Source organism: Bacillus cereus group sp. BceL062 (assembly GCF_051780025.1).
In the GTDB taxonomy this organism is placed as follows: Bacteria; Bacillota; Bacilli; order Bacillales; family Bacillaceae_G; genus Bacillus_A; species Bacillus_A toyonensis.
In genome coordinates this window covers 1-57,671 of record NZ_JBPWGY010000007.1, presented here as the reverse complement: position 1 = coordinate 57,671, position 57,671 = coordinate 1, and the positions used below count along the sequence as shown (strand labels likewise).

Genomic DNA, 57,671 nt, shown 5'->3' with positions numbered 1-57,671 from the left:
ATGAGCTTGACGGAATGGCAGTCCTTTACTTGCTAAGTAGTCCGCAATTTCTGTTGCGTTAGAGAAATCTTGGGTCACAGCTTGCCCCATTTTTTCTTTGTTTACAATCATCGTTTCCAGCATGCCTGCCATAATATGAAGGCATCCTTCTACTGTTTTTACTGTATCAAACATTCCTTCTTTATCTTCTTGTAAGTCTTTATTGTACGCGAGCGGTAATCCTTTCATTACTGTAAGTAAACTGAATAAATTACCGTATACTCTGCCTGTTTTACCGCGGATTAGTTCCGCCATATCCGGATTTTTCTTTTGCGGCATAATACTGCTTCCCGTTGCGTATTGATCGCTCATTTCAATAAATTGAAACTCTTGGCTACTCCATAAAATAAGTTCTTCGCAAAAGCGTGATAAGTGCATCATGAGCATAGATGAGTTACTTAAAAACTCCAGTATGAAATCACGATCGCTTACCGCATCTAAACTATTTTCATAGATGCCATTAAATCCGAGAAGCTCCGCACTATATTCTCGGTCAATCGGGAATGTCGTCCCAGCTAACGCTCCTGCTCCGAGTGGTGAAATGTTAATGCGTTTTAACGAATCTTCATAACGATTCACATCGCGCTCTAACATCCAAAAGTAAGCAAGAATATGATGTGCAAATGATATAGGCTGCGCACGTTGCAAGTGCGTATAGCCAGGCATAATTGTTTCAATATTATTTTCTGCTTGATGAACAAGAACAGTTTGCAATTGTTTTGTAGCTTTTATAATATCTTCTACCTTTTCTTTTATATACAAATGCATATCTGTTGCCACTTGGTCGTTACGGCTTCGGCCTGTATGAAGTTTCCCTCCCACTTCACCGATTTTTTCAATTAACATCTTTTCAATGTTTAAATGAATGTCCTCAGCTTCAACTGAGAAATGTAGCTTATTTTGTTTCGCTTCTTCTAATAAATATTGAAGACCTAGCTTTATTTTCTCGGCTTCTTCTTTCGTAACGATCCCTTGCTTTGCTAGCATCGTTACGTGTGCAATACTCCCATTTATATCTTGATTGACTAATTGTTGATCGAAGGAGATGGACGCTCCAAACTCTTCAACCCACGCTTCCGCTTCTTCTGTAAAACGTCCGCCCCAAAGTTTGCTCACGCTTCCACCTTCTTTTGATTCACTTGACTGTATACTTTCGTCGGTAAACCGAATAATGAAATGAATCCAACTGCTGCATCATGATTAAATTCATCCTGGGCAGTATACGTAGCTAATTTCTCATCATATAACGAGTATTCAGATTTACGCCCTTCTACAATCGCATGACCTTTAAATAATTTCACACGCACTGTACCTGTTACATGCTTTTGCGTTTCTTGTAAAAATGCATGAAGCGCTTGTTTTAAAGGAGAGAACCACAAGCCGTTATAAATAAGTTCCGTTATTTTCTGTTCAATCACCGGTTTAAAATGTGCTACCTCTTTCACATGTGTTAAATCTTCTAACTCTTTATGCGCAGTAATTAACGTCATTGCTGCTGGGCATTCATATACTTCACGAGATTTAATACCGACAAGACGATTTTCTACGTGATCGATACGTCCAACGCCATGTTTTCCAGCAAGGGCATTTAACGTTTTAATTAGTTCTGACAGTGAATATGAAGTGCCATTTAAAGTCGTCGGTACTCCTGCTTCAAATCCAATTTCTACAAACTCTGGTTTATTCGGTGTATCTTCTAATGCTAATGTCATTTCGTATGCATCTTCTGGCGGCGCTGCCCATGGATCTTCTAAAATTCCACATTCGTTGCTGCGTCCCCATAAGTTTTGATCGATTGAGAATGGGCTATCTAAATTAATTGGAATTGGTACATCGTTTTCTTTTGCATATGCAATTTCTTCTTCACGTGACCACTTCCATTCACGTACAGGCGCAATCACTTCTAAATATGGATTCAATGCTTGAATAGAAACTTCAAAACGAACTTGGTCATTCCCTTTCCCTGTACATCCGTGTGCAACTGCAGTTGCGCCTTCTTGTTCTGCGATTTCTACTAATTTTTTCGCAATAAGTGGACGAGATAATGCAGAGACAAGAGGATATTTCCCTTCGTATAACGTGTGTGCTTGCATCGCCATCAATGCATATTCATTCGCGAATTCTTCTTGAACATCAATCATATACGATTTAATTGCACCTACTGAAAGTGCTTTTTCTTTTACAAACGCTAAGTCTTTTCCTTCCCCTAAATCTAAACAAAGCGCGATAATATCATAATTTTTCTCTTGTAACCATTTAATTGCAACGGAAGTATCAAGACCTCCGGAATATGCTAATACAACTTTTTTCTTCTCCATTTTGCATCCCCCTAAAGAATAAATATTCATTATTTCTTATAATAATTCAAACTTTAACACCTTTCATAAAATGAATCAAGGGGAATTCATAATTTTTTTTCAAACAATTTCGTCGAATTTCTTTCTTTTTTTATGTAAAATAGAGGCAGGAAATTGGAGGTGTGTCTATGGAAAAGTATTTTATATACAATGAACATCTAGGAATTGCAGTGCCAAACATACAAGAAGAATGGGAAGACATCTCTGAAAAAACACAGCATAGTATTTTATTAAAATGGGAGCAAATTCGCGGAAAAATACCTGATCGTATAAAAGAGCTTGAACATTACATTAATCAAAAACAACATCGTTTAAATAACGAAGATAATTTTGAAATTTCCTGTAGACTTAATTCTGAAATAGCTGATTTAGCCTCTATTATTAACGACCTTTGGCTTTGGTATCGCCTCACTCAAAATGTATCTGAGGGAAAAGCACACCAATGAAAAAAGCATGCCCCTCATTCACTTTGGGTCATGCTTTTTTTTCGTAACAAGCTTTGCAATATATTTCTTGCGCCGTTTTTGCTAAACATACATCAAACGGACCTACTAATATACTTCTTTCGGCAACTTCACAAAAGCAACTAGCTCTTCTTCATATTCAATCTTTTTCTGACATGAAACGCATTTTAATTCTCTTCTTTTAAACATGTCTTTTAGCATATCTCCACTCTCCCTTTCATCTATCTATATTAATATAATATGTAAAAAAATGACACATTACAAAGTAAGGTATTCATATACTATGTACAAAAGGAGGCCTCAAAATGATGCGAGCTTTCATTATTATCGCTTTAACATTTTTAAGTGTGATTAGCTGGGATGCATTTTTTAAAGATAAAGGTGACGAAAACAATACAACTGAATAAAAAACCATCTTTGCTTACTTATTGGACAAACTTCTAAAACTGTCCAATCCTACAAAATAAGTTAGGCTTTTCTACAAAAATATTTAAACATAACAATTTTTGTAGATTCCCTCCGTTTATTGTCGGTTTCCATCCGCATACATTTTTTGAAAGTATGATATAATAATATAAATCTTGAAGGAAGGGATTTTGATATCATGATCGCTCGAAGGAGCATGTGGCATCGTATTGACGAATCATACACGTAGCGTATTTTTCAGCTCAGATACTTTAGTCTAGCGAAAAAAATACGAGAGTGGGGAAATTATGATTGCCCGAAGGATAATTTGGCAAAAAAAAGACTCTTCTTACACGTAGCGTTTTGTTTAGGACTTAATTGTTATTAGCTAAACAAAACAAAGAAGAGCAGGATTGCTAAATGACGAATCCTACTCCACGTTTTGTTTAGTCGTTTTAAGACTTAAACTAAAACGAAGGTAGGGAGAATTGATGGACGAGAGGATTATTCGTTATTTCTTCAGCGACATATAGCGTAGTTAGTTTTTTCGTAAACTAACTGAAAGCTACATGTGAGCTCGTAGTTAGTTTACAACACAAAAAGGACTACTAACTACGGAAAGAAGGAATAACGATGAGGAACATCCAAAGTCGACAAATTATTAAAGAAGTTTTTATGGTTTTAATCGGTTCATTTATTTTAGCGGCAGCGCTATATCACATTCACTTCCAAAACCACTTAACAGAAGGTGGATTTGTAGGTATTGCACTATTCATCCAAAATTTTTATGATATTTCACCATCTATTTCAACTGTAATAATGGATATCCCAATTATTTTACTGTGCGCTTCATTTTTAGGTAAAAAAATGGTTGGCTATTCATTTTTAGGTTCAATTTCATTCGGAGTATTTTATTCCCTTATGGAAAATTATTCTCCATTTACGGTAGATTTATCAAACAATTTATTTATAGCTGCAATAGTTGGCGGTGCTTTAGCTGGTATTGGACTCGGTTTTATATTGCGATTTGGCGGTGCAACCGGTGGAGACGATATTTTAACAATTGTATTAAGTAAACGAACTCGTTTTACAATTGGGCAAATTTTCTTCGTCTTTGACGCGATTGTTCTTGCGCTTTCATTATATTATTTAAATTGGACAGAAATTGCTTTTACTATTCTTTCAATTGCCGTACAGGCAAAAACATTGGATTTAATTTATTATCCAAAAGCAGAAAAAGCAGCAGAAAAGCAACCAGTATCTATTCCAATGACCAAAAAACATGCAACAAATTAAAAAAGCGAAAGGCTTCGGCCTCTCGCTTTTTTTATGATTTTTTTTCTTTCTCCATTATGTGGCGCACTTGATAAAATCGATTGGCAAATTCAGTAACATTTCTTGTTAAACGATAATTTACTGTAGATCCGATTGCCATTCCGATGACTGGGATACCTTGGAATAATTTACGACGAAGAGCATAAATTAAAAATGTTTTCAAAATTTGCTTTAACAAAACTTCGGTAGAGGCTGTTTGTAACACTGCTTCGTCTCCTTCATAAAAGAACGAATCTTCTTGCTCCAGCTCTCGTAGCAAGTTGTACCAAGCGTATTGCTGAAGTCTTCCTGGCAATAATGACGCATGAAACACCTTTAACGCCAGCATCATTTCATAAGGCTTGTTCACATCATGCCCAAACGATGTTGCAATAAGTTGGACAGCCTTCACATTTAACGCAATCATAACCGGAAAATCAGCTGTCAATAATAATAATCCTCCAGCACCCGTTGCTCCGCCTTGCACGAATGAATATAGACGATGACGTGCTGTTTGTTGCTCTGCTATGTATGTTAACTGATCAATAGATAATGCTTTCAAATCTTCAAGTTGTTCAATTGATTCATTAAATAATCTTGATGTTCCTAAAATACGATTACGTGCATCTAATTGTGATTGTGAACTTTGAATCAGTGCATGCAAATGAAAAAGCCATCCATCTGCTTTCGTAAAGAATTCTTTTCGTTTTTTCTCAGGTAATTTCGCAACTGTAGTATGTAACCATTTATCAAACACTTTTTGAAAATCGGTCGCTTCTTGCTCAACTAATTGCGCTTCCCATTCCTTTATATTGTCTAAAATGGCTTGTTCTCGCTTCGATCGCATCGTAACAACCACCTCGTTCGATTTTTTTCTATTGTAACATATTTCTGCTTATTCTTTGCAAATATGCTTGTCTATCTCTATTCACATACCATTTTTTAATGACATAAAATATTAGCAAAAAGGATGAGATGAATCACATGAATCTATCCAATATAAAACAAAAGTATAATGCTGTATTTAGCTTAGGACAAAACTGCTGGCCTGCTTGGGCTTTATATCAACTAGGATTATCCCCATTTTTTGGCGTTATTGATTTTATGCTAAGTCCTTCATTAGAGAAAGTAAATTTATTATTACAAAATCGCTTTCACCGTTTTTTAGAATTAGAAAATTTGTCCTTCATCTCATTTTGGGATGATGATGCGAAATTAAGACTACGAGACAACATTTATGAAATTGACTCCTGCCATGACTTTAAAACAGATGTAAATACACCAACTTCTTGGCCTTCTTATACAGATATTAAATTAAATTATGAGCATCGGATTAATCGTTTTCTAACTACAGTAGAAATGGAAGAATCCATATTGTTTATTCGAACCGGGGGAACATATGAAGAAGCACTTTCTCTTGAAGAAATTTTATCTCAAATGGTCAAGCATAACTTCTCCGTCCTTTTATTACTTCCTGCCGATGTACCAACTATCACTGAAGAAGATTGGGGATTACAAAACATTTGCGTTATAAAATGCCCAGTGATGGATATATACCAGTACAATGAAGCATTTTGGAAAGAACTATTAGACGGTATTACAATTAGCTCAACAATGTGAATAAAAAGGTGATTTTCTCTATATTTCAACTTATAATTATCCACAAATAAATGAATAAGGAGCGATCGTATTCATGTACCCACGTGCAAAATCCTTTGGTATTGTTATACATCACAATCGACTTCTACTACAAGAATATAATATAGACAATGAAACCTATTACCGTCCTCTTGGTGGATCAATTGAACTCGGAGAAAAATCAGATGAAACAGTTATTCGAGAGTTTAATGAAGAGCTTCATACAGAAGTAGAAATTATCGATTATTTAGGTTGCTTAGAAAACATCTTTCATCTAGATGAGGAAATTGGTCATGAGATTATTCAACTATATTCTTTGCGTTTATTAGACAGATCACTATATGAAATGGAAATAGTGAATATACAAGATGAGCAAACAGCGTCATATGCAAAATGGGTTCCCATTACTGCATTCATTCAGAAGGAAAAATTATTATATCCAGATGGAATTTTAAAATATATTAAAAAGAAAAAAGACGAAATCCTATAGGATCTCGTCTTTCTTTTCATATATTAACCAATATCTCCAAGACGTAGTACGTCACGAGCAATCATAACTTCTTCGTCAGTTGGAATTACGATAATTTTTACTGGAGAGTGAGGGAAGCTGATGAATGCTTCTTCACCGAATACGTTATTGCGTTTTGCGTCGAAGTATACGCCCATGTACTCAAGGCCTTCTAATACGCGCTCACGAATAATTGCACTGTTTTCACCTACACCAGCTGTAAAGATGATAGCGTCAACGCCTTTCATACGAGCTGTGTAAGAACCGATGTATTTATGGATACGGCTTACGAACACGTCAAGTGCTACTTTCGCACGGTGGTCGCCTTCTTCTTCTTTCGCAATGATGTCACGTAGGTCACTAGAGTAACCAGTAAGACCTAACATACCACTCTTCTTGTTTAATACGTTAACTACTTCTTCTACAGTTTGGCCTGTTTTTTCCATGATGTATGGAATTAACGCAGGGTCAATGTTACCAGAACGTGTACCCATTGTTACACCAGCAAGTGGAGTGAAGCCCATAGAAGTATCGATAGACTTACCGCCTTCTACTGCTGCGATACTTGCACCGTTACCTAAGTGACAAGAAAGTAGGCTTAAGCTTTCAATTGGACGACCTAATAATTCAGCCGCACGCTCAGTTACGTATTTATGAGAAGTTCCGTGGAAACCGTATTTACGGATACCAAATTTCTCATAGTACTCATACGGTAAGCTGTATAGGAATGCAGATTCCGGCATTGTTTGGTGGAATGCTGTATCGAATACTGCTACTGCTGGTACGTTTGGTAATACTTCTTGGAATGCTTTAATACCAACAAGGTTTGCTGGGTTGTGAAGTGGTGCTAAATCGCTTAATTCTTCGATTTCCGCTAATACTTCATCAGTAATTAAAACAGAATCCGCAAATTTTTCGCCGCCGTGTACAACACGGTGACCGATACCGCCAATCTCATCAAGAGATTTTACGATTCCATTTTCAGTTAATTTGCTAAGAAGCATGTTAACTGCTACTGCGTGATCTGGGATGTTTGTAATTTCTTTTTGTTTTTCGCCATCTACAGTAATAGTGAAGATACTATCTTCTAAACCGATACGTTCTACTAAACCTTTTGTTAATACTGTTTCACTTGGCATTTCAAATAATTGGAATTTTAAGGAAGAGCTTCCTGCGTTAATCGCGATGATTTTTGACATCTAGTCTTTCGCCCCTTTTTCTCTTGGTAGTTGTGTGGATCATTCCACAAACCGCTCGATTTTATCTAATTAAATTCACTCACTATGAAAACGTTTCATCATCAGTAAATTTTATACTCACGATTTTAATTTAAACATCGTCCGACATATATTTCAAGTGAAAAAATTGTAACACCAAGAAAAAAAATATATTACAGATTTCAAAAAAATTCAGTTAAATCTTGTATATATTAAAAAATATGACATATTCTATACAACTGTACTACATTAATCACTAACCCTGTTACATATATATCGTGTTACTTTTGTGTTGCAAACCAAGTATTTAATTGATCCATAATGTTCTCCATAGCCTTCATATTAGAGAATTTAGGTAATTCCACTAGTAGTGCCTGTTTCGGCATTGTTACACCTTGGCCTTTCTTTTGGAGAACAAATATACTTTTTGCATTTTTCTCGTTTTTAAACATGGAAACAGGTAGCTGTAACAAACCTTGAATAAAGCATGTTTCTTTAATAAATGCATGTAGTTTCGGCGCTTGATCACTTTCAAAAATAAAGTTTGGTACTAAGAAGAATAAATACCCGCCTTCTTTCGTATGTTTCACACTTTGTTCAATAAATAAGTGATGCGCATATGACATTCCTTCATCTGCTTTTAACTTATATTCACTCGCACTGATTTCGTTTGGATAATAACCAATTGGTAAATCTGAAACGACTGCATCAACTGGATCGATATAAAGTGGTGCTAGTCCATCTTGATGGAAGAATTCGATTCCATGCTTTTGTAAATTCGCATTTACTAAAGCAAGTTTAATTAGCACTTCATCCACTTCTACACCAAATCCACTCATTGCTAGTTCTTCTTTAGCGCTATTAAATACTGTAGTCATTAAATTACCTGTTCCAATTGCAGGATCTAAAACAGTAATTTCTGTTTTGCCTTGCATAAATTTATGGAATAAGTAGCTCATGAACATTCCAACTGCATCTGGCGTCATTTCGTGATTCGCTTGTACGCCCTCTTTCATTCCTTTTAAAATGGCTAGCTGAAATGCTTTACGAATTTCTTCACCTTTATATGTTTCTTCATTAAACGTACTATATTCACGATTCAACCTTTCAATTGTTGATTCGGATAATTCCTCTTGTAAAATCGCACCTTCAAACAAGTTATCACCTGTTTCTACAAGCGCCTCTAAATATGTTACATCTAATTCTTTACGTAAAACTACCGCAGAAGAATCAAAAATAGAAAATAATGTTTCCACTGTCTGACTCACGTACATTCCTCCTTCTCTCTTTTACACATAACTTATATCATACCACAAAGTGATTTTTTCCAAAAAGAAAAAGCGACCTCCTGTAAAGAGCTCCCTTTCAAGTTATATATGATATAACATTTTTTCTCATCTATCGTTACCATCCGCAGCAATAGATGAGAAAAAACGACCTCTTTATAAGAGGTCATTTCCTTCCTATTACTTTGCAGATTTAGCTGCTTCTAATGCTGCTTCATAGTTTGGATGGCTTGTACCTTCGCTTACGTATTCTGCGTAAACTACTTTGTCATTGCTATCTACTACGAATACTGCACGAGCAAGTAAACGAAGTTCTTTCATTACTAAGCCGTAAGCTTCACCGAATGAAAGGTCACGGTGATCAGAAAGTGTTACAACATTTTCTAAACCGTTTGCTGCACACCAGCGTTTTTGAGCGAATGGTAAGTCAGCGCTAATTGTTAATACTTTCGCGTTTTCAATACCTGCTGCATCTTGGTTAAAACGACGTGTTTGTGCATCACATACACCTGTGTCGATTGAAGGTACAACACTAATTAATTTTACTTCGCCTTTGTATGTTTCTAAACTTACTGGAGATAAGTCGTTTGCTAATACTTGGAAGTTTGGCGCTTGATCGCCAACTTTAACTTCTGTTCCAACTAAAGTCATTGGATTACCTTTAAAAGTTACGTTTGCCACTTGAAAATCCTCCCTTATTTAAACAAAATATGTACAATGTAAATGATAGTTTGTCCCCATCGATAATGCAAATAAAATCGCTTTATTTACAAAAAAATAAAGAAGCTAATCCATTGATCAGCTTCTTTATTCGTTAAATTTGAAATTCAGGATCATCTTCTTTTCGTTTATCCATCATTTCTTTCACTTTATCAACAGCTTGTGGTGCTAATTCAATTATTTTATCAATGACGTGTGTCTGCTTATCTAAGTGTAATACTTTCACACCATCTCCATTTATAACAAGAAAGGCAACAGGATTAATAGAAACTCCTCCACCACTTCCCCCGCCAAATGGATGACGACCTGAATGTTCTACTTTACCAAATTCACTTCCACCAGCAGCAAAACCAAAGCTTACTTTCGAAACAGTAAGAATTACACTTCCATCTGCTGCTTTAATTGGATCACCAACAATTGTATTTACATCAGTCATTTGTTTTAAATGCTGCATTGCTGTTGTCATTAAACCTTGAATTGGATGGTCCACTCTATATCCCCCCTATGCTTGAACAGATTTTTCTGTCATACCAGATTTTTGCTTTCTCATAAACATGAGTAATTTGAATCCTGTTTTTATAGCACGAAATATACGAAAAGATGCTGTTAACTCGCACCTTGATGCAAATCCCTTCCCTTGAAAAACAGGGATAATTTCAAATTCTGGTACATCGACAATATGCATATATTGTCCTATAACTCCAGCAGCCATTCCTTTTGTCCCCCATGCATATCCAGTGACAATTCCAGTACTAGCTGCGTCGCCTGCTCCAATTTGCGTATGCCATTTCCAACCATTGATTTTCACTCGTTTGAGAAAATCTTTAACGATAGTATGAACTTTTTGAAGCCTTTTTATCAGTTCCCCGATGCTGTCAAGTTGCGCCATAATTTTATTATCTATTCCGCCGTCCTTTTCAGCTTTTTCGATTTTCTGTCCTGTCTTTTTCTGCTGTTTTTCAATTCTTTCCAACACATCAAATGTATATCGAATCATCCATATTTTCACTTGAAACAAACATTGCTTTTCCATTTCTGAATATAAAAATGTCACTTTAAGCTTTATTTTCGACAATAGTATAAGCAAAATAAAAAGGAGAAGAATTATTATTCCAATTACGAGCCACTTCATACGTATCATCCTTTCACTCCGTACCCATTATCGACAAGTTTATTCATCATTAAACAGAGTTCCGTAAGATTGAATATAAAAATTTTTCTAAAAATAAAAAGGTATTTTGACAATTTATATCGAAATATATTATTTGAACATATCATCAGGGAACGGACTCTAATGATATGTAGCACGAAAAACAGAAAATTTAACTGCAGTGGAGGGATACATAATGGCAGATCGTCGCAATTTATTTTTCTTTTATGGTGATGACAAAGCAACGCTCGTTGAAAAGATGAAACCAATCTATCGCATTTTAGAAGAGAATGGATTTACCATATTAGATCAACCAAAAAATGCAAACGCTATCGTCAGTGTTGGAGATGATGCAACTTTCTTACAAGCCGTTCGTAAAACTGGTTTTAGAGAAGATTGCTTATACGCAGGGATTTCTACGAAAGATGAAATTTCTTTCTACTGTGATTTCCACATTGATCACGTTGATACAGCCCTTCAAGAAATTACAAAAAATGAAATTGAAGTGCGAAAATATCCAACAATTCAGGTAGATGTAGATCACGGTACATCTTTCCATTGTTTAAATGAATTCTCATTACGTTCTAGCATTATTAAAACATTCGTTGTAGATGTTCACGTTGATGATTTATATTTCGAAACATTTAGAGGTGACGGTTTAGTTGTTTCTACCCCAACAGGAAGTACAGCTTACAATAAATCATTACATGGTGCCGTTGTCGATCCGCTTATCCCATGTTTCCAAGTAAGCGAACTAGCATCTTTAAATAACAACACATACCGTACGCTCGGTTCACCGTTCATCTTAAACCACGAACGTACACTAACTTTAAAACTTAAACCAGACGGTAACGATTATCCTGTTATCGGCATGGATAACGAAGCGCTTAGCATTAAACAAGTTGAAAAAGCTGTTGTACGCTTAAGCGATAAACAAATTAAAACAGTAAAATTAAAAAACAATTCCTTCTGGGAAAAAGTACAGAGAACATTTTTATAGTATTAAAATAACCGCAAAATTATGGGGATCCCATAATTTTGCGGTTATTTATTTATCCCGATTGGCGCGGCCAACAATCTCTCGCTATCCGGTCGCTATTCTTGTCAGTTTTTGTCGGTAAGTCGATATATTCCGAAAATCGCTGATATATTTTTACGCATCTTTTCTATAGACAACCTGGCCATCAATGACGGTCATTTCCGCTTGTACTTCTTTTATTTCTTCTGCCTCTATTTCAAATATGTTTCGATCTAATATCGTAAAGTCTGCTTCATATCCTTTTATAATTTGTCCTCGCTTCGCTTCTTTTCCTATTGCATAAGCACTTCCTGTCGTAAATAAAGAAACAGCCTCATATGCCGTTAATCTTTCCTCAGGCATATAGCATACACTGTCAATAAAACTTCTACGTGTAACAGCGCTATATATGCCTAAAAACGGATTCACTTGTTCAATAGGAGCATCTGAACCACCGTTGCAATGTAAGCCTGCGTCCAGTAACGTCTTCCAAGCATACGCGTAACGAAGACGACGCTCGCCTAGTTTTTCAATGACTGATGGAAAATCTGATGAAACAAAGACCGGTTGAATATCAATAATAGCTGGCAAGTGTTTCACTCTTTCAATCAACTCTTCACGAGCTAGCTGGCAATGAATAATACGGTCACGCACCCCTTCTGCTGGTGGATATAATTCGAGTGCATCAATGACATATTCAAGCGATAAGTCACCTATAGTATGAATGGCAACTGACATATGTAAATCACGTGCTTTTTTCACTAAACATGCAAGCTCTTCACGTGAGAAAATCGCAACTCCATTTGTTTCCTTCGCATCTTCATACGGTTCACTTAATAAAGCAGTTCTTCCGCCAAAAGAACCGTCAGAGAAAATTTTCATCGCACCAAATTCAATATAGTGCTCATTTTCATATTCTTTTCTTTCATTTGCTACTTCATGATGAACGAGTAAATGCGCTTTAAATGGCATTTCTTTTATAACGTAAGAAAACGCATTATACGTTTTTCTAAAACCACCATAATAATTTAAATCTTCCGTATGCCCACCAACGATTCCGTATTGCCAGCAGTCTTTAATCGCTGTTTGCAAAGCTCTTTGTAAATAAGCTTCATCAATTTCAGGCTGAACGTGTTTCATTAATTCTTGTCCTTGTTCATATAAAAGCCCTGTTAACTTATTTGATGCATCCCGGCCAATTTTCCCGCCTTTCGGATCTTGCGTCTCTTCTGTTATGTTCGCTTCTTGCAGTATGTATGAATTCACCCATGTAACGTGACGACAAACTCGTTTTAATAAAATGGGATGTTCTTTCGAAATTGCATCTAAATCACGTGCGTGAACATCTTTCGTATCTGTAAAGTTATTTTCATTCCAGCCTTCTCCGATAATCCAACAACCTTTTGGCGCGTCTTCTACTTGCTTCTGAACAAGAGTAAGTACTTCGCCATAAGATGTACAATTTGATAAATCTAGACGGAGTAACCTCTCTCCATGCCCAATAAGATGCATATGACTATCAACGAGACCTGGAATCATCGTTTTGCCTTCTAAATCGTGCAATTTAACCGTAGTAGCATATCGGTCTTCTAACTCTTCTTTACTCCCGACATCAACGATCACACCGTTTTCAACATAAACAGCGTCTACTTTTTCATTCTCTTCTCGCATCGTGTAAATGGTGCCGCCATACCAAATTTCTCCCATATGCTCATCCCCTTTTTCCCTTTAGTCTACGAGATTAATCCGTATAAAAAAAGCACCATTTGAATTAAAAATGGTGCTTTCCCAAAATTATTTTTGTTCAGTAGTAGACGTTGTAATTTGCCATTCAATGCTAAATTTATCTTTTAGTTGTCCGTATGCTGGGCTCCAGAACGTTTCTTGAAGTGGCATAATAACTTCTCCACCCTCTTGTAACTTTTCGAATACTTCTTTTGCTTTTTCTGCATTACTAATTTGAATTGCGATTGTTACTTGAGATCCAATTGCATGCCCTTGACCTGGGAATGTATCAGAAATCATAAGGTCCGTATTACCAACTTTTAAAGTAGCATGTAAAACGCGCTCTTTCGCTTCAGCTGGAATCGGGTATTCTGGATTTTCAGGCATGTCACCAAAAGTTTGCATTACTTCTACTTTTGCGTCTAATGCCTCTTTGTAAAACTGTACAGCTTCTTGCCCACTACCATCTAAAACTAAGTACGGATTAATACCTAAAATCATACGGACACCTCTTTTTTTAGTTTATAAAATCGAACTTGTGTTCGTTTTTATAATATCATCGTTTTACATTTCATTCAACTATTTACTTGTCTATTTTCAAAATTATTTGGAAGGGAGCTCCATCTCTTGTTTTCTAAGTTCAATACGACGAATTTTTCCGGAAATCGTTTTTGGTAGTTCATCTACAAATTCAATTTTGCGAGGATATTTATATGGTGCAGTGAGTTCTTTCACGTGTTGTTGGAGCACTGGAATTAATGTTTCTTCGTTCTTTTCTATATTCTCTCTTAATACGATAAATGCCTTCACGACACTCCCTCGAATTTCATCCGGACTTGCGACAACCGCACATTCTCTTACGTAAGGATGTTTTACAAGTGCATCTTCAACTTCGAACGGCCCGATTGTGTAACCAGAGCTAATGATAATATCATCTCCGCGCCCTTCAAACCAGAAATAGCCGTCTTCATCTTTTTTCGCTTTATCACCCGTAATATAATAATCACCACGGAATTGCATCGCTGTGCGTTCATCATCTTTATAATATTGCTTAAAGAGGGCTGGTGTTTCAATATGAACTGCAATATCGCCAACTTCTCCTACCTGCACTGGGATTCCTTCTTCATTAACGATATCAACATGGTTTCCTGGCGTTGGTTTCCCCATTGATCCCGGTCTAATATCCATCCCTTTCATTACGCCAACAAGTAATGTATTTTCCGTTTGCCCATAGCCATCTCTTACTGTAATATCAAAGTGCTTTTGGAACGTTTCAATGACTTCTCTATTTAACGGCTCACCTGCGGATACAGCGCTATGTAACGCTTCTAAATTGTACTCAGTCAAGTCTTCTACCTTTGCCATTAATCTATACTCAGTCGGTGTACAACAAAGCACATTCACCTTATTATCGTCTAATAAATTTAAATACGTTTTCGGTTCAAACTTACCGTTGTATACAAATCCTGTTGCCCCTGAACCGAGAGTGGCTAAAAACGGGCTCCAAATCCACTTTTGCCACCCTGGGCTAGCCGTTGCCCATACAACATCATTCTCTTCAATTCCGAGCCAATTTGGGGCGCTCGTACGTAAATGAGCGTATGCCCACGCATGCGTATGAACAACTCCTTTCGGGTTTCCTGTCGTCCCTGACGTATAAGATAAAAAGACCATATCTTCTTTATCTGTTTTCGCCATTTCTAACATGTCACTTTCTGTTTCTAATGCTGTTTTTAAATTGATCCATCCGTCTACTGACTGCTCGCTCAGAACGAACTTTTGAAGAGATTCCATCGCCCCTATGTTATCAAACTGTCCGATATATGGTTCATAACTTACAATCGCTTTTACTTCTCCGTGTCCAATGCGGTATTCAATATCTTTTTTACGCAACATTTCCGAACTCGGAATTACGACAAATCCTGCTTTAATCGCAGCGATATACGTCATGTAAGCTTCAATTAAACGCGGCATCATAATAAGGAGCTTGTCCCCTTTTTGTAAGCCACTTTTTATAAAAGCGTTTCCAATTTTATTTGCACCTTGCATTAATTCAAAATATGTAACTTCTCGTCTATTCCCTTTATCATCTTGCCAAATTAAAGCAAGCTTCTCTTTATCGTCTGTATATTTCTCTATTTCTGAAACTAAATTATAAGATGGTGGTGCCAACAATTCCTCTCTCTTCATAAACATCCTCCTTTTTCTTTATGCCTCCCTTATATAATAAAGAATTTTCAGTAAATTTTGAACCCTCTTCTTTTGACAATTTTTTTATGCTTTTGTCGAAATGAATTTATACTAATACGAACAACAAAAAGAAAGAGCGGGGAGAACCCGCTCTTTCTAAGCCATTGTATATGGAATTATTTTTGGAAACCGCCTAATTGTTGCTCAGCTAGTGAAACTAGACGTTTCGTAATTTCGCCACCAACAGAACCGTTAGCGCGAGATGTTGCATCCGCTCCAAGTTGAACACCAAACTCTTGAGCGATTTCGTATTTCATTTGGTCTAATGCTGATTCAGCACCAGGAACCGCTAATTTATTTGTGCTACGTGCCATGTTATATCACCTCCTTGTGAGTATAGAGTGTGATAAATAACATGACTTCATACACATTTTAAATATGGTAATTTATGGTTTTAGAAAAGTTCTTCGAATTTTTCTTCTTCCGCTACTACTTCTACCGTTTGTAATACCATTGTTTCTTTGTTTGCTACAGCTTCTTCGATTAATGGTGTGAAATCATATTTCGCTTCAAAACGATTCGCTTTTTCACGCTTCGGCTTCGTCGCTGGGCTTGCTGGTGTGAATACTGTACAGCAATCTTCATATGGACGAATTGAGATATCATATGTGCCGATTTCTTCAGCGATTTTAATAATTTCTAATTTATCCATCGTAATAAGCGGACGAATAACAGGATAGTTTGTCACTTCATTAATCGTATGCATACTATCTAACGTTTGGCTCGCTACTTGTCCAAGACTTTCACCAGTCGTAATTGCAAGTGCATTACGCTCCTCTGCAATCTGCTCTGTAATACGCATCATCATACGACGCATTACTGTCATAGAATAACTAGATGGAATTTCTTTATTAATCGTTTTTTGCACTTCAGTAAATGGAACAAGGTGAAGTGTTACACGTTTACAGTATTTCGTTAACTCTTGTGCTAAATCGATTACTTTTTGTTTCGCACGCTCACTTGTGAAAGGTGGACTATGGAAGTGAACTGCCTCCACAGATACGCCGCGTTTCATCGTTAAGTACGCTGCTACTGGGCTATCAATACCACCAGAAAGAAGTACCATTACTTTTCCGCCAACGCCAACTGGTAAACCGCCAGCTCCCATGTGCTCACCACACATAATATAGCTGTAACCACTGCGAATTTCTACACGTACATTCACATCTGGATTATGGACGTCTACTGTGATATCCTCTGTATTTTCTAAAATGTGCCCGCCAATTTCTGGAAGTAACTCCATCGTCTTCATTGGGAAACGTTTATCAGAACGGTGCACTGTAATTTTAAATGTTTTCACATCATCTTTTACTTGTAAGAAAGCTGCTAATGCACCTTTTTTAATATCTTCTAATTCTGATGGTACTTTCATCGCTAAATTAAACTTATGAATACCAAATACATCTTTCAATCTTTCAGCAATCGCTTCATGGTCTTCGCCATTTAACTGAATGTACATACGGTCATGTGTTGCATCGATTTTAATGTTTGGGAATTTTTTCAGTTTGAACTTAACGTTATCTTTTAATGTGCTTACAAATTTAGAACGGTTCTTACCTTTTGTCGTCATTTCTCCGTAACGTACTAAAATATATTCATATGTCATCATATTTCTTTACCTCATCACTTCATATAATTTTGGCATTGTCTCTTTTACAATACCTTCAAATTGTTTTACTTCTTCCCTCGTGTTGTCTGGTGCTAGACTAATACGAATAGCGCTTGCAGCAGCTGCATGCGGTACTCCCATTGACACTAACACTCTGCTCACTTCATTTGCTTTTGAAGAACAAGCAGACTTCGTTGATACATATACACCGTGTTCTTCTAAAGCATGAACGACCACTTCCGGTTTTAAACCGACAAACGACACATTTAAAATGTGTGGTGCTGCATATGCAAGCGACGTATTAATTGTTACATGTTCCATTTCTTTAAAGAAACGTACAAGCTCTGTTTGTAAACTTTGCAAATGAGCTATCTTTTCTTTCACTTGTTCCATTGTCATGCGAAGTGCTTTCACCATCGCTACAATGCCAGGTAAGTTCTCTGTACCAGAGCGATACTTAAGCTCTTGTTGACCACCTGATAAAATCGGATCTAATCTTACGCCATCACGCACGTAAAGAAGACCTGTTCCTTTTACACTATGGAATTTATGTCCAGATATTGAGCAAAGGTCAATATGAGAAGCATATAAATTAAGCGGTACTTTTCCTATCCCTTGTACATGGTCCACATGGAATCTTATTTTCGGATAATTCGATAATAACGTTCCAATTTCAGCAACGGGCTGAATTGCTCCAGTTTCGTTGTTCACATGAATAATTGAAACAAGAATTGTATCTTCACGAAGCACTCGCTTCACATCCTCTACCGATACAACACCATGCTCGTTAACCGGTAAATATGTTACATCAAACCCGAGTTCTTCTAATTGCTTATATGCCTCAAACACAGACGCGTGTTCAATATTTGTTGTAATGATATGTTTGCCGCGCGAACGATTCCTCATCGCTATCCCTTTAATCGCAAGGTTATTCCCTTCCGTTCCACCCGATGTGAAAATAATTTCAGAAGGTTTTACGTGAAGAAGCTGCGCTGCAATCGTTCTTGATTGTGTTAATAGACGCTCTGCCTCTCCTCCAAGCGAATGAATAGAAGAAGGATTTCCAAAATATTTCCCAGCAACCGTTACGTACGATTGAAGGGCTTCTGGATATGGCTTCGTCGTCGCACTATTATCAAAATAGATCATCGTTCTTCCCCTTTCAGCGCTATCACATCATATAATCATATCATAAATACGTGTAATTACGCTAAGACTACACAAAGGTTCCGTTTTATCCCGATTGGTGAAGGCTAGTAATCAGTGGGGATGAATCCCCCCACTGATTACAGTTTCACTTTATTTTGAAACGAATAACCTTACTGTATTCCGCTATTCATTATAGCAACATCGCCTTCAAAATTACACAAAAAAACAAACCCTTTATGAAAGGGTTTGTTCATTGTCTACATATTCAGCTATTTTTTGAACAACGCCAGGTTCAAGTTGCTCTAGTACAGAAGCCGCTTGTTCTAAAGCTGCATCGTATTGATATTCACGGAATAATTTCTCTGCATAATTTAAGCTTTCTGCAAGATTTTCATCATGACTGCGGTAACGGTTTCCGTATTGAATTAATTTTTCAACTAAATACGCTTGTCCAATTAACTCTTCTGTCATTTCAGCTACACCGTTAACAGTTGTGTATGCTTCTTCTAAACTGCTATTTACAGCATGCATATTTAGCGGTTTTATTTCTAATTGCTCATATACAGCTTGCATTGCCATTTGCCCTCTTTGTAAATCTTCCATAATACTCTCTGGAAGACCTGGCAAATTCGACTTTTGCATAAAGCGTTTCGTTTCAAAAATTGTATTGCGCATTTCCTGCAACTTCTCACGCGCTTCAAATTCTTCTTTACGCATCGTTTGTAGCATTTCTTTATATTCTGCATGAAGTACTTTTAAAGTTTCACATTGCTCATAAACCTCTTCTAGTTCCTCACGAATTATAGAGAATGCAATATCTTGTTCAGCAACGCGTAATTGCATCACTTCAAAACGTTTCATTAAAATGTGCATTTGCTTTTCAATTACTTTTTGAGACTCAATATCCTTATCTTGTAACTGATAGCTTTGTTTCACAAGTTGCGTTTCTGCTTTCGTTTCAATTGTTTCTTCACGAAGTTCTTCTAAATCTTCATAAACAGAAAGTGTTTTTTGCTCTACATAATGTCTCGCATGCACTTCTTGTTCTAGTTGATCATAAAAACCGTCTAAACGAGTTTTTAATTTTTCTACTTTTTCAGCCGCTTCCGTTATATGAAGCTCCTGTATATCCATTAAACATGTTTGTAGTTGTGTCGTCATATCGCGAACTTCTTTAGGGATTTCCAGGTAATCTAATACATAACCTTGTCTTACCATATCATTATGTCCGTGTAATAAATCTTCCAGTTGAACTGGTAACGTTGCTTGACACTCTACCAATAAATCTGGAATTTGGTGAATAATGATTTCTAAATTAGCTAAACCTTCTTCCAAACTAATAACAATTTCTCTCGCTTTTAAATAGTCGCCATTATTTGTTGCTTCTTCAAAACTATTAAATTTATTAGATTCGGCATCTAGCATCTCTTCAATTCTCTGCTCAGCTGCTCCATACATGTGTCGATGAGCAAGAACACTCTTTTTCATACTACGATATGTATCACGTAACCCTTCAATTTCCGAGCTATTTTTTTCATGGCTTTCTAACAGTTGCTGTAATTCATTTAAAATGTCTGTAATACGATTATCAGCGTCATCTAAACCACTTATGGATTCGTTCATCGCATGCTTTGCTTTGCGGAAGGAGAATTGCGAGGCGAATTTTCGCGCTTGCCCTAAATCTTTTTCAGCTTTTGGAAGAGTTGTTGATACGATTTCATCCCACTCTTCACGCCATTTACCAAACAGTTCTTCTGTTTGACCTGTCATGTTCAAATCTTTTACTCGCTTTAGTTCATCTGCTACAGGTTTATCTTTTATTTCTTGTTTCCACTGCTCCAGTGCTTCAATATCTTTATATGAACGATTTCTTATCACAAGCTCTATCATGAGCAGCACTAGAATAGAGCTTACTACAATGATAACGATCGTCAGGATAGAATCCATGCAAAAAAGCCTCCTAGTTATATCTCTTTTTTTGTCCGTTCCGTTTATGAAATGGAAGGCATTATGTATAAAAAGGGAATTCCCCTATATTTAACAACTAACAATGTACTAATCATACCATGTAATGACGTGTTTTTGACCTAGTTTTTTTTAAAATTTCATGTTTCTTTAAATGCAATTGTAATCTTTCTTAATCTTCCGCCCGCTTCACTACCTATCCTCAAATGATTGCCATAACGGGCACTCTTTCATATGAGATACGAAATAGATTTTGCGCATGAGTGGAGGTTCAACAGAAATCACATGCACATTCCCCTGCTTTACCGCTTGCTCCACTGACATTTCTGGAAGTAAAGTGATACCAAGTCCAGCTCCGACCATCGCAAGCATCGGTTCTGCATAAGAAGTTTCAAACGCAATGATTGGTTTCGCACCTATACCTTGAAACATGTTCATAATCATTTTCCTTACATCACATATTTCTGGGTACACAATTAATTTCTCATGTTCCAAACCTTCCATTCGGATTATTGTTTTCTCTTTATAAGGATGATCATTTGAAACTACACAAACAATTTTTTCCTCCCGCATTTCTTTTATATATGTAGCGCCTTCTACTACTGAATCAATGAACATCGCTTCAATCTTCCGCTCTTTAAACAATTCCATTAATACTTTCGTATGCTCAATTTTCCATTCTATTTCGAATCCATCACCTAATATATCTTTGCATTTCGATATGTAACGCGCCGCTAAACTTGGCAATATACCTATAGAGATTTTCCGTTTTTCTTGATATTTCTTCATTTCCGTTTTCACTTCATGTATTCGTTCCAAAATCGGTAACATTCTTGCTATAAATATCTCACCAGCCTCTGTTAACTCCACTCCTTGAGCAGAACGCTTGAGTAAAGTAACCTCTAAATCCGCTTCTAATCTTTGAATTTGTTTACTAAGCGCTGGTTGTGAAATATGTAAAAGCTTACTTGCCTTTGATAAACTGCGCGTATGCTTTACTTCCATAAACGATCGTACTGCCTCTAAATCCATCATATACACCTCTAACAAAAAGTTATAACTGTTATAAAAAATCGATATTTCCTTCTATAAATCATTACTCTTTATACTTATTTCATCAACTTACTATAACGAAATGTAAAGGAGAATGGTACTCTTGAACAAAAAACAAATGCTCTTCGGATCCCTCCTATGCTTACTTGCCGTAACTGCCTGGGGATTTATGTTTCCTGTAATGGCAAATGCCTTACAATTTATCGATCCGTTCTTTTTCACAACTATCCGCTACGGATCTGCAGCTATTATTTTTCTTATTTTGCTATTAATCACTGAAGGGACACATTCGCTCCGCTTAGAAAAACGAACACTTTCTTTATTTTTTTACGGAACAGTCGGTTTCGCTGGATATGGTTTTCTCGTTTTCTACGGACAACAACTTGCCGGACCTTCTGGAGCAATCCATGCAGCGATGATTCAGTCTCTCATGCCACTAATTGCCTTATCATTACAATGGATAACAAAAAATAAGCGTCCACAAAACTACACTTTTCTTTGTATGTTCGTTGCATTACTCGGTGTTATGCTTGTCATTTCAAAAGGAAATATTCACTTATTATTTGGAGCTGCAAGTCACTTATCTACGAATATATTGATGTTATGCGGCGTTACTTGCTGGGTCATTTATACAAATGGCGGTGCTCGTTTTCAATCTTGGTCACCACTTCGATATACAACGTTAACTTGTTTGTTCGGTTCAATGTCACTCATCGTTATTGTCACTTTATTAACTTACACAAACGTCATTACTGTACCATCATTACGCACAATTGTGAGCGTTCGTTTTGAACTCTTTTATATGTCGATTATTGCAGGTGTTATCGCTGTGTTTTGCTGGAATATGGGGAATCGCTATATTTCATCTATTAACGGCATATTATTTATGAATTTAGTTCCTGTCCTTGCACTTATCGGTTCCATATTTCGAGGTTATACGGTCGACAAAATCGAACTTGCCGGAGCCTCATTAACAATTATTGCGCTATTATGTAACAATTTATGGCAAAGAAAAGAAACTACAAAAATCCCCACCTCGGTTCGTTAGGTGGGGATTTTTCACATATGAACAGCTCTTGGCCATTCCTGATACATATTCGTTTTACATAATGCTTGTTCCATCCATTGCTCAATTTCCTTCGTATACATTTCTAAGAAAAATGTTTCGGATGGAAATGAATGTAATACTTCTGATATATACTGTGGATATAAAAATGGCATATTTATCATGCCTTTTAATTGCGTCATAAACATTGTAAAAGATACCTTTCTAAACTCTTTCTTCATTTGTCCTTCTCTAATGATTTGTTCGATATAATATCTTTCTTTAGAAAAATAAACGGTCATCACTTCACGAATTAATGTCGTATCAAGCGAAAGCTCTCTATAAAAAAAACGTGTCAGTTCCCTATTTTCAAATTGATATCGTAAAATCCCGCGTACCATTTGCACCATCACATCTTTAGCCGACAAATACTCTCTCTGTTCAAAGGACGTTTCAATCACATGAATATATCCTTCTAAAAAATCAGTAATAAGCTGCTCTAATAGGCCTTGCTTTCCAGCAAAATAGTATGAAATATTCGCTACATTCACATCCGCTCGCTTTGCAATGTCTCGCACTGATGTCCCGTCATAACCTTTCGTATTAAACAACGATATTGCCGCATCAATTACTTTTTGTTTCGTCTGCTTCATGCGCTCACTTCCTCTCACTGAACAGCTATAGTTTAAATTTCTTGACTTTTAAGACAAATTCCTTTAATTTTCTATCGACAAAGTCATGTGAAATACATCGTATTTTGCTAATATTTTACACATCTCGATAAAAAGGGAGTTGTTTCCATGTTTACAAAAGAAAGTTATGCAGGTTCTCGTGAAAAGCAGTATGAGACAGTAATTAAACAACTGGATGCATTATTAACTGGCGAATTAAACGTAGTCGCAAACTTATCAAATGCGTCCGCATTATTAAACCAATTTTTAGATCGCGTTAATTGGGTTGGCTTTTATGTAACAGAAGGAAATCAGCTCGTTCTCGGGCCATTCCAAGGAATGCCGGCATGCGTACGTATTCCATTTGGGCGCGGCGTTTGCGGCGTAGCAGCTGAAACGAAAACAACGCAACTTGTAGCGGACGTTCACCAATTCCCAGGACATATCGCTTGCGATAGTGCCTCTAATTCGGAAATCGTTGTACCGATTATAAAAGACGGAAATGTCATTAGTGTACTGGATATTGATAGTCCTGAAAAAAATCGTTTCGATGAAGTAGATCAGCACTATTTAGAAAAGTTTGTGGAAACACTGTTAAAACATATATAAGAAAAAGAGTGAGTTATCGATTAAGTACGTAATGTACGAAACCGATAGCTCACTCTTTTTTATTGATTACTAACAATAGATATTTTCTTTAACGCTTGCTCCAAATCAGAAACGATATCCTCCCACGATTCTAAACCGACAGATAAACGTATTAAATTATCGAAAATACCCATTTCTTTTCTTAGTTCCGCTGGAATCGCAGCATGCGTCATCGTTGCTGGATGCTGAATTAACGTTTCTGTATCACCTAAACTTACCGCGATCGTAATAAAGTGAAGGTCATTGATAAACGCTTGCGTTTCCTCTTTCCCGCCTTTGACAGAAAAGGAAATAACGCCACCGCCCCGTTTCATTTGGCGAGATGCTAACTCCCCTTCTGGGTACCAAACCCCTTCTACTACATCATGATTTTTTAGGAACGATACAATTTTTTCTGCATTATCACAATGACGATCCATTCTTACTGCTAATGTCTTTAATCCGCGTAATAATAACCACGCATCAAACGGCGCCATAATACCGCCGATATCTTTTCGCATCGGACGAATTTTTTCAGCTAACACTTTCGTTTTACAAATTGTTACACCCGCTACAACATCACCATGGCCACCAATATATTTTGTCGCACTATGCACAACAGCATCACAACCAAGCTCAAGCGGTCTTTGTAAATAAGGTGAACAAAACGTATTATCAACAATGACAAGTAAGCCATTTCGCTTCGCAACCCGAATCACTTGTTTTAAATCGATTAATTTCATCGTTGGATTAATCGGTGTTTCAACGAAAATGAGCTTTGTATTTTGGCGAATCTTATTTTCAATATCAGTCTCTGTCTCCATATCACAAAACGAATGTGTAATCATAAATTTCTCTTCTAACACTTCTAAAAATCCGTACGTGCACCCATATAATCCGTTTGAACAAATAATATGATCTCCAGCTTTTAGAAAACCAATTAACGTTGCTGAAATAGCTGCCATTCCGGATCCGAAAGCAAGTGCTTCTTCTCCCCCTTCTAACACAGCCATACGTTCTTCAAATAATTTTACAGTTGGATTTCCAAGTCTTGAGTAAATATAAGACGGATCTACTCCCGCAAAACTCGCCTCTCCTTGCTGCGCAGTCTCAAATGTAAATGTAGACGTTTGAAATAACGGTGGTGTTAAACTTCCTTTATGTTCCTTAGATGTATAACCGTGATGAATTAACGCTGTCTCCATATGCTTCTTTTTCATAAAAACATCCCCTTTATGTTTTTATCCCGCATATTCACCAGTAAAAAACTGATGAATGTTTTTACTACATTTTATGTAAGCGTTTTATTTGTGTTTCTATCTCTTCTTTTATATTGTTTTAAATTCCTTCTTATATTAATTTCCAAAATTTATATGCATAAAACAAAAACGTACTCGCTTGACGAAACTCTGGGTAAAAGATATAATAGCGTTTGTGTAAAATAAAAAGGCAGCCTTGTAATGTGAGTTTATCGTTTGTATTTTGTTCCTCTACGGAGGTGTATCTCGTAACTCCCTGCTGCTGGAGCGAAGGTACATGAAAACAAAATGCCCGTAAATATCGATTACGTCTGTTTTTATTTTACGTAAATAAAAACATTTTTAAAGGAGGAGTCAACTATGGCTCGTTATACAGGTCCAGCTTGGAAACTGTCTCGTCGTCTTGGAATCTCTCTAAGCGGCACAGGAAAAGAATTAGAAAAACGCCCTTACGCACCAGGTCCTCACGGTCCTAACCAACGTAAGAAACTTTCAGAATACGGTTTACAATTACAAGAGAAACAAAAACTTCGTCACATGTACGGCATGACTGAGCGTCAATTCCGTCGCACATTTGACCAAGCAGGTAAAATGCCTGGTAAGCACGGCGAAAACTTCATGATCCTTCTTGAAGCTCGTCTTGACAACTTAGTTTACCGTATGGGCTTAGCTCGCACTCGTCGTGCAGCTCGCCAATTAGTAAACCACGGTCACATCATGGTTGATGGCGCTCGCGTAGATATCCCATCTTACCGCGTTAAACCTGGTCAAACTATCAGCGTTCGCGAAAAATCTAACAGCCTTGTTGTTGTTAAAGAAGCGATCGAAGTTAACAACTTCGTACCAGAATACTTAACTTTCGATGCTGATAAATTAGAAGCTACTTACACTCGTCACGCTGAGCGTTCTGAGTTAGCAGCTGAAATCAACGAAGCATTAATCGTAGAGTTCTACTCTCGTTAATGACAAAAAGCCAATCCTCTGGATTGGCTTTTTTCAATTCTCACCATAATTTTTTATATCCCACGTAACATAAAAATCCCAATACTCTATACTCCCACCTAAAACAAATATGTTTTATCTAATCTAATCAAATTCAAATATAAAAATAACCTTCCTATTTTCACACATAACTTATGTTATATTATGAATTTTTAAATAATAGTATTAATATTAAGTTTAAACTTTATAACGAGGAGACGTTGATATGGAATTCAGAAATGATATAAACAAAATAGCTAACCAAATTTTAGAACGAAAAGAGTATATAACTAATGAAGAAATGACCAAGCAATCATTAATTATTCCTTTTCTTCAAAAGCTAGGTTATGACGTTTTTAGCCCTTTAGAAGTTAGACCTGAGTATATTGCAGACTTCGGAACTAAAAAGGGAGAAAAAGTCGATTATGCGGTTTTCAAAAATGGAGTTCCAATTATTTTAATTGAGGCAAAATCTGTAACAGAAAATCTCCTTAAACACGATGCGCAACTATCTAGGTATTTCAATGCCTTACCTGATGTCAAAGTAGGAGTACTAACTAATGGTGTAGAATACAAATTTTATACTGATTTAACAAATGACAATGTAATGGACGAAAAACCTTTCTTCACATTCAGTATGGATAGTTTAAGTAATTTAGATATTGAAACGATTGAAACTTTTACAAAAGAGAATTTTGAAGCTGAAGAGATCGTAAAATATGCCGAAGAGCTTATTTATATGACCAATTTAAACTCCACAATTAAAGAGTTATTTAAAAATCCTTCAGATGACTTCCTTCGTTTTCTAATTAAAGACTTTAGCTCAACTAGAATTACAAATAACGTTTTAGAGCGGTTCCGACCAATTGTTAAAAAAGCAATTAATCGAACACTATTAGAAATAATCAGTGATGGTTTAACACCAAAAGAAACAAAAACATCGGAGAAAATAGAAACAAGCCTAGTTGCAGCCGCTTCTGCCGAAATAATGGAAGACATTAGCAAAGAAGACAAAACAGATAGAGTTTTCACTACCGAAGATGAACTGACTGCCTTTAACATTGTTAAAGAAATATTAACTGAAAATCAAAGAGACATCAGTGACCTTAAATATAAAGATACTATTAGTTATTTTTGCATCATGAATCGTGTAATCACAAAATGGTTTATACGTCTTTTCCTTGATGGAGATGCAAAATCCTTAGTTGTAAGACTAGATTTAGAAGCTACTAAACAGCTCTGCCCTAATTTCGTTGTTGAGCAAGCCCCAAAATCACAGGGAGTAAGTAGAATTTTCATTGATAATGTTAATGATTTAAAAGATTTGGAACCACTTATTATTTCATGCTATGATCAAATTTTATCTAATGTTTAAAAAGAGGGATTTCTCCTCTTTTTCCAACGTAATGACAAAAAGCCAATCCTCTAGATTGGCTTTTTGTCATTTATATATAAAATAAAGTTATTTATTTTCCTCTTTTTGAACATATACATAAGCATCTTTTTGCTCTTTATGTATATCCACCTTCGAATTCTCTGCAAGCTGACCCGCATTTAGCAAAGAAAAAATAATGAGCGCTTCTAGTGACATTTCGTTTTACCACTCCTTTCTATTTGTTATACGTTTATCATACCGCTTACATGTGATTTCCGTATGAACTCGAAAAGGAGATTACAACAAAAAGGTTACAGGAATACGAATGCACGCTATAATAACCATAAAATAGGAGGTAGATTTCTTTTGACGATAAACCAAATGGTTCAATTGGGCAGTGCATGTATGCTTTTTATTACTTCAGCACTTATGAGTTGGTATCAGGGGAGTAATTTAATAGATTACCCTGATGAATGGAAATATAGCGCTAAGTTTACGAATTATTTTAAAGGCACCGTTTCAAATTACCAAGATATTTATCAAATCGATTTCTTTATATATGCAGCAAAATTTTATCCAACAGCATTTATTGTTATGCTCATTAGCTTACTTTATATGCTCGTATTAATTCTTCATATTCTATTTACAAGAACTCGTAAGGTAATCTAAATTCATACATAAAAACCCCGAATCATAAACCTTTCAGCCTACAATTCGGGGTACTATTTGTTTATATTTGTTTCTAATTAGTAACGAATTAAGAAATATTTCTTCTTACCGCGGCGAATGATTGTGAATTTACCTTCGATGCGGTCGTTTTCTGTTACAACGTAGTCTAATGCTTGCGTACGCTCACCGTTTACGTAGATTGCACCGTTCGTTACATCTTCACGTGCTTGACGTTTTGATGGAGAGATTTTGCTTTCTACAAGTAAGTCGATTAATACTGTATCTTCTGCAGTACGTTCTACAGATGGTACGTCTTTGAATCCTTGTTCGATTTCGCTTGCAGTCAGTTCTGCTACAGAACCGCTGAATAGTGCAGCTGAAATTTTAATCGCTTGCTCTAATGCTTCTTCACCGTGAACAAGTTTTGTCATTTCAGAACCTAACGCTTTTTGTGCTGCACGTTTTTCTGGCGCTTCAGCTACTTGCTTTTCAAGCTCAAGAATTTCTTCATGAGATAAGAATGTGAAGTATTTTAAGTATTTAACAACGTCGCGGTCATCTGTGTTAATCCAGAATTGGTAGAACTCGTAAGGAGTTGTTTTTTCTGGATCTAACCAAATTGCGCCGCCTTCTGTTTTACCAAACTTCGTACCGTCAGATTTTGTAACTAGTGGAATTGTTAAACCGAACGCTTTCGCATCTTCTTCTGATTTACGTATTAATTCAAGACCAGCTGTAATGTTACCCCATTGGTCACTACCACCGATTTGTAAGCGGCAATTATGGTTTTGGTATAAGTTTAAGAAGTCGTATGATTGTAAAATCATGTAACTAAACTCAGTGAATGAAATACCAGTATCTAAACGAGATGCTACTGTATCTTTTGCTAACATATAGTTTAAACCGAAGTTTTTACCGATATCGCGTAAGAATGAAATGACATCTAGGTTACCAAGCCAATCATAGTTATTAGCCATTGTTGCTGGGTTGTCCACGTTTTCAAACTCTAAGAAGTTTGAAAGTTGGTTTTTAATGCTTTCTGTGTAGTAAGCAACTGTATCTTTCGTATTTAATGTACGCTCTGCTTTTTTACCACTTGGGTCACCGATCATACCAGTACCACCGCCAACAAGTGCGATTGGTTGATGACCAGCTAATTGGAAACGACGTAACATTAATACTGGTAACATATGACCGATGTGTAAGCTATCCGCTGTCGGGTCGAAACCACAGTATAATTTAACGCTTTCTTTTTCTAATAATTGCTCAAGGCCCTCAGCATCTGTTTGCTGATTAATTAGACCGCGAAATTCAAGATCTTGTAAAATACCCATATCCTACATACTCTCCTTTAAGTTCATTACTGGCGTGAAAGTTGAAAACATAAAAAAATCGCCCCTTCAAATAAGGGACGATTTTGATTATCGCGTTACCACCCTAGTTGCAGGCAAAAAAAGCCTACCACCTTATTTACATAACGGCTTAGCACCGTCTTTTCCCTTTTGAATACAATTCAATCGAAAAAAGATGCTCTAGGGGCGTAATTCGCGATCATCTATGTGCTGATTTCCACCGACCATCAGCTCTCTAAAACAGGGAAATGATCACTACTTCTCCCTTTCCACGCTCAATTATTCATATACTTTTCTTTATACCATCATTTATATAGGCGTGTCAAATAGAGGCCTGGTTTCTCTCCTTACCAATCCTTTACAACGTCATAAAGAGTATCGTAATAAGAGAAAGAATTGGAACCCCAACTAATAACGATACATGAAACACAACCGATAAATCATTCCCAATGGTCGCCTCCACAGGATCTTTCGCTGGGGAACCAAGAAACCCGATTAATCGATCGAATCGACTTACCGTTTTTGGAAAGTCTGGTATTTCTACATGATCACTATCTAAATGTTGCTTTAACTTATATTCACTCTTAAAGGGATTTTCGCTCAATTTCGTCCACCTCCAGCAATTGTTTCAATTTCTTTATCCCGTTATGAAGTCTCGATTTCACCGTTCCAATCGGAATGTTTAATATCTCTGCAATTTCTTTTTGCTGCATGTCATGATAATAATAAAGGATTAGGACCGCTCTTTGCTCTTCTGGAACTTTCAAAATTGCTTCTCTTACTGTGAGCCGATCTTCGTGAGAAAATTCTTTTTCCGGAATCGGCACTAAAAATGGCAAAAGCGTACGCCACTTTTTTCTCCTATTTAATTTATTAATCATAAGACGATAACCAATTTGAAATAAATACGTTTTTATTTTACCTTTTTCAAGTTCATACATATGTTTCTTACGCTCTAGCGTCAAAAACGTATCTTGCACAAGATCGATACTTAATTGTTCATCTCGGTTAAATCGATATAAAAATGTGTATAGCGCTGGTTTGATTAAAACATATAGTCTTTCTCCCGCTTGTTTATCTCCACTTTGATACGCAAGCATGAGCTCCTCCTCAATCCCAATCTGCGCCATGATTTTTGATCTCCTTTATTCCTTTTAACGTTAATGAAATACGGGAAATTAAATATGCAATCGCAATAAAAATCCACAATTGTGATTGATTTGTAAAAAATTGCACATATGGGTTTTGAATCGTAAATCCCATTGCAACTAAAATATTTAACGCTTGCACACATATGCATGCATACAACGCAAGGCAGACAGAAATAGTATCAAATACATTCCAGCGAAAATACACTTTTGTTTTTGTAAAATCAATTTTATATCCATTTTTCCGTACTATATGTTTTCTATCAAATGGAATAATGATTGAAAACAGAACACCCATTATAACTCCAGCTGTAAGCATTGATACTCTATATCCAATTGGTATCGGTAAGAAAAGACCACAAGAAAATACAACTATAATTCCAATTAAAGCAAAAGCAAGAAGTAATTTATTAGACATAAAAAAGCCTCCCTCATCTATTCTTTCATAAATGTATACAGACGAGGAAGGCACTTCGTTCAAATATTATTTTAGTTTTTTTATAATCTTTGCAGGATTCCCGCCAACTACTACATTATTAGGCACATCTTTCGTTACGACAGCACCAGATGCGATCACCGCATTGTCTCCAATTGTTACACCTGGATTAATAATTGCTCTTCCGCCAATCCATACGTTATCGCCAATTGTAACTGGTTTTCCGTATTCTGATCCGCTTATACGCTCAATTGGATCGAGTGGGTGCGTTGCTGTATAAATGTGAACACCTGGAGCTAACATACAGTTCACTCCGATTGTTACCGGGCATACGTCTAAAATCGTACAGTCAAAGTTCGCGTAAAAATTTTCACCGACATGAATGTTATAGCCGTAATCACATCTAAAAGTAGATTCAAGATGAATATTATCTCCTGTCGTTCCGAATAATTCTTTTACGATTTCGCTACGCTCTTTCAATTGCTCTTCTGGCGTATCATTTAATTTTCTCGTTAATATACGTGCTTGCTCTCTTTCTTGTACTAAAACTGGATCAGCCGGTATGTACATTTCTCCTAGTATCATCTTTTCTTTTTCTGTTTTCATCATACTATCCCCTTCAACTTATATATATAAGTTCATGATATCATAAAAAAGAAAGGCCTGAACATTTTTCGTTCAGACCTTTCTCTCTTAATCTTCCATCGTTGATAAGTCACCTGTTGGTAAGTTTAACTCCCACGCTTTTAATACGCGGCGCATAATTTTACCACTTCTCGTTTTCGGTAATTTATCTCTAAATTCAATTTGTCGTGGCGCTGCATGAGCTGCTAGGCCTTTTTTTACAAATTGACGAATTTCTTCTTTTAATTCATCAGATGGTTCGTATCCTGCTCGAAGTGCGATAAACGCTTTAATAATTTCGCCGCGCACCGGATCAGGAATACCAATTACACCAGCTTCTGCAACAGCAGCATGCTCGATTAGTTTACTTTCTACTTCAAACGGTCCAACGCGCTCGCCTGACGTCATAATTACATCGTCAATACGTCCTTGGAACCAGAAGTATCCGTCTTCATCCATATAAGCTGAATCACCTGATACATACCAGTCTCCCGGCATAAAGTATGACTCATATTTTTGCTGGTTATTCCAGATTCCACGCATCATAGCTGGCCAACCTTTACCAATTGCTAAGTTACCCATTGTGTATGGAGGCACTTCATTTCCTTCATTATCAACAATCGCTGCTTTCACACCTGGAATTGGTTTACCCATTGAACCTGGACGGATTTCCATACACGGATAGTTACAAATAACTTGTCCACCTGTTTCTGTCATCCACCACGTATCATGAATACGAAGTCCAAATGCATTCATACCCCAGCGAATTACTTCTGGATTTAAAGGCTCACCTACGCTTAATACGTGGCGTACTTGTGATAAGTCGTATTTTTTAATTGCATCTTGTCCAGCTCCCATTAACATACGGAACGCTGTCGGTGCACTATACCAAACTGTTACACCGTAATCTTGCAGTGCTTCATACCATGCATCTGGACTAAATCGTCCACCTAAAATAACATTTGATGCTCCAACTAACCACGGTGCAAAAATGCCGTAAGCAGTTCCCGTTACCCAGCCCGGGTCAGCAGTACACCAATATACGTCATCTTCTTTTAAATCTAATACCCATTTCGCCGTTTGATAGTGCTGAACCATTGCATTTTGCGCATGGAGAACACCTTTTGGCTTACCAGTAGAACCAGACGTATAGTGAAGAATTAAACCGTCTTCGCGGCCTAACCATTCGATATGTAATTCTTTTGAAGCTTGTTCAAATAAAGGATTGAACGCTACTGTTTTACCGCCTTCTTCTACATTATCTCCAACAAGAAAGACTGTTTTTAAAGCTAGTAAATCATTTAATGGTATACGCTCTAACAATTCAGGAGTTGTAATTAACACCTTTGCTTCGCTATCTTCTAAACGATCACGAACTGCGCCTTCCATAAATGCTTCAAATAGCGGTCCAACAATTGCTCCTAATTTCACTGCACCTAAAAGCGCGAAATATAATTCTGGAGAACGTGGCATAAAAATAAAAACACGATCGCCTTTTTCAACATCGCCATAATTTTTTAGGACGTTTCCTGCTTTATTAGAAAAATCCTTCATTTCCTTAAATGTATATTTCTCTTTTCGCGATCCATCTTGATAATAAAGGGCTACTTTATTTTTTCGATCAGATTTCGCATGCTTATCAATTGCTTCATACGCCATATTTACTCGGCCTGTTTCATTCCAAGTAAAATGTTTATTAACCTCTTCCCAGTTAAAATTCGCGTATGCCTCTTCATAATTCGGCAAATTATTTTCTCCTTTAATGACAGGAAGCGTTTCTACTTTCATACTTTACATCCCCCTCCTATGTATTCTATTATCTATTATAATGATATTATTTAAAATTTTCAGTATATTTGTTGATTTTTAGACAAATTTTTAATGACAAAATTCGATTCACATCGCATATATTATAAAGTACGATATTAATAGATTCACAAACCCTCAAGGTGGTGAGCAATACATTGATTCATAAAAAAATATATAATGCTAGAAACTTAAAAACAGCGAAAGGCACTTTAATTATTGAAGGTCCTGTCTCTACCCATAATCTTGAAATGTATGAATTCCATAAAGATTTAGTTGCGTTTCGTCCTGCCGAGCAGCAATATAAAGCAATTGTCGAAATTTCTAAATTACCAGAAGCACGTCTTATTATTGCTAGACATGACCAAACGATTGTTGGATATGTTACATACTTGTATCCTGATCCGCTCGAACGATGGTCAGAAGGAAAAATGGAAAACTTAATTGAGCTCGGGGCAATTGAAGTCGTCCCAGCCTTCCGTGGGTGCTCTGTCGGAAAGAACTTATTAGAAGTTTCTATGATGGACAATTATATGGAAGATTATATTATATTGACGACTGAATATTATTGGCACTGGGATTTAAAACAAACAGGCTTAAATGTTTGGGAGTACCGAAAAGTAATGGAAAAGATGATGAATGCTGGTGGTTTACAATGGATGGCTACAGATGATCCTGAAATTTGTTCACATCCTGCCAACTGTTTAATGGTCCGCATCGGTAAACGCGTCGATACGGATTCTATTCAAGCATTTGACCGTCTACGTTTTCACAATCGTTTTATGTATTAATAAAGGGGGCAACTGGAATGATTGTAGAAGAAATTATGAATCAAGATGTGGTGACACTACATCCAAACGATACAATCGAAACAGCAATCCGAACGATACGCACGAAAGGCATTCGGCACATTCCAATTGTCGATCAAAATAATCATGTTGTAGGCATTATTTCTGATCGGGATGTAAGAGATGCAAGTCCGTCTATTTTAGATGAACAAGTTTCACTCGATATGCTGAAGCAACCACTTGAACTTATTATGAAACATCCTGTTATGACTTGCCATCCTCTCGATTTCGTTGAGGAAATTGCTACTTTATTTTTTGAAAATAAAATTGGCTGTCTCCCTGTTACAAAGGCTGGAAAGTTAGTTGGAATTATTTCTGAATCTACTGTACTGCACACGTTAGTAAAATTAACAGGAGCACATCAACCAAGTTCGCAAATTGAAATTCAAGTAAAAAACGAACCTGGTATTCTTGGAAAAGTCGTTGCTATTTTTAGTGATTTACAAATCAATATCGTGAGCGTTCTCGTCTACCCAGCAAAAGATGAGAATGATAAAGTACTCGTTTTCCGCATTCAAACGATGAATCCTCTAAAAGTGATTGATGCACTTGAAGCAGAAGGCTACCGCGTATTATGGCCAAACATCATGGGGATGCAAGCATGAGTAGCGCGTTTATTTATTCGGATGACTTTCGGGGCTATTCATTTAGCCCTGATCATCCTTTTAACCAACTGCGCGTCACACTTACGTATGATTTATTACAAAAGGGCGGTTTCATCTCTCCCTCTCAAATCATCTCACCACGGATGGCTACAGATGAAGAGATTGCCTATGTTCATACAGAGGAGTACATAAATGCGGTAAAATGTGCTGGAGAAGGAAAGTTAGAAAAATCAATTGCGATGACATATGGACTCGGAACAGAAGATACACCGATGTTCCCAAATATGCACGAAGCAAGCGCACTGCTCGTTGGCGGTACGTTAACAGCTGTCGATGCTGTTCTTTCTGGAAAAGTAAAACACGCACTTAATTTAGGCGGCGGCTTACATCACGGCTTCCGTGGCAAGGCATCTGGTTTTTGTATTTATAACGATAGTTCTATCGCAATGAAATACATTCAAAAGAAATACGGTTTACGTGTTTTATATATTGATACTGATGCTCATCACGGCGATGGTGTACAATGGTCATTTTACGATGATCCTAACGTATGCACCATTTCATTACACGAGACCGGACGTTATTTATTCCCTGGAACTGGCGCTGTAAATGAACGTGGACAAGGTAATGGCTATAGTTATTCTTTTAACGTTCCACTCGATGCTTTTACAGAAGATGAATCGTTTCTAGAATCATATCGAACTGTCGTAAAAGAAGTTGCCGCATACTTTAAACCGGATATTATTTTAACGCAAAACGGTGCAGATGCGCATTATTACGATCCACTTACACACCTTTGTGCAACGATGAATATTTACCGTGAAATACCGAAGCTTGCTCGCGAAATCGCTAATGAATATTGCGACGGTCGCTGGATCGCTGTCGGCGGCGGTGGCTATGACCACTGGCGCGTCGTCCCAAGAGCTTGGGCACTCATTTGGCTCGAAATGAACAACATCCAAAACATCTCAGGTTATCTCCCTCCAGAATGGATTGGCGCTTGGAAAGGACAAGCAGAAACAGAACTTCCCCTCACATGGGAAGATCCAGACAACATGTATAAACCTATCCCCCGTAAACCAGAAATTGAAGAAAAGAATGCATTAACTGTAGCGAAATCCCTTGAAATTATTCGGAATAATATGACAAAATCTTTGTACTAAACGAAAAGGAGGCTCGTTTTTTAATAGCCTCCTTTTATTTATTGTCGATTTCTGTCAGTAAGTCGATATATTTTAATAATCGCTGATATATTTTCATTTCATAACAGCCTGGCCCAACTTTTATGAGAAAAGGTCGTGATATTATGTGGAAACGACAAATGCTCCGCACGAAACGTGGTACATTTGAACTCTTTACAAAAGGGAATGGTGAACCGCTTTGTGTTACACACCATTATTCACAATTTAATGAAACTGGTGATTACTTTGCGGATGTTTTTACTGCTACGCATCGTGTATTTCTCATTAATTTACGAGATGCCGGTAGCTCTGTAACCGCCCAGGCAGAAAACGAATTAAGCATGATTGAAACAATCCACGACTTAGAAGCAATACGAGAAGCATCACAACTTCCAACATGGCATTTCGCCGGTCATTCAACAGGTGGTATGCTTGGACTTTTGTATGCGATTACATATCCGAATTCCTTACAATCATTAGTCGTAGCAGGAGCTGCAGCAAGTAACTATGCCGAAACACCATTTTGCATTTATCATCCAGAACATCCACAGTTTCATTATATGCAAGAGCTCATCGAAAACTTAAAAAGCCCTTACCTTACAAGTGAAGAACGGAAAGAACTATCTACTAAGAGAACAAAATTATCACTGTATAAAACAGAAAACTATAACTTTTATTTTTGTAGACCGATCAAAAAAACAATGTCCACCAACCGGATGAACGCTTTCGCTCATGAATATTCTTCATTTGATTTAAGAGAGTCTTTACCTTCTATTAAAACAAAGACACTTATTATGTGCGGACGACACGATGTGCAGTGCCCAATTCAATATTCTATCGAGATGCATGAGGGTATACGTAATTCTATCTTTATTCCATTTGAGGACAGTAACCATTATCCTTTTTTAGAAGAGGCTATCCACTTTATTTCTATCACACAAGAATTTTACAAAACGTTATAACAGGAAAAATCCAGTTTTGAGTTCAGTTACTATTAAAAAATCTAAATAAATAACATATGAATTCACAGACTAATGTACTAATAAAAGCTCAAAGTCTCTATATGACTTTGAGCTTTATTTTTTAGAAGAAAAACTTCATACTATAATAAAATAAAAGATAAAAAGAAAAAAGGACTAAACCTAAATCAATAAATACTGACTTTTTATCTCCTTCTTTTACGCTGATCGTAATACCAAACATACTTCTAACCATCCAAAAAGCCACCAAAAATAATCCACCTAAATGGTCATTTGTATAATCTTTATCATAAAACATTTGTATTGCACCAATAATTAATAAAATAAGTATGATATTAGTCCCAATCTTTAAAGCCTTGTTTGATTTAATATTCTTTCATACATCCCCCAAAACCTAACACTTCCTCTCAAACCATCCTGCGTTTTATTTCTCTTTATATTTTAACACGAATTACCTAATATCCCCTTTCAAATTCAAATCATAAGTGTAATACACTATTACGCATATAAAAAACCTGTCAACACTTTGACAGGTTTACTACACATTAAAACGATAACCAGCTCCCCATACCGTTTCAATATATTGCGGGTGGGCAGGATCTCTTTCAATTTTTTCACGTAACTTTCTAATGTGAACGACAACAGTAGCTAAATCGCCAGCAGAATCTAATCCCCAAATGCGTTCAAATAACTGTTCTTTATTTAATACTTGGTTTGGGTGCGTTACAAAGAATGTTAATAAATCAAATTCCTTCGTTGTAAACGCGATTTCTTCATTGTTTATAAAAACTTTCCTCGCTCGTTGATCGATAGAGATTCCATGAATATATAACGTATCACGTTGCTTACTTACATTTCCTGATAATCTTTCATAACGAGAAATATGTGCCTTTACCCTTGCAACTAATTCACTTGGGCTAAACGGTTTCGTTATATAATCATCCGCTCCTAATCCGAGTCCACGAATTTTATCTATATCTTCTTTTTTAGCTGAAACAAGTAAAATCGGAATATCTTTTATAGCACGTATTTGTTTACAAATTTCGAATCCGTTCATTTTCGGAAGCATAATATCTAAAATAATTAAATCATAGTCTTCTTGCAAGGCCATTTGTAAGCCTATTTCTCCAGAATGCTCTACATCAACTTGAAAATCACTAATTTCTAAATAATCTCGCTGTAATTCTGCAATACTTACTTCATCTTCTATTAGTAAGATTCTTTTCAATTTACTCACCACATTTCTCTACTTTTTCCAATGAGAAGAAAATGCTTGTGCCTTCTCTAGGCTCGCTTTCCGCCCAAATTTCCCCGCCATGTTCTTCCACAATTTGCTTCGCAATCGCTAAACCAAGTCCACTTCCACCTGTGCTAGAGTTTCGAGATTGCTCTGCACGATAAAACCGTTCAAAAATATAAGGAAGTGTATCAGATTCTATACCTGATCCATTGTCCATCACTTTCACAATAACTTTATCGTTATCACTCGATACTGTTACAGCAATTTTTTTCTCTTCTTTATCCATGTATTTCACACTATTATGAATTAAATTTGATATCACTCTATTTATCTTTTCGCAATCAGCCGTTACATATAGTGGTGATGGATGTAATTGTAAGTACACTTCTATACCTTCTTCACTTAAATCCATCTGCATCTCTTCTATTAATTCCTGCATAAACATATTTAATTCAACCGTTTCAAACTGGAATGGGACTCGATTCAAATCGAGCTTCGAAAATAAAAATAGTTCATCAATGAGTGTATCCATATGTTTTGCTTTCGTATGAATCGTTGTTAAATACTTATCCATTTTTTCCGGGGTATTTGCTACCCCGTCCTTTATTCCTTCCACATATCCGATAATAGATGTAATCGGTGTTTTCAAATCATGGGAGATGTTTGAAATGAGCTCTTTTCGATTTTCTTCATACTGCGTTTGTACTTCAATCGACTCTTTTAACTTCTTCCTCATTTCCTCAAACCCTTGATTCAATTGACCTATTTCATCATGTGATGTAACTGGAATTTGAAATTCTAAATTCCCTTCTTTAATTCTCTCCGTCGCATCTTTCAATACAAAGATTGGTTTTATCACACTTTTTGAGACGAAATAGCTTACTAACCCAATGAGCAAAATGGCTAACAGTAAAAGTGCTACGAACAAAATCGGAAATAATTTTTGTGTAAGATCTACAAACGAACTTTGCTTTTTTAGTACAAATATACTCCCTTCTTCATTATTTTGAAAAGAAAAATCAAATTTTACATACCGATAAAATGTATCGCCTAGTTCCGTTGTACCACGACTATTAATATTTGCTGCTTCAAATTTCGGAAGGGCTTCTGTTACAGTCGAACTTTCAAAACCCTTTGTAGCATAAGAAATGGTTTCTCCCTTTCTTACAACTATTTTCACACCTTCTTTTTCAAGTGATGCAACGAACGATTCATCTAATAGTTGATATTGATGTTGCTTTGCCGCTCCTTTCAATTCAAGATACGCATTCTCTTCTTCTGGAGTCAGCGGCTTTTGAATATAAGAACTTTTATAAAAATTTTTCACTGCTTCCAAGTCACCTGTTATGGAAAATACAATTAAAAATCCCGCAACTAAAATAAGCGTAATGGAGACGAGAATAACAGCGATATAAGAAAATAAAAATCTTGTTTTAATAGACATCATTTACATCCTCACTTTATCACGCTATTTGTGGGCAGTAAGACTTCCACCTCAAAATTCGGTTAAAACAAAAAGTTAGATGAAAGTCGGGCTACCCGTAAACGCCCGATTGATTCAACTTTCATATTCATAAGCATAAAAATATATGTTCAATTACTCAAGCGATTTTATAGTAATTTTAGCGTCAGTTTATAAAAATTTAATGTTCTTATTTTACAGTTGAAATTAGGAGGTTGAAATTCCATGTTCAAAAAAACATTAAGCATGATATGTTGTGTAATTTTTTTACAAGGATGCTCGCAAGAACAAGAAGTAAAAAAGGAGATGACAAACATGGAGACTGCACTACTAGCAGCTACTGAAAAAAACGAAACGAACACTGTTATATCTTTATTAAAACAAGGAGCAAATATAAATGCAACGGATAGTCAAGGACGCACCCCGCTTATGATTGCCACATACAAAAATGATATAAAGACCGCGAAAGCTCTTATCAATGCTGGCGCCGATGTAAATATCCAAGATAATATAAAAAACAATCCATTTCTATACGCCGGTGCGGAAGGTTACTTAGACATTTTAAAACTAACAATTGATGCTGGTGCGGATCCAGCGCTTACGAATCGTTACGGTGGAACAGCTCTTATCCCAGCCTCAGAACATGGCTATATTACTGTTATAAAAGAACTCCTCACGCGAACAAATATCGATGTAAACCATGTCAATAATCTCGGATGGACAGCTTTAATGGAAGCTATCGTACTAAGTAACGGCGATGAAACACAACAACAAGTCATTCGCCTGCTCATTGAACACGGCGCAGATGTAAACATTCCCGATAATGATGGTGTCATCCCACTAGAGCATGCTCGTGCTCATAATTTTGAAGAGATAGAGAAGATTCTAGTAGAAGGACGTAAGTAAAAAGCTAACTTTTGCCTTCCTCCCCCACCCTATGCTACATTTAACCCGTTACATCAATATTGATAGGGTGGGAATACAAATGAATAAACCTAAAATTGGGATGATTGGACTTGGAGGTATTGCACAAAAGGCATATCTTCCAACACTTACGAAAGAATTAGATTGGCATTTTGTTGGGGCATTTACACCTAACGCGGAAAAAAGAAAACAAATTTGTCAGCAATACCGTATTCAAGACTTTCATTCTATTGAAACGTTAGCTTCAGAATGTGATGCAGTTTTCGTTCATAGTTCCACTGCTACACATTATGAAATCGTTTCTGAACTTCTGAAAAAAGGAATCGATGTTTATGTAGATAAGCCGTTAGCAGCTACAGTAGAACAAGCTGAAAAACTAGTCGAATTGAGCGAAAAATACAATCGAAAATTAATGGTCGGATTTAACCGCCGCTTCGTTCCTATGTACGTTGCTGCAAAAGAACAGGCTAATGCTATTTCATGGATTCGAATTGAAAAACACCGTACAAATAAAGTGGGGCCAAATACGTACGACTTTACTATGTTAGATGATTATTTACATATTGTAGATACTGCTCGCTGGTTAGCTAATGATGACCTTAACGTCGTTCATAATATGATGCAAATAAATGAGAAAAATGAACTTCTTTACGGCCATCATACATATACAACAACAAACGGACTATTACTTTCAACAGCAATGCACCGCCATGCTGGTACAAATTTAGAACAAATTGAACTTGTAACAGCAGGAAAAATCATTCGCGTAAAAAATATGAATACATTTGAAATCGAACAGGAAAATTCCGTTTCACAAAGCGGTTCTCCCTCATGGGAAACGACGTTAAAGCAGCGTGGTTTTGAAGATGCTGTTCATCATTTTATTGAATGTGTACACGGAGATACGAAGCCTGTTGTAGATGGATTAGAAGGATTAAAAACGCAACAAATGCTACAAACTCTACTTGACAAAGTAAATAAAAATTAAAACGGATACATTTTTCAGAATTTACTTTCATTCCCATTTCCCCTTTATTTCTCTCGTAAATTTCTATAGAATATGTTGATAGGAATTATAAATTTCATAATGAAACGTGGAAAGGATGGGATTAACACATGTGGAACGAGTTTAAAAAGTTCGCTTTCAAAGGGAATGTAATTGATTTAGCTGTCGGGGTTGTAATCGGTGCTGCATTCGGTAAAATCGTTAGTTCTTTAGTAAAAGATATCATCACACCATTACTTGGTATGGTATTAGGTGGCGTTGACTTTACAGATTTAAAAATCACATTTGGTAAGTCATCTATTATGTATGGTAACTTCATCCAAACAATTTTTGACTTCTTAATTATTGCAGCAGCTATCTTTATGTTTGTTAAAGTATTCAACAAACTAACTTCTAAAAGAGAAGAAGAAAAAACAGAAGAAATCCCAGAACCAACAAAAGAAGAAGAACTTCTTGGCGAAATTCGCGACTTATTAAAACAACAAAATTCTTCTAAAGATAGAGCATAATTGAACGGATAAAAAGGCATGCCCCTCTCGGGACATGCCTTTTTTATATGTTATAACGTTTCCGAATTCATATGAATAAATAAAATAATACCAGCAACCATAAGTACCATAATACTACCTGCAAATAGTGTAATACCGATGAACATTAAACTTGTGCTCATGTCCACTGATACACTTTCAGTAAAAATAGAAATTACATACGTGATAAGGGCAATTCCTGCAAGAATACTTCCTGGAACAAATCGCTTTAAGCCATTTTGTTTTAACGTCATATATGCAAAAAAAGCAGTCGTGCAAAGCGTAATTATCCAAAGAATGATCATCTTTTCTCCCCCCTCACAAACCTTTTCTTTCTATTATACATGACATTGCCCTATAATAGTTGAATTTGCACTTATGTGACATATAACAAGGGATCCTATTCTATATTATAGCCTAGAATAACATTGCAGGAAGAAAATCGATTTTCGTTACAAATAAATGGTTGTTTTTCCCTTTTGTTGATATAATTGTTATATAAAAATATTCTTTGTAAGGGAGTGTTCATAATGATATGGATTTCACTAATCGTATTAGCCTATTTCATCATTCTCGTCCCAATACAGTATAACTACATTAAGATGTTCAAAGAAAAACAGCAAAAAATGAATGTCGCACAAAATGAAATATACGACAAAATGTCTTATGAAGAATCCCAAGTACATTACCATTATCAAAGTAACGTATTTACAATACCAGCTTCACTTGTAGCAAGTATTGTTTATAAAGTGAAACATTCGGCATAAGGAGATTTCCCAAATGTACGCTGTAAAATTATTGTTTGAATCTGTTCATTCAGGTGAGCCTAATCCTAGTAAGATAGATGAGCATTATGAAGAGAATCACGATACGCTTTTTGAAGAAAGTATCATTCTCGTTAAAGCGAACAGTTTAGAGGAAGCTCATGATCTAGGGAAAAAGATCGCTATACAATCAGAAAATACGTACGATAATGTATACGATCAACAAGTAACATGGAAGTTTCAAAAAGTACTTCATGTTTTTGAGTTAGATGAAACGCCATTTGAGACAGGAAAAGAATTGTACGCAAGATTTTTACACGTTAAGAAAAATGAAACTGTAGATACAGTAGTTAAAAAATACTATCCTGAATACGAATAAAAGCTCACAGCAATTGCTGTGAGCTTTTTTATACTTACTTCGTTGAATCTCTAAATTGGATACGGTGAGGTAAGATAACAGTGTGATCTTCCACTTTTTCTTTGTTCATATACTTTGTTAATAAACGCATTGCTACTGCACCGATATCATACATTGGCTGTACAACTGTTGAAAGCTGCGGGCGTACCATTAGTGCAAGGCGTGTATTATCGAAACCAAGTACTTCTATATCAGTTGGTACGTTTAATCCAGCATCTTGAGCTGCGTGGATTACACCTAGTGCCATTTCATCAGAAGATACGAAGATAGCTGTTGGCTTTTCATCCATACTCCAAAGCTTTTCGAATGCTTCGATACCTGAATCATATGTGTAATCTCCATCGATTACAAGATTTTCATCATATGAAATACTTGCTTCTTCTAAAGCTTTTTTATAACCTTGTAACTTTTTAGCGCTTCCCGCTTTATCAATGAAAGGACCAGAGACGAAACCGATACGTTTATGTCCTTGCTCAATAAAGTGCTTCATTGCATCGTAAGCTGCTTGTGTATAATCAATATTTACTGATGGCGTTTCATTTTGTTCATCAAATGATGCTGCTAATACAATCGGTACTGGAGACTTTTTAAATTCTTCAATGTGAATGTCTGTAATATCTTCACCCATGAAAACAATTCCGTCTACTTGTTTTCCAAGCATCGTATTTAATAAATGGAACTCTTTCTCTTTGTTTTGGTCAGAGTTACTTAAAATGATGTTATATTTGTACATTGTTGCGATATCTTCAATTCCACGAGCAAGTTCTGCATAAAACGTATTTGAGATATCCGGAATAATAACACCCACTGTAGTTGTCTTCTTACTTGCTAGTCCACGTGCTACCGCATTTGGGCGGTATCCTAAACGATCAATTGCTTCTAATACTTTCTTTCTTGTTGTAGGCTTTACATTTGGGTTACCGTTCACAACGCGAGATACGGTAGCCATTGAAACGTTCGCTTCGCGCGCTACATCATAGATTGTTACGTTCATCTCATCGCACACTCCTTCTATTTTTGTTATCTATTTTTATGTATCGGTTACTTGAATGAAAAAAAGACATCAACTCTATTTGCAGATGCCACCAATCGTCCCGAGTTCTTCCTTTTACTAATGATACGATAAAAACGCAGGCTCATACAATATTTTCCCGCAAAAGTTTCGAAAAAATTCGCTTCTTTTCTCGTATTTTCGTATTTTTTATGAAAAAAAGGGTATTTTTTGTAAAAATATAGATGTTTCATAAGTAGAAACCGTATTTTAAACCGTACGATAGTAAATGAAATTGATATGAGCGATTTTTCAAATATATTGACCACACCTCAAATTATATCGGCGATTATCCGCATATTTCGACCACAACTCAAATTATATGAGCGATTTTTCGCATATATCGATTGCAACTCAAATTATATGAACAATTTTTTAAACATATCGATTTACCAACAAAAATCGAACACAACAGGCACTATATAATAGAGAGGAAACTGTTCCAAAATGTTTTTTGGAATGCTTATTTCTTTTTTGTGATTTACTTCCAAATACTTTTAATTCTTTCATAAAGTCATTGAACTGTGAGATATTCATTTACTGCGCTTCATCTGCACCAATTGCCATCGCTGCTTTTGCAGCTGGTGGCAGAAGGTCACGTTGCCCTGTAGAATGCGTAACATCGACAACGATAGGTAAATGTGTTTCTTTCTTTAAAATCGATACAGCGGAGATATTAAGCGTATTACACGTCGCTCTTTCATACGTGCGAATACCTTGTTCATATAAAGACAACTTATTATAGCTGGTACATATACAATTATCACACGATATACCGCAATGAATTACTATAAAAAAACATCGAACATTTTCACTCACAATAAAAAAAGACAGTTTAAAACTGTCTTTTTTTACAAGAAGGAAACAAACGGTTTATCGCTGTTTTTCTCTTTTACAATAACTGCCTCGATTTTACTCTCGGACTTTATTTGTAATTGTACTTTCGCATCTTTAGGCAATTTCTCTAACATACCTTGAGCAGCCATTTGAGTAAGAGCCATTAATTCTGTTTTACCATTATATTTAATAACAATATTCATATTTAATGTATCCATTTGATTTTTCTTATAAGTAACTTTAGCATTAACTGGGATAAAATCTCCAGGAGAAAACTCTTTTATTGCCTTACCAAATTCACTTATTTTTGTATTATCTTCTCCATGTGCTTGTGTAAATTCATCAGAAGGATATGAATACGCTTTTTCATCGATTGTATTCCAACTTCCAAGGTTCGTATCATTTTTTTGAACGGTAGCACTAGCAATATACGTACCATTTTTTAACGAACTTGTACTTTCTTGTTTAAAAATAGCAAACGTAATTGGAGATTTGTTATATTTATCATTTTTATTAATAGCTTCTATAAGTTGTTTAGCAACTTCAGTACCTTTAGAAATGGCTTCTTCATTTGATACACTTGTAGACATAGATAAACCAATCATGACACCAGATAAACTTAATTCATTTGAATTCTGTTTCCCGAAATAGTCTTGTTCTATAATATTCGTTAAAACTGGTGCTTCTACTTTCGCGACTAGTTCATCAATTAACTTCTCTGGAATATACTGATTTAATTGTAATACGTGATTTTCTGTATCAAATTGTTGCATTGCAATATTCATTAAACCATTTTCATACTCTGCTAAATCTAATTTAGAATTTGTTTTTATATTAGCTGTATTAATAACCTTTTGTTCTTTTAAAGGAATAACAGTTCTATAATAATCTTTAGAAACAGCAGTTCTCGGAATCATACTTTTTTCTTTTGTATCTTTTTGTATAACTTCATCCTTCTTGCTAATCGTATTATTACTACAAGCTCCCAGTAATAAGCTTACGACTGCGAAGGATAATGCCATTTTCTTCATTACTTAAAACCCACTTTCAACAATCTAATTATTTAGTTTGAACTATTCATAGTGTACCATTAAATATATTTCAACAAAAACAAAAAAAAGAAGCAAGCACCTTTAGCTTGCTTCTTTTTACTTTATATTCTCTTCTAAAGCATCTTTTTTAATATTCCAATGAGAAGTATTCCATACTACTAGCCCATCTTTTATGTATAACACTTGTGGTGATTCGTGCTTAATACTGTACTGTTCTGCAACACGATTCGAAACATCTCTCGCATCTTGCACGTATAAGTAATACGCTGGTACTTCTCTTTCTTCATTGCAGTACGCTTGAAACTCTGTGTATGCACCATGACTAATCGGACATGTCGTACTATGTTTAAAAAGAACATAAGGCTCGTTCTTTTCTACTAAGACTTCAAGCTCTTCAATTGTTTCAAGTTTTGTCATATTCATCAAGATTCACCTCTCATACGAAATCTAGAGCGCTTCTCGTTCTTTTCAGCTTTTTTCTCAATTTTTTCTAATTTACGCTCTTCTTTTTCAACCTTCTTCTCTTGTCTCGATGCACGGTAATGATTGTATACTTCAATCGCCGCACTACTCCACTGTACAACTTGCGCTACTTTATCTGCATTATTTTCAATTTCGTCCGTAACAGACTCTGATACATTACGAAGTTTCGTATTTAAAGAATGGATTGTTGTGCCAATTCCATCTACACCTGCTACCACTTTATTTAATGATTGCGACTTCTGTTGAATATCATCAGCTAACGCATTTGTTTTATGTAATAATTGCTCCGTCTCTACACTAATTCCTTGCATTTGCTTTTCTAAACCTTCTAACGTGCTCGCAACGTTTTCTAACGTCTTCTGAACCGATAACAACGTTCTACATACATACACTACTAACACAGCAAAAGCAACCGCGATAATAGCCGCACTTACATATAAAAGAACTTGCATTTCATCACTTCCTTTATCTTTTTTCATACTTTATCCTATTATACAATCATTTTCCGTTTCATTCTAATCCCTATCTTTTCATTAGAATTTTCATACTTATTCGTTAACTTTAACATAAATGATTCAACAAATTCCACTAAGTAGGTTACAATAAGAAAGGATACATAATTAGTAGGGAGGCTTTACATATGAAAGATCCACGCATTGAAAAGTTAGCATACAATTTAATTAACTACTCTATTCGCTTACAAAAAGGCGAGAAAGTATTAATTGAAAACTTTGGCTTACAAAAAGAACTTGTAACTGCACTTGTAAAAGAAGCATATGCAGCTGGTGGTTTCCCATTCGTTTCTTTAAAAGATCATCAAGTAGATCGCTCTTTATTAATGGGTGCTACTGAAGAACATTTTGAACAAATCGCCGCATATGAAGCGAGCGTAATGAAAGATATGGACGCTTATATCGGGCTTCGCTCTGGCGACAACATTAACGAACAAGCTGACGTTCCAAGTGAGCGCATGAAAGTTCACGGTCAAACAGTTGGTAAAAAAGTTCATAGAGACATCCGTGTTCCGAAAACACGCTGGGTTGTTCTTCGCTACCCAAATGCTTCTATGGCACAGCTTGCTAAAATGAGCACAGAAGCTTTCGAAGACTTCTACTTCGAAGTATGTAACTTAGACTACGGTAAAATGGATAAGGCGATGGATAGCCTTGTTACATTAATGAATAAAACAGATAAAGTTCGCCTAACTGGTCCTGGAACTGACTTAACATTCTCTATTAAAGACATTCCAGCTATTAAATGCTCAGGTCATTTAAACATTCCAGACGGTGAAGTATACTCTGCACCAGTTCGTGATTCTGTTAACGGTACAGTTTCTTACAACACACCATCTCCTTACAACGGTTATACATTTGAAAATGTACAACTTAAGTTTGAGAACGGCCAAATCGTTGAAGCAACTGCAAACGATTCAGAGCGCATTAACAAAATCTTTGATACAGACGAAGGTGCACGCTACGTTGGTGAATTCGCAATCGGCGTAAACCCATACATCTTACATCCAATGGGAGACATCCTATTCGATGAAAAAATCGATGGTAGCTTCCATTTCACTCCTGGACAGGCTTACGACGATGCATGGAACGGCAACAACTCTAACATCCACTGGGATTTAGTATGCATCCAGCGCCCTGAATATGGCGGCGGCGAAATTTACTTCGACGACGTACTAATCCGTAAAGACGGACGCTTCGTTGTATCTGAACTAGAAGCTTTAAATCCTGAGAACTTAAAATAATAATAAAAACGCTCGGGATTTTTTCCGAGCGTTTTTTTATCTTCACTCTATATTGAGCTACTTTTCTCGCTTTTTGTTTGCTGGAAGTGAAAATAATACAAAAGCGCCACTGCAATAGTACCAATCAATATCGGAACATATAAAGGCAGATCCCATTTCATATATACTCTAGTGCAGCCAACAATCACGAACAAAATTTCCAAGCAAAACAAAGGTTTTACATATTTCATTTCTTCCCTACCATTTCTATTTTCACATTTGGATTTTCTTTTTCTACAAGTGATACAAACTGCGTCATATCTTGCGGCATCGCAATCATATGTACTTTGTATGCATTCGTCGTAATTTCAAGGGACTTCCCAACTTGACGAATTATTCTTATCTCTTTCAATACGATATCATCATTTAAAATACCGTACTTTAGCACACCATTTTCTACTTTATGTTTTTTAATAAACACTTCCCAAACGAGTGGTACATTTACAATAAAGCATAAACCCATCCCAATTAATGCTGACATCCACTGCGCTTTATTTGCGACAATCATGACAATTGGATATACAAACATAAAAGCTAACGTGAGACTAACGAAAATTACTACTGACTTACTTCTTTGAATTGGAAAGTTCATACCTACACCCCTAATCCAAATTATACCACTTAACCCATTTTAATTCATATAAAAAAGGCCATTTCTGAATGACCTCCTTAAACAATGTACCTATAAAATTTCTTATCTACCTCTAACACTGGAAAACTTTTTGGCAACTCTTCTACATTCACACTTTGAAAACCATTCTTTTCATAAAATCGATGCGCCGCTAAAAATTTCACTGTCGTTCCCAAATAAATATCTTTCAGCTTTTTATTCTCAGCCCACGAAATTGCTGTTTGGAGCAACTTATGTGATGCACCCCATTCTTTTCCGCGAAATTCTTTTTTTACGAACATTTTTCTTAGCGCTACTTGCTGATTCTCAATATCTAACAAAGCTACTGTTCCAACTACTTTCCCACCATAAGTTGCAACCCAAAAGTTTCCGTAATTCCTTTGATAGAACGTTTCTATTTCAAGTAAGTCAGGCTGCTCTTCTTTCGTAATTGGGACATTGTACTCTTTTTGCTGAATATGAACAATGAGATCTACTACTTCATCTTGAAACTTATTTTCATAAGGGATAATACAAATCTGCTCGTTCATCGAATTTCCTTCCATTCTGAAGCTAGTAAACTATAAACAGCAATATCATGAAAATGATCATATATCCATTCATCATCTCTTAAAATACCATCTAATTTAAACCCTAAACGTTCTGGAATCGCGCGGCTTTTCACATTTTCAACACCGCACCTGATTTCAACTTTATTCAGCTTTAAATTTTCAAATGCATAATGAAGTACAGCCTTTACGCTACGCGTCATAATGCCTTTCCCACCAGCATCTTCTGTAAGATAATATCCAAGACTCGTCGCTTTCTTCCCCCAGCTTACCGGATGAATGCCTACCATTCCAACGAGCTTCCCTTTGTAGCGTATACCACTTTCAAAACCGTCTCCCTCTGCAAATTTCTTTAACCACATTGGAAAGATTTCATCATAAGCATCAGCGGATTTCGTCCCATCTACCCAAGGGAGCCATCTTCTTAAATGGTTACGATTTTGATCTAATAATTCATATAATTCCTCTTTATGATGTTTTTCTAATAGTTGTAGTTCAATTTCATCATCTACTCTGAGTGTGAACATGTTTTTTAACCCCTTTTTATTTTTCTTATTATTCTAACATCTCAAAATAAAAAATGTTAAATATTCACACTTTCTTTTGATTTTATTTGTATAAAACCGGAAGAATACAATACTCCCGTAACAACTAATATCATCCCTATACATTGTGCGGGTGTTATATTTACTCCTTCTATAAAAGAAATAAGCATTGTAACAACAGGCACTAAATTAAAAAATAAAGATGTTCTCGCTGCACCAATTTGAGCGATTCCATTATTCCACCATAAGTAACCGAGCACACTCATTCCCATTGCCATGAAGAGAATCGCTCCCCAAGCTAATAAAGGAACCTCCGAAACGGTTACTATACTTTTTTGCGTGGAAGATATTATAATAAAGGCAAGCGCACCAATCGTCATCGTATATGTCGTCGTTTGTATTGGGCTACCAGCTTTAATAAATCTTCTACCTAGTACACCGTATAACGCCCAACAAATATTCCCTAGTATAATATAAAAATCCCCTTTAGAAAATGATAAATGTTGTAGTGCGGTAAACGAGCCTTGTGTAAGCACAAAAACAACACCAAGTAGCGCAAGTAACATTCCAATTACTTGGCGCTTCACTATTTTCTCTCGTAAAATGACACTTGCTAATAACGTCGTAACGAGCGGATTTGTCGACATAATAAGTGCACCATTCATAGCTTCTGTATATTTCATTCCTAAAAAGAAAAAGAAGTTAAAGCCGAATACACCAACTATACCAAGCAAAAGGTAATAAGCCCTATTCTGTCTCCATACTTCCCACTCAAAATCTTTTCGTATTTTTAATAGACATAACATCACAAGTGCAGCAATTCCAAAGCGCCATGCCGCTATATGAATCGCTTCGAAATACTGCACCGCATATTTCGAAGCGTTAAATGTCCCACCAGTAAATATCGCAAATCCTAACAGCTGCGCATATACTTTATTTTTCATTGTCAGCCTCCGAGTTTTTCTCTTCTAAAAAACCGTAATAAATTTCTAATTTCTCTTCTGTTAGTTGAACTACTTTTTGCAATTGTTCCTGTTGTTCTTTTAACCGCTCTAAGTGAGTTGTTAAAATTGAAATTCTCTTTTTTACTTTCGTAGGTACTTCCTCTTTCCGCTGCTTGATTTCCTCTATAATACATCCATCACTTGCAAACTCAGCGATTTCTTCTAATGACATTCCAGTTTGCTTTAATGAATATAAGAATTTTAATAGACGCACATCACCTTCTGTATACTGACGAATGCCGCTATTTCGCGTTGGTGGTGGTAATAAACCTAACTTCTCATAATAGCGCAAAGTATGAATCCCCATCCCTGTTAACTCTGCTACTTCACCGATTTTATACATGTTCTCTCCCCCTTGTTTTTACATATTTATCTTACAGCCTAGAGTTAACTCTAGGTCAATACGCAAATAAAATGAAACTTTAATCAGTGGGAGTTTTACTGCCCACAAATAGCGGGATAAAATATGAACACAACAAAAAAGACGCACAGCCAAGCTATGCGTCTTTTCTATTACTTCTCTGCAACTTGAACTTCTTTTACGTAAGCTGCTTCGAATTTTTGGATGTCTCCTGCGCCCATGAAAATTAGAACGCCGTTTTTATGTTTCTTTAATACATCCGTTGTTGTATCTGTAATTAGTTCTGCACCGTCAATACGCTTTTGCAGATCTTCGATTGTTAAGTCACCTTTGTTTTCACGTGCTGATCCGAAAATATCACATAAGTATACTTGGTCAGCTTTGCTTAGGCTTTCTGCGAACTCATCTAAGAACTTTTCTGTACGTGAGAATGTATGTGGCTGGAATACAGCGACAACTTCACGCTCTGGGTGTTTTTGACGAGCTGCTTCAATCGTTGCGTTAATTTCTGTCGGGTGGTGTGCGTAGTCATCGATGATAACTTGCTCTCCCATCGGCTTTTCATTAAAGCGACGTTTTACGCCTTCAAAAGTTGTTAATTGATGTTTAACTGCTTCTACATCAACATTTTCGTAATGGCAAAGCGCGATTACTGCTAATGCATTTAATACGCTGTGGTTGCCGTATCCTGTAATTTTGAACGTGTCATAGTACGTATTACGAACGAATACATCGAATATTGTACCATCTGTTCTCTTTTGAATGTTACGTGCTTGGAAATCATTATCTTCTCCAAATCCATAGAAAATAACAGGTACTTTCGCTTGAATTTTTTGAAGTTCTTCATCATCACCACATGCAATAATACCCTTTTTCACTTGCAATGCCATCTCTTGGAATGCACCAAATACATCATTGATGTCTGCAAAATAATCTGGATGATCAAAATCAATATTTGTCATAATTGCATAGTCTGGATTGTAAGACAAGAAATGACGACGATACTCACAAGCTTCAAATACAAAATACTTACTATTTTCTACCCCATGCCCAGTTCCATCTCCAATAAGGTAAGATGTCGGGTGTGCACCTTGCATTACATGGGCTAACAAACCTGTTGTTGATGTTTTTCCATGTGCACCAGTTACAGCAACACTTGTGTATTGGTTCATAAGGTCACCTAAAAAGTGGTGGTAACGATGTACTGGGATGTTTAATTCTTTCGCTGCTACGATTTCTTCATGCGTATCAGGGAATGCATTTCCTGCAATAATCACTTGTCCTTCTTTAACATTATTTTTATCAAAAGGAAGGATTGAGATATTACGCTTTTCCAACGCTGTTTGTGTAAAGAAACGCTTTTCATAATCAGACCCTTGAACAGTATGCTTCATGTCATGAAGAATTTGTGCTAATGAACTCATTCCTGTTCCTTTAATTCCTACAAAATGGTAAACTGTCATCTTAAAGAACCTCCAACATTTCGAACTAATACAACGGCCTATCTATAAGACAGTATATGAATCTTTTCTTATTTTGGTAATCATCATACATTTTGATGTAGTGAAGTTATTCTTTCTCTTCACTTATCAGGATAAACTCGTACGTACTTCTTTGTATGCCCATATCAAGTCCATTATAGCAAAAAAGAAGCCGCTATACTATGATAACAGAAAAACTGATAGGGTCAATCACCTATCAGTTTTTCTCTCTTTTACATATCTTCTCTTGTTTCTAATTGAACACGCTCTAGACGTGGGTTTGGACGATATTTACGGCCAGCTTTCGCTTCTGGTTTTCCATTTAATTCTACGTTATCACCAGTAAAGCCAATATTCATTTTTAATAAGCTACTTCCTACCCCGTATATATCCACAGGCACGTTTTGAGCTTCAAATTCACGAATACGCTTCTCATCAAATCCACCAGTTACAACGATGTCTACATGCTGGAATCCTTCCTCATCAAGTGCTTTACGAAGTGCAAATACAAGCGATGGGTTTACACCACGTGGATCGAATGTTCCAAGTACTTCTGGGTGACGAATGAAGTATTGATCAATCATTGTACGAGACGTATCGACACGCACACCTTTTAATGTTGATCCAAATTCACGCGCTACGCGAAGTGCATCTGTAATGACATCATTATTGTAATCAATTAATACAACTAATTCATCTTCTGGGAATTTCTTATGATATGCTTTTGCGGCTTCCACAACATCACCATTAAACATTTGAATTAATGCGTGAGGCATCGTCCCCATACCACTTCTGCCCCACCATTCATTCATCGCATGCGTCGCTTGTGCGCTCATACCTCCGATGTATGCTGCATAACCGTCACCAGCTTGTTGTGTATAATGATCGTCACGGTCTCCCATGAAAATAACTGGTTTTTCTTTATCTACACTACGTGCAGCTTGGACAACGTTATATACGTTTGTCGCAACCGATGTACGACGAGCTAAAATCCCATCAATGACACCTTCTAAAAATCCGAAATTTTCATAAGGACCATGAATTGTTAACACTGTTTCAAATGGACTAATATTATCGCCATCTTTTAAAGAGTTAATTTCAAGTTCCTCAGGATTTTTAGCGAATGTTTGCAGCAATGCAATTACTTCATCTGTTCCGCAAAGAACTGCATTTTCCTTTTGGAAAAATTGCATCGTTACAATACTTTTCGGGCGAAATTCTTCAATGATTTCTCTAGTCTTTAAAAAGTAAACGGCAGAGAACCAACCTTCTCCAACACGTTCGTCAAATTTAAATGTTCTATTTGTTAGTCTATTTATTTCACCTTTTAATTTTAATTCAATTTCTTTCATGTCGCTTTACTCCCTACTTTACTATCCAACATTTTCTCTTAGTATACAGCAAAACCGTTTACTATATATTTGTTTCCTGCATAGCAGCGAATTCATCCTCAGAAATAAGGACATCTCTCGGTTTCGTTCCTCTTCCTTCAGAAATAATCCCTTGCGATTCCATCTCTTCAATGAGACGTGCCGCGCGATTATAACCGATGCGGAATTTTCGCTGTACAGAAGATGTGGACGCTCCCCCTTGTTCTACAACAAATTGACATGCATCTAAAAATAGTTCATCTTCCGACTCACTCTGTTCTGATTTTGCTAATAAATCCTCTTGCTTAAATAAGTAATTCGGCTTCATTTGCTTTTTCACATGATCAACTGTTTTTTCAATCTCATCATCCGATACATATACACCTTGTACACGAACTGGCTTAGATGTACCGTTCCCTAAGAATAACATATCACCACGGCCAAGTAATTTTTCCGCGCCACCAATATCGATAATCGTACGCGAATCAACTTGAGATGATACAGTAAACGCTATACGCGTTGGAATATTTGATTTAATTAAACCTGTAATAACATCTACCGATGGACGCTGCGTCGCAACTAATAAGTGAATACCACAAGCACGAGCTTTTTGGGCAATACGACAAATCGCTTCCTCAACATCACCAGGTGCCACCATCATTAAATCAGCTAACTCGTCAATGACAATAACAATGTAAGGTAATGTCTCACCCGGAATTTCTCGCTCGCTTACAATCGTATTATAACGCGTTAAATCACGAGCACCAGCATGCGCGAACAATTCATAACGGCGTTCCATCTCTTCAACTGCCCACTTTAATGCAGCAGTAGCTGCTTTTACATCCGTAATAACAGGTGCTACAAGATGCGGAACAGAATTATATGGTGCAAGCTCAACCATCTTCGGATCAATTAGTATTAACTTCACTTCATGTGGCTTCGCTTTATATAAAATACTCGTTAAAATTGCGTTAATACACACACTTTTACCAGAACCCGTTGCACCCGCAATAAGTCCGTGTGGCATTTTTCGAATATCCGTTACAATTGGATCACCAGAAATATCAAGTCCAAGCGCAACAGTAAGTGGTGATTCACTCTTTGTAAACACAGGACTTCTTAAAATTTCACGAAGAAATACTGGCTTACTTTCTTTATTTGGAACTTCAATTCCAATCGCACTCTTCCCTGGAATTGGTGCTTCAATACGAATATCTTTCGCAGCTAAACTCAGCTTAATATCATCACTTAAGTTTGTAATTTTATTTACTTTCACACCTGGATCTGGCTGTACTTCAAAACGAGTTACTGCCGGCCCTTGCGATACATTAATAACATGTGCTCCAACATGGAAATTATTAAACGTTGTATCTAACAATTCTTTTTGCTCTTCCAACCATTCCGTATTATCTAACGCTGACTGTTGCGGGATTGACAATAATGCTAATGGCGGAACGGTATATGTTGGTGGTGTTTGTAATACATTTCGCATATCGTTCTCTCTTTGATTTACAACATATGCTTTCTCTTGTGGTTCTGTACTTGAACTTGGCTTTTGTACTTGCCCTGCAACCATTTGTTGTACTGGTCTTTCTTCCACTCGTGATTCTACTACCATTTGTTGCACCGGTTGTTCTTCCACTTGTGGCTCTACTACCACTTGCTGCATTGGCTTTTCTTCCACTTGTGGTTCTACTACCACTTGCTGTATTGGTTTCTCTTCCACTTGTGGCTCTACTACCACTTGCTGCATTGGTTTCTCTTCCACTTGTGGTTCCACTACCATTTGTTGCGCTGGTTGTTCTTCCACTCGTGGTTCTACTACCATTTGTTGCGTTGGTTGTTCTTCTAATTGGTGTACAGGCTTATTCTCTACTCGCTCACTCATAGAAGATTGCATTGCACTCGTTCTAGCCGCATGTCTTTCCATTAATCGCGTTCTGTCTTGTTTCAACATAACAACATTAAATGGTACATGACGCTTTTTCTCACGTTTTGGCTCTTCTTTTTGCACAATTGGTTGTTCTTTAGCGACTGGCCCTTCTTCTACAACTGGTTGTTCTTTAGCGGCTGGCCCTTCTTCTACAACTGGTTGTTCTTCAGCGACTAGCGCTTCTTCTGCAACTGGTTGTTCTTCAGCGACTGGCCCTTCTTCTACAACTGGTTGTTCTTCAGCGACTGGCCCTTCTTCTACAACTGGTTGTTCTTCAGCGACTAGCGCTTCTTCTGCAACTGGTTGTTCTTCAGCGACTGACCCTTCTTCTACAAATAGTTTACTTTCCTCTGTTTCTGCAATTAAAACATTCGCAAAACTTTGGACATCTTCCTTCGTTTGTTCATCAGCCTCAGCAACATGTATGAATTCATTTTTTTGTTCAATTGCTTCATCTAATACCATTTCTTGCTGCGTTTCCTCAAGTTCTACAATTGCTTCTACTTCAGACCCCTCTGTTTCTGCAATTACTTCTGCTTCTTCAGTTTCTTCTGCTTCTTCAGTTTCTTCTGCTTCCACCACTACTTCTGCTTCTTCAGTTTCTTCTGCTTCCGCCATTACTTCTGCTTCTTCAGTTTCTTCTGCTTCCACCACTACTTCTGCTTCTTCAGTTTCTTCTGCTTCCACCACTACTTCTGCTTCTTCAGTTTCTTCTGCTTCCACCACTACTTCTGCTTCTTCAGTTTCTTCTGCTTCCACCACTAC

General features: G+C 36.5%; 62 protein-coding genes, 2 pseudogenes and 1 other annotated feature (1 of these 65 running past the window's edge). Of the genes and pseudogenes, 20 read left to right on the top strand and 44 right to left on the bottom strand.

The genetic code is table 11. The annotated features are described in order from the left end of the window. Together argH and ACS2MN_RS17165 are read right to left on the bottom strand one after the other, a co-directional pair. A protein-coding gene (gene argH, locus ACS2MN_RS17170) for an argininosuccinate lyase (RefSeq protein WP_346994415.1) crosses the window boundary here: on the bottom strand, positions 1-1,155 show its 5' portion. Its footprint begins 237 nt before the window's first position; only the first 1,155 of its 1,392 coding nucleotides appear in the window; it begins with the start codon at positions 1,153-1,155; its stop codon lies off the left edge, out of view. Then, a complete protein-coding gene (locus ACS2MN_RS17165; protein ID WP_000412319.1) occupies positions 1,152-2,357 on the bottom strand; it encodes an argininosuccinate synthase in 1,206 nt (401 codons plus the stop codon). Before ACS2MN_RS17165 ends, argH begins: the two co-directional genes overlap by 4 nt. A gap of 167 nt (positions 2,358-2,524) precedes the next feature. On the opposite strand from ACS2MN_RS17165, the gene ACS2MN_RS17160 reads away from it, so the two are divergent. Further along, positions 2,525-2,842, top strand: coding sequence for a hypothetical protein (locus ACS2MN_RS17160; RefSeq protein WP_000417203.1), 318 nt, complete (start codon positions 2,525-2,527; stop codon positions 2,840-2,842). A gap of 28 nt (positions 2,843-2,870) precedes the next feature. Here ACS2MN_RS17160 and ACS2MN_RS17155 read toward each other — a convergent pair. Then, positions 2,871-3,061 (bottom strand): annotated as a pseudogene (locus ACS2MN_RS17155) (hypothetical protein). Positions 3,062-3,898: 837 nt separating this feature from the next. Between ACS2MN_RS17155 and ACS2MN_RS17150 the strand changes: the two are divergent. Then, entirely contained in the window at positions 3,899-4,561 is a 663-nt protein-coding gene (locus tag ACS2MN_RS17150; RefSeq protein ID WP_001244520.1) for a YitT family protein, read from the top strand. Between the two features lie 31 nt (positions 4,562-4,592). Here the strand turns inward: ACS2MN_RS17150 and ACS2MN_RS17145 are convergent, their stop codons facing one another. Beyond that, entirely contained in the window at positions 4,593-5,426 is an 834-nt protein-coding gene (locus ACS2MN_RS17145; protein ID WP_001256856.1) for an EcsC family protein, read from the bottom strand. A 137-nt stretch (positions 5,427-5,563) separates the two neighbouring features. On the opposite strand from ACS2MN_RS17145, the gene ACS2MN_RS17140 reads away from it, so the two are divergent. Both ACS2MN_RS17140 and ACS2MN_RS17135 read left to right on the top strand, forming a co-directional pair. Next, complete coding sequence (locus tag ACS2MN_RS17140) at positions 5,564-6,199, top strand: DUF1796 family putative cysteine peptidase (protein ID WP_001054283.1); 636 nt, start codon at positions 5,564-5,566, stop codon at positions 6,197-6,199. A gap of 73 nt (positions 6,200-6,272) precedes the next feature. Continuing rightward, the gene (locus ACS2MN_RS17135; protein ID WP_000283516.1) at positions 6,273-6,707 is read left to right on the top strand and encodes an NUDIX hydrolase; all 435 of its coding nucleotides are present in this window, start codon (positions 6,273-6,275) and stop codon (positions 6,705-6,707) included. 23 nt (positions 6,708-6,730) lie between these two features. On the opposite strand, the gene ackA is transcribed toward ACS2MN_RS17135, so the two are convergent. From ackA to ACS2MN_RS17110, 5 genes are all read right to left on the bottom strand, one after another. Next, positions 6,731-7,924, bottom strand: coding sequence for an acetate kinase (ackA, locus tag ACS2MN_RS17130; protein ID WP_000034585.1), 1,194 nt, complete (start codon positions 7,922-7,924; stop codon positions 6,731-6,733). Positions 7,925-8,223: 299 nt separating this feature from the next. After that, a complete protein-coding gene (locus ACS2MN_RS17125) occupies positions 8,224-9,210 on the bottom strand; it encodes a class I SAM-dependent methyltransferase (RefSeq protein WP_000084369.1) in 987 nt (328 codons plus the stop codon). Positions 9,211-9,408: 198 nt separating this feature from the next. Beyond that, positions 9,409-9,909 carry a thiol peroxidase gene (gene tpx, locus ACS2MN_RS17120; protein WP_000024525.1) on the bottom strand — a complete coding sequence of 167 codons (501 nt, stop codon included), beginning with the start codon at positions 9,907-9,909 and terminating at the stop codon, positions 9,409-9,411. A gap of 133 nt (positions 9,910-10,042) precedes the next feature. Continuing rightward, entirely contained in the window at positions 10,043-10,438 is a 396-nt protein-coding gene (gene ytfJ / locus ACS2MN_RS17115) for a GerW family sporulation protein (protein WP_000350003.1), read from the bottom strand. 12 nt (positions 10,439-10,450) lie between these two features. Then, complete coding sequence (locus tag ACS2MN_RS17110) at positions 10,451-11,089, bottom strand: DUF2953 domain-containing protein (protein WP_002093186.1); 639 nt, start codon at positions 11,087-11,089, stop codon at positions 10,451-10,453. 205 nt (positions 11,090-11,294) lie between these two features. Between ACS2MN_RS17110 and ACS2MN_RS17105 the strand changes: the two genes are divergently transcribed. Beyond that, the gene (locus tag ACS2MN_RS17105; RefSeq protein WP_000785189.1) at positions 11,295-12,098 is read left to right on the top strand and encodes an NAD kinase; all 804 of its coding nucleotides are present in this window, start codon (positions 11,295-11,297) and stop codon (positions 12,096-12,098) included. 153 nt (positions 12,099-12,251) lie between these two features. Here the strand turns inward: ACS2MN_RS17105 and ACS2MN_RS17100 are convergent, their stop codons facing one another. From ACS2MN_RS17100 to ACS2MN_RS17065, 8 genes are all read right to left on the bottom strand, one after another. Beyond that, positions 12,252-13,823, bottom strand: a complete 1,572-nt coding sequence (locus tag ACS2MN_RS17100) for an amidohydrolase (RefSeq protein ID WP_346994417.1) — start codon at positions 13,821-13,823, stop codon at positions 12,252-12,254. An 87-nt stretch (positions 13,824-13,910) separates the two neighbouring features. Then, the gene (locus ACS2MN_RS17095) at positions 13,911-14,342 is read right to left on the bottom strand and encodes a VOC family protein (protein WP_000600354.1); all 432 of its coding nucleotides are present in this window, start codon (positions 14,340-14,342) and stop codon (positions 13,911-13,913) included. Positions 14,343-14,444: 102 nt separating this feature from the next. Then, the gene (gene mbcS, locus ACS2MN_RS17090; protein WP_000817731.1) at positions 14,445-16,031 is read right to left on the bottom strand and encodes an acyl-CoA synthetase MbcS; all 1,587 of its coding nucleotides are present in this window, start codon (positions 16,029-16,031) and stop codon (positions 14,445-14,447) included. Between the two features lie 176 nt (positions 16,032-16,207). Beyond that, a complete protein-coding gene (locus ACS2MN_RS17085) occupies positions 16,208-16,405 on the bottom strand; it encodes an alpha/beta-type small acid-soluble spore protein (protein ID WP_000124490.1) in 198 nt (65 codons plus the stop codon). Between the two features lie 80 nt (positions 16,406-16,485). After that, positions 16,486-17,700 carry a tRNA uracil 4-sulfurtransferase ThiI gene (thiI, locus tag ACS2MN_RS17080; protein ID WP_000989269.1) on the bottom strand — a complete coding sequence of 405 codons (1,215 nt, stop codon included), beginning with the start codon at positions 17,698-17,700 and terminating at the stop codon, positions 16,486-16,488. A 6-nt stretch (positions 17,701-17,706) separates the two neighbouring features. Beyond that, positions 17,707-18,849 (bottom strand): cysteine desulfurase family protein, encoded by a 1,143-nt coding sequence (locus ACS2MN_RS17075; protein ID WP_000638980.1) that lies wholly within the window; start codon positions 18,847-18,849, stop codon positions 17,707-17,709. Positions 18,850-19,083: 234 nt separating this feature from the next. Then, positions 19,084-20,796 (bottom strand): septation ring formation regulator EzrA, encoded by a 1,713-nt coding sequence (gene ezrA, locus ACS2MN_RS17070; protein ID WP_000377321.1) that lies wholly within the window; start codon positions 20,794-20,796, stop codon positions 19,084-19,086. Between the two features lie 210 nt (positions 20,797-21,006). Then, the gene (locus ACS2MN_RS17065) at positions 21,007-21,846 is read right to left on the bottom strand and encodes a LysR family transcriptional regulator (RefSeq protein WP_000362578.1); all 840 of its coding nucleotides are present in this window, start codon (positions 21,844-21,846) and stop codon (positions 21,007-21,009) included. A 124-nt stretch (positions 21,847-21,970) separates the two neighbouring features. Between ACS2MN_RS17065 and ACS2MN_RS17060 the strand changes: the two genes are divergently transcribed. Further along, positions 21,971-22,915: a DMT family transporter gene (locus tag ACS2MN_RS17060; RefSeq protein ID WP_098954078.1), complete on the top strand. Its 945-nt coding sequence runs from the start codon at positions 21,971-21,973 to the stop codon at positions 22,913-22,915. A gap of 11 nt (positions 22,916-22,926) precedes the next feature. On the opposite strand, the gene refZ is transcribed toward ACS2MN_RS17060, so the two are convergent. Then, positions 22,927-23,565 carry a forespore capture DNA-binding protein RefZ gene (refZ, locus tag ACS2MN_RS17055; protein ID WP_000814925.1) on the bottom strand — a complete coding sequence of 213 codons (639 nt, stop codon included), beginning with the start codon at positions 23,563-23,565 and terminating at the stop codon, positions 22,927-22,929. A gap of 147 nt (positions 23,566-23,712) precedes the next feature. Between refZ and ACS2MN_RS17050 the strand changes: the two genes are divergently transcribed. Continuing rightward, positions 23,713-24,192, top strand: a complete 480-nt coding sequence (locus ACS2MN_RS17050) for a GAF domain-containing protein (protein WP_346994419.1) — start codon at positions 23,713-23,715, stop codon at positions 24,190-24,192. Positions 24,193-24,251: 59 nt separating this feature from the next. On the opposite strand, the gene megL is transcribed toward ACS2MN_RS17050, so the two are convergent. Then, a complete protein-coding gene (gene megL, locus ACS2MN_RS17045) occupies positions 24,252-25,430 on the bottom strand; it encodes a methionine gamma-lyase (protein WP_000726615.1) in 1,179 nt (392 codons plus the stop codon). Between the two features lie 399 nt (positions 25,431-25,829). Between megL and rpsD the strand changes: the two genes are divergently transcribed. Then, complete coding sequence (gene rpsD, locus ACS2MN_RS17040; protein ID WP_000135316.1) at positions 25,830-26,432, top strand: 30S ribosomal protein S4; 603 nt, start codon at positions 25,830-25,832, stop codon at positions 26,430-26,432. A 244-nt stretch (positions 26,433-26,676) separates the two neighbouring features. Further along, positions 26,677-27,825, top strand: a complete 1,149-nt coding sequence (locus tag ACS2MN_RS17035) for a type I restriction endonuclease (protein ID WP_000395709.1) — start codon at positions 26,677-26,679, stop codon at positions 27,823-27,825. A gap of 87 nt (positions 27,826-27,912) precedes the next feature. Here ACS2MN_RS17035 and ACS2MN_RS17030 read toward each other — a convergent pair whose 3' ends face one another. Further along, positions 27,913-28,041 carry a hypothetical protein gene (locus ACS2MN_RS17030; RefSeq protein WP_000050940.1) on the bottom strand — a complete coding sequence of 43 codons (129 nt, stop codon included), beginning with the start codon at positions 28,039-28,041 and terminating at the stop codon, positions 27,913-27,915. A 150-nt stretch (positions 28,042-28,191) separates the two neighbouring features. Between ACS2MN_RS17030 and ACS2MN_RS17025 the strand changes: the two genes are divergently transcribed. Then, positions 28,192-28,494, top strand: coding sequence for a YjdJ family protein (locus tag ACS2MN_RS17025; RefSeq protein WP_000154643.1), 303 nt, complete (start codon positions 28,192-28,194; stop codon positions 28,492-28,494). 77 nt (positions 28,495-28,571) lie between these two features. Here the strand turns inward: ACS2MN_RS17025 and tyrS are convergent, their stop codons facing one another. The 6 genes from tyrS to acsA all read right to left on the bottom strand — a co-directional run bounded on the left by tyrS (position 28,572) and on the right by acsA (position 33,842). Continuing rightward, entirely contained in the window at positions 28,572-29,828 is a 1,257-nt protein-coding gene (tyrS, locus tag ACS2MN_RS17020) for a tyrosine--tRNA ligase (RefSeq protein WP_000512075.1), read from the bottom strand. Between the two features lie 70 nt (positions 29,829-29,898). Then, positions 29,899-30,127 (bottom strand) — a binding site (T-box leader). 77 nt (positions 30,128-30,204) lie between these two features. Next, complete coding sequence (locus tag ACS2MN_RS17015; RefSeq protein WP_001293783.1) at positions 30,205-30,450, bottom strand: hypothetical protein; 246 nt, start codon at positions 30,448-30,450, stop codon at positions 30,205-30,207. After that, complete coding sequence (locus tag ACS2MN_RS17010; protein ID WP_000057203.1) at positions 30,431-30,976, bottom strand: RNA polymerase sigma factor; 546 nt, start codon at positions 30,974-30,976, stop codon at positions 30,431-30,433. The genes ACS2MN_RS17015 and ACS2MN_RS17010 overlap by 20 nt, the downstream gene beginning before the upstream one ends. Next, positions 30,957-31,412, bottom strand: coding sequence for a hypothetical protein (locus tag ACS2MN_RS17005; RefSeq protein ID WP_000066428.1), 456 nt, complete (start codon positions 31,410-31,412; stop codon positions 30,957-30,959). Before ACS2MN_RS17005 ends, ACS2MN_RS17010 begins: the two co-directional genes overlap by 20 nt. Before the next feature lie 66 nt (positions 31,413-31,478). After that, the gene (locus tag ACS2MN_RS17000; protein WP_002156530.1) at positions 31,479-32,039 is read right to left on the bottom strand and encodes a maltose acetyltransferase domain-containing protein; all 561 of its coding nucleotides are present in this window, start codon (positions 32,037-32,039) and stop codon (positions 31,479-31,481) included. A gap of 84 nt (positions 32,040-32,123) precedes the next feature. Further along, positions 32,124-33,842: an acetate--CoA ligase gene (gene acsA / locus ACS2MN_RS16995; RefSeq protein ID WP_088055333.1), complete on the bottom strand. Its 1,719-nt coding sequence runs from the start codon at positions 33,840-33,842 to the stop codon at positions 32,124-32,126. A gap of 176 nt (positions 33,843-34,018) precedes the next feature. Here acsA and acuA point away from each other — a divergent pair, with 176 nt between their 5' ends. The 4 genes from acuA to ACS2MN_RS16975 all read left to right on the top strand — a co-directional run bounded on the left by acuA (position 34,019) and on the right by ACS2MN_RS16975 (position 37,456). Continuing rightward, a complete protein-coding gene (gene acuA / locus ACS2MN_RS16990; protein WP_088055334.1) occupies positions 34,019-34,651 on the top strand; it encodes an acetoin utilization protein acetyltransferase AcuA in 633 nt (210 codons plus the stop codon). 17 nt (positions 34,652-34,668) lie between these two features. Further along, positions 34,669-35,313 (top strand): acetoin utilization AcuB family protein, encoded by a 645-nt coding sequence (locus tag ACS2MN_RS16985; RefSeq protein WP_000634566.1) that lies wholly within the window; start codon positions 34,669-34,671, stop codon positions 35,311-35,313. Next, positions 35,310-36,476: an acetoin utilization protein AcuC gene (acuC, locus tag ACS2MN_RS16980; protein WP_000092818.1), complete on the top strand. Its 1,167-nt coding sequence runs from the start codon at positions 35,310-35,312 to the stop codon at positions 36,474-36,476. Before ACS2MN_RS16985 ends, acuC begins: the two co-directional genes overlap by 4 nt. A 122-nt stretch (positions 36,477-36,598) precedes the next feature. After that, positions 36,599-37,456, top strand: a complete 858-nt coding sequence (locus tag ACS2MN_RS16975; protein WP_346994420.1) for an alpha/beta fold hydrolase — start codon at positions 36,599-36,601, stop codon at positions 37,454-37,456. A 121-nt stretch (positions 37,457-37,577) separates the two neighbouring features. Here ACS2MN_RS16975 and ACS2MN_RS16970 read toward each other — a convergent pair whose 3' ends face one another. The 3 genes from ACS2MN_RS16970 to ACS2MN_RS16960 all read right to left on the bottom strand — a co-directional run bounded on the left by ACS2MN_RS16970 (position 37,578) and on the right by ACS2MN_RS16960 (position 40,158). Continuing rightward, positions 37,578-37,844 carry a hypothetical protein gene (locus ACS2MN_RS16970; protein WP_033665756.1) on the bottom strand — a complete coding sequence of 89 codons (267 nt, stop codon included), beginning with the start codon at positions 37,842-37,844 and terminating at the stop codon, positions 37,578-37,580. Positions 37,845-38,012: 168 nt separating this feature from the next. After that, on the bottom strand, positions 38,013-38,702 hold the full coding sequence (locus ACS2MN_RS16965; protein WP_002039721.1) for a response regulator transcription factor: 690 nt from the start codon (positions 38,700-38,702) through the stop codon (positions 38,013-38,015). 1 nt (position 38,703) lies between these two features. Next, a complete protein-coding gene (locus ACS2MN_RS16960; protein WP_000023853.1) occupies positions 38,704-40,158 on the bottom strand; it encodes a sensor histidine kinase in 1,455 nt (484 codons plus the stop codon). Positions 40,159-40,401: 243 nt separating this feature from the next. Between ACS2MN_RS16960 and ACS2MN_RS16955 the strand changes: the two genes are divergently transcribed. The 3 genes from ACS2MN_RS16955 (at position 40,402) to mscL (ending at position 42,615) form a co-directional block, all read left to right on the top strand. Next, positions 40,402-41,082, top strand: a complete 681-nt coding sequence (locus ACS2MN_RS16955) for an ankyrin repeat domain-containing protein (RefSeq protein WP_438894730.1) — start codon at positions 40,402-40,404, stop codon at positions 41,080-41,082. Between the two features lie 79 nt (positions 41,083-41,161). Continuing rightward, positions 41,162-42,088: a Gfo/Idh/MocA family protein gene (locus ACS2MN_RS16950; protein ID WP_346994422.1), complete on the top strand. Its 927-nt coding sequence runs from the start codon at positions 41,162-41,164 to the stop codon at positions 42,086-42,088. Between the two features lie 128 nt (positions 42,089-42,216). Continuing rightward, positions 42,217-42,615: a large-conductance mechanosensitive channel protein MscL gene (mscL, locus tag ACS2MN_RS16945; RefSeq protein WP_000267005.1), complete on the top strand. Its 399-nt coding sequence runs from the start codon at positions 42,217-42,219 to the stop codon at positions 42,613-42,615. A gap of 50 nt (positions 42,616-42,665) precedes the next feature. Here mscL and ACS2MN_RS16940 read toward each other — a convergent pair whose 3' ends face one another. Then, on the bottom strand, positions 42,666-42,938 hold the full coding sequence (locus tag ACS2MN_RS16940; protein ID WP_000585028.1) for a DUF3917 domain-containing protein: 273 nt from the start codon (positions 42,936-42,938) through the stop codon (positions 42,666-42,668). 225 nt (positions 42,939-43,163) lie between these two features. Here ACS2MN_RS16940 and ACS2MN_RS16935 point away from each other — a divergent pair, with 225 nt between their 5' ends. Next, a complete protein-coding gene (locus ACS2MN_RS16935; RefSeq protein WP_000637895.1) occupies positions 43,164-43,400 on the top strand; it encodes a DUF3949 domain-containing protein in 237 nt (78 codons plus the stop codon). A 13-nt stretch (positions 43,401-43,413) separates the two neighbouring features. Further along, entirely contained in the window at positions 43,414-43,776 is a 363-nt protein-coding gene (locus ACS2MN_RS16930; RefSeq protein ID WP_000271416.1) for a DUF4288 domain-containing protein, read from the top strand. Positions 43,777-43,810: 34 nt separating this feature from the next. On the opposite strand, the gene ccpA is transcribed toward ACS2MN_RS16930, so the two are convergent. From ccpA to ACS2MN_RS16905, 5 genes and pseudogenes are all read right to left on the bottom strand, one after another. Next, positions 43,811-44,809 (bottom strand): catabolite control protein A, encoded by a 999-nt coding sequence (ccpA, locus tag ACS2MN_RS16925; RefSeq protein WP_001103299.1) that lies wholly within the window; start codon positions 44,807-44,809, stop codon positions 43,811-43,813. A 594-nt stretch (positions 44,810-45,403) separates the two neighbouring features. Next, positions 45,404-45,622, bottom strand: a pseudogene (locus ACS2MN_RS16920) (bifunctional 3-deoxy-7-phosphoheptulonate synthase/chorismate mutase); the annotation flags it as partial. 95 nt (positions 45,623-45,717) lie between these two features. Next, positions 45,718-46,734: a CamS family sex pheromone protein gene (locus tag ACS2MN_RS16915; RefSeq protein ID WP_000738035.1), complete on the bottom strand. Its 1,017-nt coding sequence runs from the start codon at positions 46,732-46,734 to the stop codon at positions 45,718-45,720. 117 nt (positions 46,735-46,851) lie between these two features. Next, complete coding sequence (gene ytxJ, locus ACS2MN_RS16910) at positions 46,852-47,178, bottom strand: bacillithiol system redox-active protein YtxJ (protein WP_001057464.1); 327 nt, start codon at positions 47,176-47,178, stop codon at positions 46,852-46,854. Beyond that, on the bottom strand, positions 47,178-47,690 hold the full coding sequence (locus tag ACS2MN_RS16905) for a DUF948 domain-containing protein (protein ID WP_033657337.1): 513 nt from the start codon (positions 47,688-47,690) through the stop codon (positions 47,178-47,180). The genes ytxJ and ACS2MN_RS16905 overlap by 1 nt, the downstream gene beginning before the upstream one ends. Positions 47,691-47,878: 188 nt before the next feature. Here ACS2MN_RS16905 and ACS2MN_RS16900 point away from each other — a divergent pair, with 188 nt between their 5' ends. Next, entirely contained in the window at positions 47,879-48,994 is a 1,116-nt protein-coding gene (locus tag ACS2MN_RS16900; RefSeq protein WP_000654730.1) for an aminopeptidase, read from the top strand. A 47-nt stretch (positions 48,995-49,041) separates the two neighbouring features. On the opposite strand, the gene ACS2MN_RS16895 is transcribed toward ACS2MN_RS16900, so the two are convergent. The 9 genes from ACS2MN_RS16895 to ACS2MN_RS16855 all read right to left on the bottom strand — a co-directional run. Beyond that, the gene (locus tag ACS2MN_RS16895) at positions 49,042-49,224 is read right to left on the bottom strand and encodes a hypothetical protein (protein WP_081339638.1); all 183 of its coding nucleotides are present in this window, start codon (positions 49,222-49,224) and stop codon (positions 49,042-49,044) included. Next, positions 49,221-49,625 carry a PH domain-containing protein gene (locus tag ACS2MN_RS16890; protein WP_001010646.1) on the bottom strand — a complete coding sequence of 135 codons (405 nt, stop codon included), beginning with the start codon at positions 49,623-49,625 and terminating at the stop codon, positions 49,221-49,223. Before ACS2MN_RS16890 ends, ACS2MN_RS16895 begins: the two co-directional genes overlap by 4 nt. A 77-nt stretch (positions 49,626-49,702) precedes the next feature. Continuing rightward, complete coding sequence (locus tag ACS2MN_RS16885; RefSeq protein WP_001005257.1) at positions 49,703-50,194, bottom strand: GNAT family N-acetyltransferase; 492 nt, start codon at positions 50,192-50,194, stop codon at positions 49,703-49,705. Continuing rightward, the gene (locus ACS2MN_RS16880; RefSeq protein ID WP_000494649.1) at positions 50,191-50,739 is read right to left on the bottom strand and encodes a GNAT family N-acetyltransferase; all 549 of its coding nucleotides are present in this window, start codon (positions 50,737-50,739) and stop codon (positions 50,191-50,193) included. Before ACS2MN_RS16880 ends, ACS2MN_RS16885 begins: the two co-directional genes overlap by 4 nt. A 56-nt stretch (positions 50,740-50,795) precedes the next feature. Next, on the bottom strand, positions 50,796-51,701 hold the full coding sequence (locus ACS2MN_RS16875) for a DMT family transporter (RefSeq protein WP_346994423.1): 906 nt from the start codon (positions 51,699-51,701) through the stop codon (positions 50,796-50,798). Then, the gene (locus tag ACS2MN_RS16870) at positions 51,691-52,104 is read right to left on the bottom strand and encodes a MerR family transcriptional regulator (RefSeq protein WP_000276599.1); all 414 of its coding nucleotides are present in this window, start codon (positions 52,102-52,104) and stop codon (positions 51,691-51,693) included. Before ACS2MN_RS16870 ends, ACS2MN_RS16875 begins: the two co-directional genes overlap by 11 nt. Positions 52,105-52,274: 170 nt before the next feature. Beyond that, positions 52,275-53,585: a UDP-N-acetylmuramate--L-alanine ligase gene (gene murC / locus ACS2MN_RS16865; protein WP_000219460.1), complete on the bottom strand. Its 1,311-nt coding sequence runs from the start codon at positions 53,583-53,585 to the stop codon at positions 52,275-52,277. A 251-nt stretch (positions 53,586-53,836) separates the two neighbouring features. Continuing rightward, a complete protein-coding gene (locus ACS2MN_RS16860; protein WP_000658377.1) occupies positions 53,837-54,955 on the bottom strand; it encodes a nicotinate phosphoribosyltransferase in 1,119 nt (372 codons plus the stop codon). A gap of 61 nt (positions 54,956-55,016) precedes the next feature. Next, a partial coding sequence (locus ACS2MN_RS16855) for a DNA translocase FtsK (RefSeq protein WP_438894729.1) occupies positions 55,017-57,671 on the bottom strand: 2,655 nt, incomplete at its 5' end.

What these genes read in the sequence shown, in the direction of transcription:
- ACS2MN_RS17165 (WP_000412319.1), bottom strand. Translation starts at nt 2,357, where the DNA reads ATGGAGAAGAAAAAAGTTGTATTAGCATATTCCGGAGGTCTTGATACT.
- ACS2MN_RS17160 (WP_000417203.1), top strand. Translation starts at nt 2,525, where the DNA reads ATGGAAAAGTATTTTATATACAATGAACATCTAGGAATTGCAGTGCCA.
- ACS2MN_RS17150 (WP_001244520.1), top strand. Translation starts at nt 3,899, where the DNA reads ATGAGGAACATCCAAAGTCGACAAATTATTAAAGAAGTTTTTATGGTT.
- ACS2MN_RS17145 (WP_001256856.1), bottom strand. Translation starts at nt 5,426, where the DNA reads ATGCGATCGAAGCGAGAACAAGCCATTTTAGACAATATAAAGGAATGG.
- ACS2MN_RS17140 (WP_001054283.1), top strand. Translation starts at nt 5,564, where the DNA reads ATGAATCTATCCAATATAAAACAAAAGTATAATGCTGTATTTAGCTTA.
- ACS2MN_RS17135 (WP_000283516.1), top strand. Translation starts at nt 6,273, where the DNA reads ATGTACCCACGTGCAAAATCCTTTGGTATTGTTATACATCACAATCGA.
- ackA (WP_000034585.1), bottom strand. Translation starts at nt 7,924, where the DNA reads ATGTCAAAAATCATCGCGATTAACGCAGGAAGCTCTTCCTTAAAATTC.
- ACS2MN_RS17110 (WP_002093186.1), bottom strand. Translation starts at nt 11,089, where the DNA reads ATGATACGTATGAAGTGGCTCGTAATTGGAATAATAATTCTTCTCCTT.
- ACS2MN_RS17105 (WP_000785189.1), top strand. Translation starts at nt 11,295, where the DNA reads ATGGCAGATCGTCGCAATTTATTTTTCTTTTATGGTGATGACAAAGCA.
- ACS2MN_RS17100 (WP_346994417.1), bottom strand. Translation starts at nt 13,823, where the DNA reads ATGGGAGAAATTTGGTATGGCGGCACCATTTACACGATGCGAGAAGAG.
- ACS2MN_RS17095 (WP_000600354.1), bottom strand. Translation starts at nt 14,342, where the DNA reads ATGATTTTAGGTATTAATCCGTACTTAGTTTTAGATGGTAGTGGGCAA.
- mbcS (WP_000817731.1), bottom strand. Translation starts at nt 16,031, where the DNA reads ATGAAGAGAGAGGAATTGTTGGCACCACCATCTTATAATTTAGTTTCA.
- ACS2MN_RS17085 (WP_000124490.1), bottom strand. Translation starts at nt 16,405, where the DNA reads ATGGCACGTAGCACAAATAAATTAGCGGTTCCTGGTGCTGAATCAGCA.
- thiI (WP_000989269.1), bottom strand. Translation starts at nt 17,700, where the DNA reads ATGATGACATATGAATATATTTTAGTACGTTACGGAGAAATGACGACA.
- ACS2MN_RS17075 (WP_000638980.1), bottom strand. Translation starts at nt 18,849, where the DNA reads ATGATCTATTTTGATAATAGTGCGACGACGAAGCCATATCCAGAAGCC.
- ezrA (WP_000377321.1), bottom strand. Translation starts at nt 20,796, where the DNA reads ATGGATTCTATCCTGACGATCGTTATCATTGTAGTAAGCTCTATTCTA.
- ACS2MN_RS17065 (WP_000362578.1), bottom strand. Translation starts at nt 21,846, where the DNA reads ATGGATTTAGAGGCAGTACGATCGTTTATGGAAGTAAAGCATACGCGC.
- refZ (WP_000814925.1), bottom strand. Translation starts at nt 23,565, where the DNA reads ATGAAGCAGACGAAACAAAAAGTAATTGATGCGGCAATATCGTTGTTT.
- ACS2MN_RS17050 (WP_346994419.1), top strand. Translation starts at nt 23,713, where the DNA reads ATGTTTACAAAAGAAAGTTATGCAGGTTCTCGTGAAAAGCAGTATGAG.
- megL (WP_000726615.1), bottom strand. Translation starts at nt 25,430, where the DNA reads ATGAAAAAGAAGCATATGGAGACAGCGTTAATTCATCACGGTTATACA.
- rpsD (WP_000135316.1), top strand. Translation starts at nt 25,830, where the DNA reads ATGGCTCGTTATACAGGTCCAGCTTGGAAACTGTCTCGTCGTCTTGGA.
- ACS2MN_RS17035 (WP_000395709.1), top strand. Translation starts at nt 26,677, where the DNA reads ATGGAATTCAGAAATGATATAAACAAAATAGCTAACCAAATTTTAGAA.
- ACS2MN_RS17030 (WP_000050940.1), bottom strand. Translation starts at nt 28,041, where the DNA reads ATGTCACTAGAAGCGCTCATTATTTTTTCTTTGCTAAATGCGGGTCAG.
- tyrS (WP_000512075.1), bottom strand. Translation starts at nt 29,828, where the DNA reads ATGGGTATTTTACAAGATCTTGAATTTCGCGGTCTAATTAATCAGCAA.
- ACS2MN_RS17010 (WP_000057203.1), bottom strand. Translation starts at nt 30,976, where the DNA reads ATGGCGCAGATTGGGATTGAGGAGGAGCTCATGCTTGCGTATCAAAGT.
- ACS2MN_RS17005 (WP_000066428.1), bottom strand. Translation starts at nt 31,412, where the DNA reads ATGTCTAATAAATTACTTCTTGCTTTTGCTTTAATTGGAATTATAGTT.
- ACS2MN_RS17000 (WP_002156530.1), bottom strand. Translation starts at nt 32,039, where the DNA reads ATGATGAAAACAGAAAAAGAAAAGATGATACTAGGAGAAATGTACATA.
- acsA (WP_088055333.1), bottom strand. Translation starts at nt 33,842, where the DNA reads ATGAAAGTAGAAACGCTTCCTGTCATTAAAGGAGAAAATAATTTGCCG.
- ACS2MN_RS16985 (WP_000634566.1), top strand. Translation starts at nt 34,669, where the DNA reads ATGATTGTAGAAGAAATTATGAATCAAGATGTGGTGACACTACATCCA.
- acuC (WP_000092818.1), top strand. Translation starts at nt 35,310, where the DNA reads ATGAGTAGCGCGTTTATTTATTCGGATGACTTTCGGGGCTATTCATTT.
- ACS2MN_RS16975 (WP_346994420.1), top strand. Translation starts at nt 36,599, where the DNA reads ATGAGAAAAGGTCGTGATATTATGTGGAAACGACAAATGCTCCGCACG.
- ACS2MN_RS16960 (WP_000023853.1), bottom strand. Translation starts at nt 40,158, where the DNA reads ATGTCTATTAAAACAAGATTTTTATTTTCTTATATCGCTGTTATTCTC.
- ACS2MN_RS16955 (WP_438894730.1), top strand. Translation starts at nt 40,402, where the DNA reads ATGTTCAAAAAAACATTAAGCATGATATGTTGTGTAATTTTTTTACAA.
- ACS2MN_RS16950 (WP_346994422.1), top strand. Translation starts at nt 41,162, where the DNA reads ATGAATAAACCTAAAATTGGGATGATTGGACTTGGAGGTATTGCACAA.
- mscL (WP_000267005.1), top strand. Translation starts at nt 42,217, where the DNA reads ATGTGGAACGAGTTTAAAAAGTTCGCTTTCAAAGGGAATGTAATTGAT.
- ACS2MN_RS16940 (WP_000585028.1), bottom strand. Translation starts at nt 42,938, where the DNA reads ATGATCATTCTTTGGATAATTACGCTTTGCACGACTGCTTTTTTTGCA.
- ACS2MN_RS16935 (WP_000637895.1), top strand. Translation starts at nt 43,164, where the DNA reads ATGATATGGATTTCACTAATCGTATTAGCCTATTTCATCATTCTCGTC.
- ACS2MN_RS16930 (WP_000271416.1), top strand. Translation starts at nt 43,414, where the DNA reads ATGTACGCTGTAAAATTATTGTTTGAATCTGTTCATTCAGGTGAGCCT.
- ccpA (WP_001103299.1), bottom strand. Translation starts at nt 44,809, where the DNA reads ATGAACGTAACAATCTATGATGTAGCGCGCGAAGCGAACGTTTCAATG.
- ACS2MN_RS16915 (WP_000738035.1), bottom strand. Translation starts at nt 46,734, where the DNA reads ATGAAGAAAATGGCATTATCCTTCGCAGTCGTAAGCTTATTACTGGGA.
- ytxJ (WP_001057464.1), bottom strand. Translation starts at nt 47,178, where the DNA reads ATGAATATGACAAAACTTGAAACAATTGAAGAGCTTGAAGTCTTAGTA.
- ACS2MN_RS16905 (WP_033657337.1), bottom strand. Translation starts at nt 47,690, where the DNA reads ATGCAAGTTCTTTTATATGTAAGTGCGGCTATTATCGCGGTTGCTTTT.
- ACS2MN_RS16900 (WP_000654730.1), top strand. Translation starts at nt 47,879, where the DNA reads ATGAAAGATCCACGCATTGAAAAGTTAGCATACAATTTAATTAACTAC.
- ACS2MN_RS16895 (WP_081339638.1), bottom strand. Translation starts at nt 49,224, where the DNA reads ATGAAATATGTAAAACCTTTGTTTTGCTTGGAAATTTTGTTCGTGATT.
- ACS2MN_RS16890 (WP_001010646.1), bottom strand. Translation starts at nt 49,625, where the DNA reads ATGAACTTTCCAATTCAAAGAAGTAAGTCAGTAGTAATTTTCGTTAGT.
- ACS2MN_RS16885 (WP_001005257.1), bottom strand. Translation starts at nt 50,194, where the DNA reads ATGAACGAGCAGATTTGTATTATCCCTTATGAAAATAAGTTTCAAGAT.
- ACS2MN_RS16880 (WP_000494649.1), bottom strand. Translation starts at nt 50,739, where the DNA reads ATGTTCACACTCAGAGTAGATGATGAAATTGAACTACAACTATTAGAA.
- ACS2MN_RS16875 (WP_346994423.1), bottom strand. Translation starts at nt 51,701, where the DNA reads ATGAAAAATAAAGTATATGCGCAGCTGTTAGGATTTGCGATATTTACT.
- ACS2MN_RS16870 (WP_000276599.1), bottom strand. Translation starts at nt 52,104, where the DNA reads ATGTATAAAATCGGTGAAGTAGCAGAGTTAACAGGGATGGGGATTCAT.
- murC (WP_000219460.1), bottom strand. Translation starts at nt 53,585, where the DNA reads ATGACAGTTTACCATTTTGTAGGAATTAAAGGAACAGGAATGAGTTCA.
- ACS2MN_RS16860 (WP_000658377.1), bottom strand. Translation starts at nt 54,955, where the DNA reads ATGAAAGAAATTGAATTAAAATTAAAAGGTGAAATAAATAGACTAACA.